Origin of the sequence: Microbispora siamensis, assembly GCF_016863095.1 — a bacterium.
Classification (GTDB): Bacteria; Actinomycetota; Actinomycetes; order Streptosporangiales; family Streptosporangiaceae; genus Microbispora; species Microbispora siamensis.
Genome location: NZ_BOOF01000024.1, coordinates 115,344 through 173,014, shown reverse-complemented (window position 1 = coordinate 173,014; position 57,671 = coordinate 115,344). Strand labels below are relative to the sequence as shown.

The following is a 57,671-nucleotide window of genomic DNA, read 5'->3' as shown; positions in this document are numbered from 1 at the left end:
CTCCTTGAACTGCAGCAGCCTGCCGCCCTGCATGTAGTACGCCTGCAGGGAGCCGGCCAGCACGTTCGGGTCGTACCGCGCGTAGTCGGCGGGCCGGAAGCGCATCCCGGACTCGCCGTTCACGCGGATCTCGACGGTCCGGCCGGTGACCAGTTCGCCGAGCGTCCACACAAGCTGAGCCTTCAGCGCGTCGAGGCGGTCGGTGGGCACCGACTCCAGCTCCGAGGAGAAGTCGAGCACGACCGTGTCGCCCTCGACGGTGATCCGGTTGAGCCGGGTGCCCGGCGGGAACGCGCTGCTCACCGCGTTCCTGATGGACGAGGTCGGCCCGGCGAGCAGGCGGCGGACCAGAGTCTCGGGCACGCCCCTGCTGGGTTCGATCGGCACCCACACCCGGTCGGCCACGAGGCCGATCTCCCGGGTGGCGGGCGGGTAGTAGAGGTCCACCTTCCGGTACGCACGCCACAGGTCGTCGTACGACAGCAGGCGGGCGTCGGGCGGCACGTCGATCCGCCACTCGCCGTTCTGCTTGACCAGCGTGAACGGCTCGACGAGGTTGCCGGCGGCCGGGGTGGACCTGCCCTCCGCGTCGATCGTGGCGACCGCCGTGCCCTTCAGCGTCACCGTCGTCCGCGTGGCCTCCTGGAGGTTCTGCGCGCGGTCCGACTCGATCTTGCCCTCGTAGATGCGGGTCTGCCGCCACGGGTTCCAGTGCTTGGCCGCGCCCGGGGTGAGGTACTCCCTGGCGATGGTGAGCTCGGAGTCGTCGAAGGCCGCCATGGCGGCCTGGAAGCCCTTGACGATGTCCTCGGGCGGGGCGCCCTTCTTGGGCGGGGTCGCGATGAGCCGCACGTACGGCTGGCTGAGCGTGTCCTTGCCGTGGTCCTCCTGGGCGGCCCGGGGGCTGCCGCTCGTGGGCACGGTGGCGCACCCGGCCCCGCCGGAGACCAGGACGAGCGCCGCGCCCGCGGCGGCGGTGAGACGGCGGGCGCCGAGCCGCTCACTCCGCATCGAAGGCCCCCGCATCCACGTTCTCCCGCGCCCTCGGCGCCGTCTCCGCCGGCGCCGGGGTCAGGACCGGTGTCGTATGGCCGCGCCACGTGCGCCGCATCTCGACCTCCGGCGGCACGAGCGGCAGCGGCGATCCGCGCAGCGGGGCCCCCGCCACGCGCGGCAGCGACAGGCGGAACTGGCTGCCCTCCCCCGGCGCGCCCCACGCCTGGAGCCAGCCGCCGTGCAGCATGGCGTCCTCCCGCGAGATCGCCAGGCCGAGCCCCGTGCCGCCGATGGTCCGGGCACGCGAGGGGTCGGCCCGCCAGAAGCGGTCGAACACCATCGTCTCCTCGCCCGGCTTGAGGCCGACCCCGTGGTCGCGTACGGCCACGGCCACCGCGTCGCGGTCGGCGCCGAGCGTGACGACGATGTCCTTGCCCTCGCCGTGCTCGATGGCGTTGAAGAGCAGGTTGCGCAGGATGCGCTCGACCCTGCGGCTGTCCACCTCGGCCATGCAGGGCTCGTTGGGCAGGCGCAGCTCGAACCGGGTGGCCTGCCGCTCGGCGAGCGTCTCGGAGTCGCCCACCGCGCGCAGGACCACGTCGCGCATGTCGACGGGCTCCAGGTCGAGGGTGGCCGCCCCCGCGTCGTAGCGGCTGATCTCCAGCAGGTCGGCGAGCATCGACTCGAAGCGTTCGAGCTGGTTCTGCATGAGCTCGGCGGCCCGCGCGGAGGCGGGGTCGAAGTCCTCGCGGCCCTCGTACAGCAGGTCGGCGGCCATGCGGACGGTCGTCAGCGGTGTGCGCAGCTCGTGGGAGACGTCGGAGACGAACTGCCGCTGCACCTGGGAGAGCTCCTCCAGCTGGTGGATCTTCACGGCGAGGTTGGACGCCATCTCGTTGAACGACGTCGCCAGCCGGGCGAGGTCGTCCTCACCGCGCACCTTGAGCCGCTCCTCCAGCCGGCCGGCGGCGAGCCGTTCCGCCGCCTGGCGCGCGAGCCGTACGGGGGTGACCACCTGCCGGGTGACCAGCGAGGCGACGCCGGCCAGCAGCAGCACGAGCGCGGCTCCCGCGCCGAAGACCATCTGCTGGACCGTGAGCAGCGTCTTCTCCTCGTCGCCGAGCGGGAAGACGTGGTAGATCTCGTAGGTTCCGTTCACCCGGCCGCCGACGACCCAGGCGCTCTCGGGCTGCTTCGCGCCGATGTACCGGATCTTCACGGTCTGGACCCAGAGCGACTGCTCCTCGCTGCTCTGGACCTTCGCACGCAGCAGGGCCGGGATGCTCGTCCAGTCGACCTGACCGGACGCCCGGCCCTCGCCGACCGAGCCCTCGTTGAAGATGACGACGTCGTAGCGGCCGCCGGAGCGGTCGGTCAGCGCCTTGGCGGCCGCGTCGACGGGGTTCACCGTCTGCCCCTGGGCGGTGCCGTCCTGCGAGATGTCGGTCGAGTCCGCGGGCTGCGTGAGGTAGCCGCTCGCGGTCGCGATGTTCGCCCGCGACTCCTCGACCGCGGACACCTCGGTGCTGGTCAGCACCGAGGCGACGATCGACTGCATCAGGAAGACGCCGAGGACGACCACGACGGCCATCGACAGCACCAGGGTGCTGGTGACGACGCGAAGCTGGAGCGAGCGCCGCCAGGCGTGCCGCAGCCGGCCCGCGAGGCGGCGCGCGCGCCTGCGGACCCCGCGGGCGATCTGGCCCGGGGTCCGGCGACGGCGTTTCCTCGCGGAGACCGGCATGACGGTGACGTGCGGCTTACGCCGGGCCGGCCTTGTAGCCCACACCCCGGACCGTGACGACGATCTCCGGGTGCTCGGGGTCCTTCTCGATCTTCGCGCGCAGACGCTGGACGTGCACGTTCACCAGACGGGTGTCGGCGGCGTGCCGGTAGCCCCAGACCTGTTCGAGCAGCACCTCGCGGGTGAAGACCTGGCGGGGCTTGCGGGCCAGCGCGACCAGCAGGTCGAACTCCAGCGGCGTGAGGTTGATGGTCTCCTCGCCGCGCTTGACCGAGTGGCCGGCCACGTCGATGGTGATGTCGCCGATCTGCAGGATCTCCGGCGTGGGCTCGTCGGTGCGGCGCAGTCGGGCGCGCACGCGGGCGACGAGCTCCTTGGGCTTGAACGGCTTGACGATGTAGTCGTCCGCGCCGGACTCCAGGCCGAGCACCACGTCGATGGTGTCGCTCTTGGCCGTGAGCATCACGATCGGGACCCCGGACTCGGCGCGGATGCGGCGGCAGACGTCGATGCCGTCGGCACCGGGGAGCATCAGGTCGAGCAGGACGAGGTCCGGCCGGGTGTCCCTGAAGGCGTCGAGCGCCTTGTCGCCATCGGACACGAACGACGGCTCAAAGCCCTCCCCGCGCAAGACGATGCCGAGCATCTCGGCGAGAGCGGCGTCGTCGTCGACGACCAGCACGCGTCCTTTCATGGCCCCTCATTCGTACGCGTATGGGAGATTTGGGCGTTTGTCACAGTTTCCCCCGCAGGCTACCGTGGCCACCGCTTTGGTGTTACACGACCACGACAGAGGTTGGAGTTTAGGCGCAGCAGACGAAGCGCGCGATTATCTGACCAGATGCGGTCACACCGGCGGGAATCCCGTGGTGCGGTCACGTTCCAAGTGTGCGCCCACACCCCCGTTTCGGCCATCCCCCAACAGCCCTCCCGTACGGCCGCGCGGCACGCGCGTACATCATGCCAGGATTGGGACATGACAGACGGCCCCGGCTCCACCCCCGACATGCCCTCCGGCTGGGCGGCCGAGCAACCTCCCCCGTACGGCGGGGCCGCCGGGGCGGCCGGGCCCTCCTGGGCCTCTCCCGGCGCCGGCGCGCCGCAGGGCGCGAACCCGTCCGCTTCGTACCCGTCCACCCCACCCCCGTCCACTCCGTACGCGCCCTACGCGGGCGGGCAGTACGGGTACCGGGCGCCGGACGCGCCCCGGCCGGGCATCATCCCGCTGCGCCCGTTGACGCTCGGCGACATCCTCGACGGCACGATCAAGCTGATCCGGTCGAACCCCAAGGCCACGCTCGGCCTGTCGGCGATCGTGGCGGCGGTGACCGGAATCCCGGCCGCGATCGGGCAGGCCATCTCGTTCGGCTCGGTCGGCGACCTCATGGCCGACCCGTACGCCACCGACGTGGTGAACGGGCCGCTCGCCGGAGTGGCCGCGCAGTACATCGGCGCGATCATCAGCTACATCATGACGTTCGTCGGCACCACGATCCTCACGGGCGTCCTCACCCGGGTGCTGGGCCGCGCGGTGTTCGGCGGGCGCATCACGGTGGGCGAGGCGTGGCGGCTGGCGCGGTCGCGGGTGCCCGCGCTCTTCGGGCTGGTGCTGCTGCAGGCGCTCATTCTCCTGCTGCCGCTGCTGGCGCTCGTCGCGGTGCTCGTGAGCCTCGCGGCGGCCAACGCGTTCGACGGCACGGGGAACGCCGGCGCGGGGGTCGCGGTCCTCGTCGTCCTGCTGTTCTTCGTGGCCTACGTCCCTTATCTGCTGTTCTTCTACACGCGTCTGTCGCTGTCGGCTCCCACCATCGTGCTGGAGGGCCGCGGGGTCACCGACGCCATGAGCCGGTCGTGGCGGCTGGTGAAGGGCGACAGCTGGCGGGTGCTCGGCATCCTGCTGCTCACCGCCATTCTCGCGGCCATCATCAGCAGCGTGCTCGCGATCCCGTTCACGTTCGGCGGCTCGCTCATCGGGATGCTGAGCGGCGGCACCGCCGGCGGCACCGCGATCGCGGCGCTCCTCCTGGCGGTCGGCCAGGTCATCGCCTCCATGATCACCTACCCCTTCCAGGCGGGCGTGGCCGGGCTGCTGTACGCCGACAGGCGGATGCGGGCCGAGGCGTTCGACCTCGTGCTCCAGACGGCGGCGGCGCAGAACCAGTCGCAGGGCTGGGTCCACGCCGGGGTCGACGACCTGTGGCACCCGAGCTACGCCGCCGGGATGGGGCCGGGCTCCGGGCCGTACCACGGGGCTCCGCCGTACGGACCGTACGGGCCGTACGGGCCGCAGGCGTGACGACCGTGCGGGCGGCGGCGCTGCTCGCCTCGCCGATCGACGTCGGCCGCGACCAGGCCGCGCGGGAGGCCGCGCACGAGCTGTCCGGGGCGGGCTACCAGCACGAGGCGCTGGTCGACCGGCTGCAGCGGGAGATCTCCCAGTTCCTCGGCGATTTGATGAGCGGCGGCGGGACGGGCGGGGGCGGCGTGATGTCGCTCGTCGTGATCGCCGTCGTCCTCGCCGTCCTGGCCGTGCTGCTCCTGTGGGCCCTGCGCCGTTTCTCCGGCGGCCGGCGTACGGCGAGCGGCGCCGTTTTCGGGCAGCGTGAGCGGACGGCCGCCGAACATCGCGCCGAGGCCGAACGCCTGGCGGCCGAGGGCGGCTGGGCCGGGGCCATCCAGGAGCGGCTGCGCGCGATCGCCCGCGAACTGGAGGAACGCGCGATCGTCAGCCCGATGCCGGGCCGTACCGCCGTGGAACTGGCCGAGGTCGCCGGGCAGGCGCTGCCGCCCCACGCGGCGGACCTGCGCGCGGCGGCACGCCTGTTCGACGACGTGACCTACGGCGGGGCGGGCGGCACCCGGGAGGGCTACCTGACGCTCACCGCCCTGGACGAGCGCCTGCGGTCGGCCCGCGCGGGCGTGGCCGCATGACCGCCGCGACCGCCCCGGCGAAAGCCCGCAGCCGAGGACGGCAGACGGCCTGGGCCGCGTTGCTGGTGGTGCTCGTGCTGGTCACGGCGGTGCTGCCCCTGCTGCTGACGGGAGGCCGGTCCGGCGGCCGCAGCCTCGATCCCGACGACACCTCGCTGAACGGCAGCGCCGCACTCGCCCGGCTGCTGGAGGCGCACGGGGTGGAGGTGACCCGCGTGGAGACCCCCGGCGCGGCGGTGGCCGCCGCCGGGCCGCACACCCTGCTGCTGGTCACCGAGGCGAGCTTCCTGGACCGCGCCGCCGCCGGTCGCGTCTCCGCGGCTTTCGGCGACCGGCTCATCGTGGGCTCCGTGCCGTACCTCGACGTGCTCGCCCCCGGCGTACGCAGGCAGGGCCCTGTGCGCGCCCGGTCGCGGGCCCCGGAGTGCACGTTGCGGGAGGCGGTGCGGGCGGGCGACGCCTACACCGGCGGCATGGCCTTCACCGGGCCGCAGGGGGCCACGGGCTGCTATCCGGCCGGCGACGGGCACGCCCTGGTCCGCTACACCGCGGACGGGCACACCGTGACCGTGCTGGGCGACGCGTCGTTCATGACCAACCTGCGCCTCGCGGAGGACGGCAACGCGGCGCTCGCGCTGAACCTGGCCGGGGCGCGGCAGAAACTCGTCTGGCTCGCCGAGCCCGACGACCCGGCCGAGGCGGGCGGTCCCCGCGACCCCGGCGACCCCGACGACCCCGGCGAGGGGACGGACGGGCAGGCCCGCTCGCTCGGCGACCTCATCCCCCGCGGCGTGAAGTGGGCGGTCCTCCAGCTCGCCGTCGCGGTGGCCCTGGCCGCCCTGTGGCGAGGGCGCAGGCTCGGGCCCGTCGTGGCCGAGCGCCTGCCCGTGGTCGTGCGGGCCGCGGAGACCGTGGAGGGGCGCGGACGCCTGTACCGGTCCCGCCGGGCCAGGGACCGGGCCGCCCTCGCGTTACGGGCCGCCGCGGCCGACCGGCTCGCTCCCCGCCTCGGGCTGCCCCGCACCGCGACCGCGGAGGAGGTCGCCGTCGCCGCGGCCGCGCGCACCGGCCGCGACCCTGAGCCGGTGCTGACGCTGCTGTGCGGCCCGCCGCCCGGTGACGACACCGCGCTGGTGACCCTCGCCGCCCACCTGGACACACTCGAAAGGCAGGTACGAGATTCGTGACCACACCTGAATCGGACGCGGACGCCGCCCGCGAGGCGCTCGCGGCGCTGCGGGCGGAGGTGGCCAAGGCGGTCGTGGGCCAGGACCCGGTCGTCACCGGCCTGGTCATCGCGCTGCTCTGCCGGGGTCACGTGCTGCTCGAGGGCGTGCCCGGCGTGGCCAAGACCCTGCTCGTACGCACGCTGTCGGCCACGCTCGCGCTGGACTTCAAGCGGGTGCAGTTCACCCCCGACCTGATGCCGGGCGACGTCACCGGGTCGCTGGTCTACGACGCCAGGACGGCGGAGTTCGAGTTCCGCGAGGGGCCGGTCTTCACCAACCTGCTGCTCGCCGACGAGATCAACCGCACGCCGCCGAAGACGCAGGCCGCCCTGCTGGAGGCGATGGAGGAACGGCAGGTCAGCGTCGAGGGCGCGGCCCGCGCGCTGCCGGACCCCTTCATCGTCGTGGCGACGCAGAACCCCGTCGAGTACGAGGGCACCTACCAGCTCCCCGAGGCGCAGCTCGACCGCTTCCTGCTCAAGCTGACCGTGCCGCTGCCGCCGCGCGAGCAGGAGATCGCCGTCCTCGAACGGCACGCGCTCGGCTTCGACCCGCGCGACCTGACGGAGATCAAGTCCGTGGCGTCCGCGGCCGACCTCGCGGCGGGGCGCCGGGCGGTCGCGCAGGTCCACGCGGGCGCCGAGGTGCTCGGCTACATCGTGGACGTCGCACGGGCCACCCGGCAGTCGCCCTCGCTCCAGCTCGGCGTCTCGCCCCGCGGGGCCACCGCGCTGCTGGCCGCGGCGCGGGCGTGGGCGTGGCTGTCGGGACGGTCGTACGTGACGCCGGACGACGTGAAGGCCCTGGCGCGGCCCGCCCTGCGCCACCGGATTGGGCTGCGCCCGGAGGCCGAACTGGAGGGCGCCACCCCGGACGGCATCCTGGAGGGGATCCTGGCCGCCGTCCCCGTTCCCCGGTGAGGGCCGCGTGGCGCTGACCGGACGCGCGGGACTGCTCGCCGCCCTCGCCGCGATCGTCGTGCTCCTCGCCCCCGAGCCCGGCCTGGTCGTGCTGGCCGCCGCGCTCGTGCTCACCGTGCTCGTGGCGGCCGACCTGCTGCTCGCGGGCGCCGTGCGCGGGCTGCGGTTCCAGCGCGACGGCGAACGGCGGGTGCGGCTCGGGCAGTCGGCGGCGATCGGCCTCGTGGTGGACAACCCGGGCCCGCGGCGGGTCCGGGGCGTGCTGCGCGACGCCTGGCAGCCCTCGGCCGGGGCCGCCGTGCGCCGGGTGACGCTCGACGTGCCGGCCCGCCAGCGGCGGCGCCTGGTCACGACGCTGACGCCCACCCGCAGGGGCGACCGGGAGGCCGTCGCCGTGACGGTCCGCTCGGTCGGGCCGCTGGGCCTGGCGGCGCGGCAGCGGACGTTCCACGTGCCGTGGACCGTCCGGGTGCTGCCGCCGTTCCTCAGCCGCAGGCACCTGCCGGCGCGGCTGGCCCGGCTGCGCGAGCTCGACGGACGGCACCCCGCGCTGGTGCGCGGCCAGGGCACCGAGTTCGACTCGCTGCGCGAGTACGTGGTGGGCGACGACGTCCGCTCGATCGACTGGCGGGCGAGCGCCCGGCGCAGCGACGTCGTCGTGCGCACCTGGCGGCCCGAGCGTGACCGCCGCGTGCTCATCGTGCTCGACACGGGCCGCACCTCGGCGGGGCGGGTCGGCGTGGCGCCCGTCGGCGGTGACCGGCTCTCCGGCTGGCCGCGTCTGGACTGGTCGATGGACGCCGCGCTGCTGCTGGCCGCGCTCGCCGCGCGGGCCGGCGACCGCGTGGACTTCCTCGCCTACGACCGGGCCGTACGGGCCCAGGTGTCCGGCGCGTCGCGCACGGAACTGCTGTCGTCGCTGGTGGACGCGATGGCGCCGATCGAGGCGGAGCTGGTCGAGGCCGACGCCGCCGGGATGGTCGCGGCCGTGCTGTCCAGGGCCAGGCGGCGCTGCCTGGTCGTGCTGCTGACCGACCTGAACGCCACGGCCATGGAAGAGGGCCTGCTGCCCGTGCTGCCCGGCCTGTCGTCCCGGCACATGGTCCTGGTGGCCTCGGTCGCCGATCCGCGGGTGGCCGGCATGGCGGCCGGGCGCGGCACCGCCGAGGCCGTCTACGACGCCGCGGCGGCCGAGCGACTGCGCGGCGAGCGGCGCGAGATCACCGCGGTGCTGCGCCGCCACGGCGTGGAGGTCGTGGACGCCCTGCCCGAGGACGTCGCCCCGGCGCTCGCCGACGCGTACCTCGCTCTGAAGGCCGCCGGTCGGCTCTGAGTCTTACGCGGTGGTGTCAGGAGGTCGGGGCGAGGTCGGGGGCGTGCTCGATGTCCCCCGTCTCGTTCGCGCGTTCCGCCCGGCGGCCGAAGACGATCACGTACGCGAGGAAGAGCGCCTCCGCGAGGGCTCCGATCGAGATGCGCGCCCAGGTCGGCAGGCCCGACGGGGTGACCCCCGCCTCGATGAGCCCGGAGACGAGCAGCACCACGACCAGGCCGAGCGCGACGCTCATCACGGCCCTGCCCTGCTCGGCCAGCGCCTCCGCGCGCCGCCTCGGGCCGGGGTCGACGACGGTCCAGCCGAGGCGCATCCCGGCGCCCGCCGCCAGGAAGACCGCGGTCAGCTCCAGCATGCCGTGCGGCAGGATCAGGCCCCAGAACACGTCCGCCTTGCCGTGCGCGTGCATGAGACCACCGATCAGGCCGACGTTCAGCGCGTTCTGCAGCAGGATGTACGGGATGAACACGCCGAGCAGGATCCCCCAGACGACCACCTGCATGGCCAGCCAGGCGTTGTTCAGCCACACGTGCCCGGCGAACGACGCGGCCGGGTTCTCCGAGTAGTAGTCGGCGAAGTCGTGCTCGACGAGTTGCCTGATCTCCTCGGGCGTGCCGACCATGGCCTGCACGCCCGGGTCGCGCGCCACCCACACGCCCACGACGTACGCGACCGCGAGTGAGGCCACCGTGGCGCCGATCCACCATCGGCGCGCCCGGTAGGCCACCACGGGGAACGACACCGTGAAGAACCGGACGACCTCTCGCCAGGCCGGGCTGTGGGCGCCGGTGACGGCCGCGCGGGCCCTGGCCACCAGCGACGACAGGCGTCCGATGAGAAGGGCGTCGGACGACCCCGACCGCACGATGGACAGGTGGGTCGCCGCCCGCTGGTAGAGCTCGACCAGTTCGTCGACCTCCGCGCCGCGCAGCCTGCGCTGCCGCCGTACGAGATCGTCCAACCGGTCCCAGGACGGCTTGCTCGCGGCGACGAACGCATCGATGTCCACGGATCGGACCCTATCGGCGGTACGCAGTAGGGTGCGCAGTGTGTCCGAAGTCGTGACCGGCGAGGCGGTCGTCGTAGAGGTTCGCGTCGCCCAGCTCCCCAGCCGCGCCCTGGCCTTCCTCATCGACTGGGCCGTCCAGTGGGCCGTCATCATCCTGGCCGTCGTGCTGGTCGCGCAGGCGTCCCTGGTGACCGACGAGTCGCTGGCCACCGGGCTGCTCATCCTGTTCGTCGTGCTGGTCACGGTGGGCTACCCGGTCGCGTTCGAGACGCTCACCAGGGGCCGCTCGCTGGGCAAGCTCGCCCTCGGCCTGCGCGTGGTGAGCGACGACGGCGGGCCGGAGCGCTTCCGGCAGGCGCTGTTCCGCGGGCTCGCCGGGTTCCTGGAGTTCTGGACGTTCGTCGGCGCCCCCGCGCTCATCACGTCGCTCCTCAACCAGCGCGGCAAGCGCCTGGGGGACGTGTTCGCCGGCACGACCGTCATCGGGGAGCGTACGCCGCACCAGGCCCCGCCGCCGGAGATGCCTCCGCCGCTCGCGTCGTGGGCCGCGACGCTGGAGCTGTCCGGCCTGTCGGACGACCTGGCCAACACCGCCCGGCAGTACCTGTCCCGGTGGCACCAGCTCAGCCCGCGGATGCGCGAGGAGATGGGGCTGCGCGTGGCCGGGCAGATCAGCGCGCAGGTGGCGCCGCCGCCCCCGCCCGGCGTTCCGCCGTACGCCTATCTGGCCGCCGTGCTGGCCGAACGCAGGCGCCGTGAGGAGATGCGGCTCGCCCGGGCCCGTTCCACGCCTCCGCCGTACGGCCCACAGGGGTACGGCGCGCAGGGGCACCGGGTGCCGGCGCCTCCCCCGCCGCCACCGCCGCAGCCGAGGGAGGCGGGACCGCCGCACGGAGAGGCTCCGAGGACATCGGGAGGATTTGTTCCTCCCGTTTAGGTGTAGATCCCGATTTGCGGGGCACCTGTGGTCATTGCAGGTCATGGGGCATACCTGCAGTGGGGTTGAGGCGGGCATCGCCGGTGCGTTGAGGGAGAGGCCGCACCGGAGATGCCCGCCTCCTTGTCCGTGTGGCTAGTGCCTGCCGTGCTCGCGGTACGAGCCCTGGCTCTGCACGTTGAGGATGTCCATCTTCACGCTCTTGGCCTGGTTCGTACGCGGGTCGTTGATCCTCAGGATGTCGAGTCCCAAGTTGAAGTCGCTGCCGTAGATGTAGCCGTTGTAGTAGTACGCCGACCAGAAGCCGCCGCTCAGCGGCTGCGACCACGGGCCGCGCTCGAAGTAGCCGATCTCCTGCGGGTGGGCCGAGTCGGTGAAGTCCCAGATCGAGACGCCGCCCTGGTACCACGCCTGCACCATGATGTCGCGGCCCTTGACCGGGATCAGCGAGCCGTTGTGCGCGACGCAGTTCTCGGTGTCCGCCTGATAGCGGCCGATCTTGAAGTAGCTCCTGAAGGTGAGCTTGTTGCCGGGGGCGATGTCGTAGATGGCGTCGGCGCCGCGGTTCGGGCCGATCGCCTCGTTGCAGGTGGCCCGGGAGCCGCCGCCGAGCTCGTCGGTGAAGACCACCTTGGTGCCGTCGTTGTTGAACGTCGCGGAATGCCAGAAGGCGAAGTTCTCGTCGTCGCGGACGACGTCGAGAACCTTCGGGTGCTCGGGGTCACGGATGTCCATCAGGATGCCGTCGCCCATGCAGGCGCCCGCCGCCAGGCCCTTCTCGGGGTAGGCGGTGATGTCGTGGCAGCCCTCCGTCGCCGACGTGCGGTACGGGTACTGCTTGTCCGGCTCGCCGGGGTTGCCGCCGTCCGGGAACAGCACCGGCGTCGCGATGACGGACGCGGCGGTGGGGTTCTTGAGCGGCACCTTGACGATCGAGATCAGGTCGTGCGGCGGCTGGCAGTCGGGGAAGGTCGCCAGCGGTGCGTAGGAGGAGACGTAGACGTAGACGTTCTCACCGGTCTTGTCCGGCACGAGCGTGTGGGTGTGGGAACCGCAGTTCGTCTCCACCGACTTGATGTACTTCGGGTTCGACTTGTCGCTGACGTCGAAGATGCGAAGGCCCTCCCACGACTCCTTTTCGGATGCCGGCTGAGCCGTGCTGGAGCACGAGTCGTTGTTGCGGGAGGAGTCGACGGAGCCGATCAGCAGGTCGCCGTACACGGACATGTCCATCTGGGAGCCGGGGCAGACCACCGAGCTCACCACTGCTGGCTGCTTCGGGTTCCTGATGTCGAAGATCGTGAACCCGCCGTAGTTGCCGACGTAGGCATAGTCGCCCTGGAAGGCGATGTCGGTGTTGATTGTGCCGGCCAGGGCGGCCGGGGTCGGCACGTTCGCGACGTGCGTGACGTTCGCGCTCATCGCGATCTCGTCCGGGGCCAGCACGTCGGCGGCCTGCGCGGGGCCCGCGGACAGGGCCAGGACGACCGCCGCTCCTGCCACGGCCAGCGCACGACCGCTGCGGCGTAAGGTGAACAACTCGCTGTCCTCCTCATATAAAGGGGAGATAAATGCTCAGATCGTCACCTTTGACATTGATGTTCCGCCAGGTGTCAATCTGTCAAGAAAACTGGCACATGTCGCCCTTTGACCTTCCATCCCTGCCGGGTTAGCGTCGTGATCTCCATACGCTCCGTGACAGGGAGGCAGGGTGCGGGTCGCCCAGGGAAACAGGGTGCGGGTGGCACTCGTCCTCATGACCGGTGCCGGGTTGTTCCTGACCGCCTGCTCGCAGGACGTACGCGAAAGCGCTGCCGTCTCGACCGCCCCCGTGATCGCACCAGGCAGGCCCGGCGAGGAGGCCAGGACCCTGAGCCCGGCCGAGGCCGCCACCGCGGTCCCCTCCCCCTCCGTGAACGCGGCCGACGTGCGGTACGTCCAAGACATGATCGTCCACCATCGGCAGGCACTGGACATGACGGCCCTGGTGCCCGCACGTGCCTCCTCTCCGAAGCTCAAGGCGCTCGCGGACCGCATCCACGACGTGCAGGAGCCGGAGATCCGGGCCATGACGACCTGGCTGGACCAGGAACGCCTCCCCCGGCCCGACCATCACGCGAGCCACGAGGGCATGCCGGGCATGGCCACGACGGAGCAGATGGAGGCGCTCAGGGCGGCGTCCGGCACCGAGTTCGACGGCCTCTTCCTCCAACTTATGATCACGCACCACGAAGGCGCGATCACGATGGCCACCACGGTGCTCACCGAGGGCTCGCACCTCACCGTCGAGCAGTGGGCCACGGACGTGATCGCCGAGCAGACCGCCGAGATCCGCCGGATGCGCGAGATGCAGGGGACCTGACGCCTTCTCCGTGCCGCGGGGGACGATCGACGGTCCGCTGAAGGATTAGGACCCGAGGCGCCAGGAGTGGAGGTACTCCTCCTGCACGTCGGTGAGCGCGTCGATCGAGATCCCTGCGGCGGCGAGCTTCAGGCGGGCCACCTCGGCGTCGATGTCGGCCGGGACGTCGTACACGCCGGGTTCCAGCCGGGCCGACTCCCGGACCAGCCACGCGACGGCGAGCGCCTGGGCGGAGAACGACATGTCCATCACCGCGGCCGGGTGGCCCTCGGCGGCGGTCAGGTTCACCAGGCGCCCCTCGGCGAGCAGCAGCAACCTGCGGCCGTCCTCCAGGACGTACTCGTCGGTGTTGGGCCGGATCCCGAAGCGCACCTCGCGCGCCATCTCCTCCAGGGCCCGTACGTCGATCTCGACGTCGAAGTGGCCCGCGTTCGCGAGGATCGCGCCGTCCTTCATGACGGCCAGGTGCTCGGCGCGGATGACGTCACGGTTGCCGGTGACGGTCACGAACACGTCGCCGGTCTCGGCGGCCAGGCTCATCGGCCGTACGTCGTAGCCCTGCAGGGCGGCGTCGAGGGCCTTGACCGGGTCGATCTCGGTGACGATGACCCGCGCGCCGAGGCCCTTGGCCCGCTCCGCGACGCCCCGCCCGCAGAAGCCGAAGCCCGCGACGACCACGGTGCGGCCCGCCAGCAGGACGTTGGTGGCCCGCATGATGCCGTCGAGCGTCGACTGGCCGGTGCCGTAACGGTTGTCGAACATCCGCTTGGTCCGGGTGTCGTTCACCGCGACCATCGGGAAGCGCAGCGCGTTCTCGGAGGCCATCTGGCGCAGCCGGATGATCCCGGTCGTGGTCTCCTCACAGCCGCCGATCACGCCGTCGAGGAGTTCGACCCGCTCGATGTGCAGGGTGTTGACGAGGTCGCATCCGTCGTCGAGCACGACGTTCGGCGCGATGTCGAGCGCCTGGTGGATGTGCCGGTAGTAGGTCGCCTTGTCCACCCCGGCGCGGGCGTGCACGGCGATGCCGTACGTTCTCAGCGCCTCAGCGACGTCGTCCTGCGTGGACAGGGGGTTGGACGCGGCCAGGGCGATCTGGGCGCCGCCCTCCCGCAGCGCCCCGAGGAGCACCGCCGTCTCGGCGGTCACGTGCATGCAGGCGGCGATGCGCAGGCCGTCGAGCGGCCGGTCGGCGCCGAACCCGGCGCCGATCGCCTGGAGGACCGGCATCGACCGGGCCGCCCACTCGATGCGCCGCTCCCCGGCCTCCGCGATGTCCGGCTGAATCACGCCGTCTGCCTCCTGACGAGGGGCGCGGGCAGGGCCCGCGCCCCCGTCGTGTGAGTCGCCCTCAGTAGCGGTAGTGGTCCGGCTTGTACGGGCCCTCGACGTCGACGCCGATGTACTCCGCCTGCTTCTTGCTGAGCTTGGTCAGCTTCACGCCGAGCGCGTCGAGGTGGAGGCGGGCGACCTTCTCGTCGAGGTGCTTGGGCAGCACGTACACGCCGACCGGGTAGTCGTCGGTCTTCGTGAACAGCTCGATCTGCGCGATGACCTGGTTGGTGAACGAGTTCGACATGACGAACGACGGGTGGCCGGTGGCGCAGCCGAGGTTCATCAGGCGGCCCTCGGCGAGCACGATGATCGAGTGCCCGTCGGGGAACACCCACTCGTCGACCTGCGGCTTGATGTTGACCTTCTTGATACCCGGAATGCGGGCCAGGCCGGCCATGTCGATCTCGTTATCGAAGTGGCCGATGTTGGACACGATCGCCTGGTGCTTCATCTGCGCCATGTGCTCGGCGCTGATGATGCCGTAGTTGCCGGTGCAGGTGACGAAGATGTCCGCGATGCCGACGACCTCCTCCAGGGTGGTGACCTGGAAGCCGTCCATGGCGGCCTGGAGCGCGCAGATCGGGTCGATCTCGGTGACGATGACCCGGGCGCCCTGGCCGCGCAGCGCGTCGGCGCAGCCCTTGCCCACGTCGCCGTAGCCGCAGACCACGGCGACCTTGCCGCCGATCAGCACGTCGGTGGCGCGGTTGAGGCCGTCGATCACGGAGTGGCGGCAGCCGTACTTGTTGTCGAACTTCGACTTGGTCACCGAGTCGTTGACGTTGATCGCCGGGAACAGGAGCGTGCCGGACTTGTGCATCTCGTAGAGGCGGTGCACGCCGGTCGTGGTCTCCTCGGTGACACCCTTGATGCCCTCGGCCACGCGGGTCCACCACTTGTCCTCGGAGACCGTACGGCGGAGCGTGTCGAGGATGACCGCCCACTCCTCGGGGTCGTCCTCACCGGCGACCGGCACGGCGCCGGCCTTCTCGAACTCCACACCCTTGTGCACGAGCAGCGTGGCGTCGCCACCGTCGTCAAGGATCATGTTGGGGCCGGAACCGTCGGGCCAGCGGAGGGCCTGCTCGGTGCACCACCAGTACTCCTCGAGCGTCTCGCCCTTCCAGGCGAAGACCGGGACACCGGAGGGGTTGTCCACCGTGCCGTCCGGGCCGACGACGACCGCGGCGGCGGCGTGGTCCTGGGTGGAGAAGATGTTGCAGCTCACCCAGCGGACGTCGGCGCCGAGCGCGACCAGCGTCTCGATCAGCACGGCGGTCTGGATCGTCATGTGCAGCGAGCCCATGATCTTCGCGCCGCGCAGCGGCTGGGCCGCGGCGTACTCCTTGCGGGTCGCCATGAGGCCCGGCATCTCGTGCTCCGCGAGGCGGATCTCTTTGCGGCCGAATTCCGCAAGCGAAAGGTCGGCGACCTTGAAGTCCATGAGTGTCTCCTCCGTTGTCCGTCGGTGCGAGTTTAGGCGTCGCGGACGCACGAACGCATACGGAGGCGTGCGAACCTGACACAAGAATGTGAGATTCCCTCGCCGACGGGTGCCGGAGGGTCGCTGGACTGTCTAGCGTGGACCCCAGGAACGGGGACCGGAGGCACGATGCGCATCACCGAGGCGGCCAGGCGGCTCGGCATGTCCCCCCGGATGTTGCGCTACCGGGAGGCGCTCGGCCTGCTGCCGCCCGTACGGGACAAGGGCGCCCATCGGCGCTTCGGGCCCGACGAGCTGGAGGCGGTGCGCCAGGCGATGGAGCTGGAGCGGCGGTTCGACGTCTCCCCGGCCGAGCTGGCCTTCGCGCTGCGCGCGCTGTCCGAGCCCGCGGTGGCCCAGGCCGTACGCGACCTCGGCGTGCGCATCGGGCGTATCCAGGCGCCGCGCCGGGCGCTGGACTTCGAGAAGGAGAAGGCCCTGCGGCTGCTACGGCACCGGTGAGTCGGGCGCTCGAACGTCAGGCGCCGACCACGAGGTGGAGGTCGTCCGCGCGCAGGGAGTCGGCCGTGACGTACGGCTGCTCGCTGACGATGTCGGTCATCGTCAGCGGGACGTTCAGGGACGGCACCAGTTTGAGTGCCCTGACCAGGAGGTTCGGGTGATCCGCCGTGAACTCCTGGGGCACGCCGAGGAGCTTGGCGGTCATCTTCGTCGTGCAGATCACCACGTTGCCCTCGAAGGTGAACGCGCTGCCGGTCAGCGTCGTCGAGCCCATCGTCTGCTGGGGCCGCTCCAGCACGGCCTTGTCCATGGTGAAGCGGAGCATCTTGACCGTGCCGGTCGCAGTGGGCATCTTGACCACGCCGGTGAACTTCATCCCGGTCATGGTCAGCGAGGGCGCGCGGACGGCGGCCGTCTCGGTCGCGACCGTCACCGCTCCCGGTGCGCCGCCGCCGGGCGTGGAAGAGCCCTCCGGCCCGTCCTCGCCGTTCTGCCCGGGCGACAGTGAGGGGCTCTTCCTGCCGGTGAGCGACCCCACGGCGTCCTGCAGATCCGAGGGCAGTGCCGAAGGGACCGCGCTGGGCAGGACGCCGCCGAGGACGTCGGACAGGCCGCTGGGAACGGCGCTCGGGACGACGCCGGGCAGGAGGGAGCCGCCCTGTCCGCCAGGTGCGGGGTCCTCCCGGGCCATGCCCGTCCCGGCCGCCAGGATGACGGGCAGCACGGCGATGGCCAGCGCCTTGGCCGCGGGGCCCGGACCGGTGTCCCCGCGCCCGCCGCCGTCCGGCCGTACGCCTCCGTCGTCGCGGCCCTCACCAGAGCCCTCACCGGAGCCGTCGGGACCGTCATCGGGGCCGTCGCCGGGGTCTTCGGAGGCGGGATCGGCTTCGCGGCGGACGCGGGCGACCAGGACGCGCGGGGCCTCGTCCGCGGGTTCTGCGGGCCGCTGCGGCCGGGTGGCCTCCAGGCGCTCGTCGCCGCTGACCACCCGGCGCTCGGTGAAGGTGATTCCCCCTTCCGACAGCACGGGCGGCGCGGCGGGCTCGATCGGCGCCCCGCCGGCCTCGGTGGTCTCCGCGGGCGCCCAGGCGACCGCGAGCGCGCCTCCGACCAGGCCGAGCAGCATGCCGATCAGGAAGCCGCCGAGGTTGGCGTAGACGAACGACGCGATCGAGACCAGTACGGCGACCACACCGAGGAAGGCCCGCTGGCCGGGCTGGAGCCAGATCATCAGGCCCAGGATGATCAGCACCAGCGCGACCAGGTAGGTGGCGCCGACCGTGCCCGACTGGATGACGAGCGGCAGGGCCTGCGTCGCGAACGGGATGCTCAGCAGTTCGAGACCGGCCGCGAGCACGAGCAGGCCGCCCCAGAACGGCCGCGACCGCCGCCATTTCACCGGCCGCTCCATCAGAAGCACTCGTGCTCGCCCGGCTCCACGGCCAGCTTCAGCCCCGGCAGCTTGAACGTGGCCGCGTTGACCGCCCAGGAGACCTGCCGGAAGTCCTTGATGGTGATCCCGCTCGCCTGCTGGCCGAACATGCCCGCCGCGCCCTGGCCGTCCGGCAACTGGTCGAGGGCGCTGGCGTCGCGGCCCGCCTCCAGCTTCGTGAAGACCGCGTTGCCCTCGATCTGGGTGGCGTCCACGATCATGTTCTCGGCGGTCACCGGGTCCTTGCCGGTGCCGGCGGTGATCCGGATGGTCACGGCGCCGACGGGCGACTTCACCAGCACCGTCTGGCACATGTTGGTCAGGGTGGCCTTCCGGATGCCGGAGACGGCGACCGGGATCTTCTGGCCCTTCTTGTTCTCGACCGTGCTGCCGTACTGCACGAAGCCCTGGCCCTGCAGCGTGTCGGCGGAGACCTTGAACGTGTCACCCGAGACCACGAACGACGCGCCGATCGCTCCCTCGGCGGTCGCGCCGACCAGCACGGAGGCGACCGCGAGCGCGGGCACGAAGACGAGGGCGAATCGTTTCCACCGCACGCGTCCCTGAATCATGAGTCACCTCCGGGGTAACCAGCCGTAATGTAAGGGTAAAGTTACCGACCGGTACCGCCGGGGCTGAAGTGACTGTGCATCACATTTCAATTACGGTGCGCAGTGAAAAACGGCTGCCCGTAACGAGGGTTATGCGCCGGTACGCTGCCCCGAGGCGGCATCCGCCCGGTAGAGGTCCGGCTCCAGGTAGATGACCCGAGCCATCGGAACCGCCTCGCGGATGCGCCGTTCGGCCTCGTCGATGCCTCGCGCCACCTCACCTGCGGTGTCGTCGTGCTCCACCGCGATCTTGGCGGCGACCAGCAGTTCCTCCGGGCCGAGGTGCAGGGTGCGCAGGTGGATGACCCGGCTGACCTCGGGCGCGGACTCCAGGGCGGCGCAGATCTTGTCCTCGACCTCGGGCGTCGCGCTCTCGCCGATCAGCAGCGACTTGGTCTCCGCGGCCAGGATGACCGCGATCACCGCGAGCAGCAGGCCGATGGCGAGGCTGCCCACGCCGTCCCACGCGCCGTTGCCGGTGACCGCGGCCATCGTCACGCCGAACAACGCGAAGACCAGGCCGATCAGCGCGCCGAAGTCCTCCAGCAGCACGACCGGAAGCTCAGGGGCCTTCGCCCGGCGGATGAACGCCACCCAGGAGTGCTCGCCCTTGAGCGCGCTCGACTCCTTGATGGCCGTACGGAACGAGAGGCCCTCGGCGACGATCGCGAAGACCAGCACCGCGAAGGCCCAGACCGGCGACTCCACGGGCTGCGGGTCGGCGATCTTGTGCCAGCCCTCGTACAGGGAGAACAGGGCGCCGATCGTGAACAGCACGACGGCGACGACGAACGCGTAGAAGTAGCGCTCCCGGCCGTAGCCGAAGGGGTGCTTGCGGGTCCTCCCCTTGGCGGCGCGCTTGCCGCCGAGCATCAGCAGCGCCTGGTTGCCGGAGTCGGCCACGGAGTGGACCGACTCGGCGAGCATCGACGACGACCCCGTGAACAGGAACGCCACGAACTTCGCCACGGCGATCGCCAGATTGGCGCCGAGCGCCGCGAGGATCGCCTTGGTACCGCCACCCGCACTCACGATGAACTCCTCAATTCGATCGGCCGAGGCGATCCTATTGGGAAATCCCTATTGGGAAATCCTGGCCTGGAGCTCCGTCGCCGCCGCGGCGGACGCCGGATCCATCCCGTACCCGAGAGCGAGGTAGACACTCGCGTAGTCGCACAGGCCGACCAGGGCGGCGAACCGGTCCAGCGGGTGCACGCCCTCGGCCAGGATCTCGGACACCGGAACCCCCCGGTCCTCGGCCAGCCGTACGGCGGCCGTGCGGGACCTGGTCACCTGCGGGTGCTCCTCCACGTCGCGCAGCAGCAGCAGGCGCAGGCGCGCGCCCTCCCCCGGCTCGTCGGCGAACGGGTCGGCGAAGATGTCCCGCCCGGCGAGGGGGCCGTCGAACGTCACGATCTGGTTGTGGGCGGCCTCGGGCAGCTCCCCCCAGACCGCCGGGTAGCCCGCGTCCTCGCTCAGCCGGCCGGCCAGGCGGTGGGCCGCCACCGCGGCGAGCGGCGAGGTGCCCCAGATGACCGGAAGCGTCCCGGCCAGTTCCATCGCCAGCGTCTTGCCGGGGTTGATGAACGACTCGCTCGACGGGCGGCACCGATGGGCCAGGTCCTCCAGCCGCTTGGCCACCGACTCGAACTCGCTCTCTCCGGCCGAGACCAGCCCGAGCGCGGCCGCCGCCAGGATCGGCGGCACCATGAGCGACCACAGCGTGGCCCTCGGCTGCCCGGCCACCCCGGTCGCCCCGCCCACCGGCACGTACGGCCCGCCCGCCCGCTCGACCAGGGCCGACAGCGGCGTGTCGGGCGTGCCCACGCCGACGAGCGCGCACCCGCGCCGTACGGCCTCGGCGGTCACGGCGACGGTCTCCTCGGTCCTGCCGGAGCGGGAGACCGCGATGACGAGATCGGCGGCGCCGACCCAGCCGGGCAGCCGGTGGCCGCGCACCGTCACCACCGGGACCGGGGCGCCGTAGCGGCACAGCGCCTCGAGCACGTCGCCCACGAGAGCGGAGGCGCCCATGCCCGCCACGACGATCGCGCGGGGGCGGCCGTCCCGGCCGACCCGCGCCACGCCGTTCTCCACCGCCGACCGGTACGCCGCCCGCACCTGGGCGGCCGACGACGCGACGGAGCGGAGCATGCCGGAGGGGTCGCCCTCCACCAGGTATGCCTGGTCGTCGAGCCGGTCGGGCTCGAACCGGGCCCCTCCGGCACCGCTCATGCCTTGCGGGCCTCGTCGACGAGGAGGACCGGGATGTCGTCACGCACCGGATAGACCAGCCCGCACGACTCCGAGGTGCAGGCCAGCTCGTCCGCGTCCGGCACGGCGCGGAGCGGGGACTTGCACGCCGGGCAGGCGAGGATCTCCAGCAGCCAGTCGTCGATCTTCAACTCGTCAGCTCCTTACCACGGCGAGCACTTCGTCGCGGACCGCGGCGACCTTCTCCTCGTCGCCGGCCTCCGCGTTGAGCCGGAGCAGCGGCTCGGTGTTGGACGGACGCAGGTTGAACCACCAGTCCGGACCGCTGACGGTGAGTCCGTCCAGCTCGTCGAAGGTAACACCCTCCCGGCCCGCGAAGGTCTCGCGTACCCGGGCCAGGGCGCCGGCCTGGTCCTCGACCCTGCTGTTGATCTCCCCGGACGCGGCGTAGCGCGAGTACTGGGCCAGCACCTCCGACAGCGGCCGGTCCTGCTCGCCCAGCGCGGCGAGCACGTGCAGTGCGGCCAGCATGCCCGAGTCGGCGAACCAGAAGTCGCGGAAGTAGTAGTGGGCCGAGTGCTCGCCGCCGAAGACGGCGCCGGTGCGGGCCATCTCCGCCTTGATGAACGAGTGGCCGACCCGGGTGCGAACGGGCTTGCCGCCGTGCTCGCCGACGATCTCCGGCACGCCCTTGGAGGTGATCAGATTGTGGATGATCGTGGCGCCGGGGTTCTTGGCCAGCTCCCGCACCGCGACCAGCGCCGTGATCGTGGACGGCGAGACCGACTCGCCCCGCTCGTCGATGACCCAGCACCGGTCGGCGTCGCCGTCGAAGGCGATGCCGATGTCCGCCCCCTGCGAGACGACCGCCTTCTGCAGGTCGCGCAGGTTCTCCGGCTCGATCGGGTTGGCCTCGTGGTTGGGGAAGCTGCCGTCGAGCTCGAAGTAGAGCGGGGTCAGCTCGATCGGCAGGCCCTTGAAGACCTCCGGGACCGTGTAGCCGCCCATGCCGTTTCCGGCGTCCACGACCACCTTCAGCGGCCGGATGCCCGACAGGTCGACCAGCGTCTTGAGGTGGGCGGCGTAGCCTTCCAGCAGGTTCCGCTCGGTCACCGTGCCCTTGCCGGGGTCGCCGCCCAATCCCGCGTCGAGCAGTTCGGCCGCGCGGTCGCGGATCTGCAACAGGCCGGTGTCGGTGCCCACCGGCACGGCCCCCGCCCGGCACATCTTCATGCCGTTGTACTTGGCCGGGTTGTGGCTCGCGGTGAACATGACGCCCGGCAGGTCGAGGCTGCCGCTGGCGTAGTAGAGCATGTCGGTCGAGCCGAGCCCGGCGTTGATCACGTCGGCGCCCCGGGAGGTGGCCCCGCGCGCGAACGCCGCGGCCAGCGGGCCGGACGAGGTGCGCATGTCGTGCGCCATCACCACCGAGGACGCGCCGGTCAACTCGACGAAGGCCGCCCCGACGGCCTGTGCGATCTCCTCGTCGAGTTCGTCCGGCACCACGCCGCGCACGTCGTACGCCTTGAAGATCCTGCTGAGGTCGGCCACTGCACGCCCCTAAAAGTCGTTAAGTCTTCGCACCTGAGCCTATAGCGCCTGATTGCCCACACAATGAGCCCTCCAACGCGCCGCGTGCGGTCTCATCGCGGGGTGTCATGGCGGGGTGTCATCGCTCCCTGTTGGGCTGGGCGGACTTGAGCACCCGCAGATGACCTCGGCGGCCCACCTCGACCGCCTGGCCGACGGGTTCGCCGGCGGCGGGAGCGGGGCGCGCGGCCTCGCGGACCGCGTTCGCCAGGGCCTCCAGGTCGTCCCCGCTCGGGGCGACGGACTCGGACGGGAGTCGCACGACCTCCCATCCCCTGGGCGCGGTGAGCCGTTCCGCGTGCTCCGCGCACAGGTCGTAACAGTGTGGCTCGACGTACGTCGCCAGGGGGCCGAGTACGGCGGTCGAGTCGGCGTAGACATACGTGAGTGTGAAGACGGCAGGCTGCCTGCAGGCGGTACGGGAACAGCTGCGGACGGGGCTCACGGAGGGACCGTATCCGGTCCGCGTTCACATTGCCACCACCCCGCCGCTCTTATTGAACGTGTCGCCACAATTCAGCGATCTCTGAAGTCGACATGACGTTGATGGGCAAAGCGGACACGACCCGCCGGACCCACCGCACCGGCGGGACGGGCTTTAAGCTGACTGCGTGAGCGATCGGAGCGGTGACAGGCCGGATCGAGGGCGGCGGGTGCGCCGGCGTGACCGGCACGGCCGCGGCATGCGCGGCCCCCTCGCGCCCTCGCACGTGCCCATCGCCAAGTCCCGCGGCGAGCGGTTCGACGACCTGGTGCTCGACGCGGTCGACCGGCTCAAGCCGCGGTGGGGCACCCAGCTCGCGTCGGTCGAGTTCGCGGTCGAGGAGGTGCCGCCGGCCGCGGAGCTGGTGGACGGGCCCGCCCGGCTGTCCTCGGACCCGATCCCGCTGGGACGGGCGGAGTCGGCCTCGGGGGACGAGCCTGCCTCCGTCGTGCTCTACCGCCGCCCGCTGGAGGCCCGCGCCCGCGACCGCGACCAGCTCGGCACGCTGGTCCTGGACGTGGTCGTCGAGCAGGTGGCCAGCCTGCTCGGCCTCACGCCGGAGACGATCGACCCCGGCTACGACGACCGGCACTGACGACCGGCTCCTACGACCGGCACTGGGGCCCTACGGCAGCACGGCGCCCGGCGAGTCGACGGTCGGGGGCACCAGCGCCCAGGTCCTGGCCATGGCCAGCGGCTGCGCGGTCACCAGCTGGCCGTCCTTGGCCGTCTCGTCGAGAGCGCGCCCGCCGTACACGGGCCCCGAGCCCGGCATCGGCCGTACGACCACGCTGAAGCCGCCCTTGCTTCCCTTCGGCGGCGCGAGCCTGAGCTCCTTGGTGCGGCCGGCGGGCAGCTTCACCTCGACCGGGGCCGGCGCCGCACCCTTCGAGGGCACCAGCCTGACCTCCACGGTGGCCGCGGCGAAGGGCGCCGACAGCACCAGCCAGGAGGTCTGCTTGCCTTCCGCCCGGCCGTCCGCGACGACGCTGCCGAGGTCGACGGAGGCGGCGCCGGCCGTGAAGGCGACGTCCTGCCTGGTCCCCGTTCCGGTGATCTTCAGGCCCGCCACGATCGGGACGTCGGACTCCAGCACCAGCGCGGCCGGCTGCCCGCCGATCCCGGTGGACAGGTCGAGCGAGGCCGCCGATCCGGCCGGCACCTCGATCGTCTCCTTGTTCTTCAGCGCGTAGGAGCCGTCCTCCAGCGCGGCCCTGATTCGCACGACCGTGTCCCGGTCCCCCGGCGTGGCGACGTACAGCTCCCGCTGCCCGGCGGTGCCGGGGATGCCGGGGACGACGACCCGGGTGGCGGGGGCGGTGGCGACGGGCAGCCAGTCGACGCCCCTGCCCTCGCCCAGCACGGCCTTCACCGCGGCGGCGACCCGGCCGCTGCGGGTGCTCACCTGGAGGGCCATGATCAGCGGGGAGGGCGCGAGGTCGCGCAGCCTGATCACGCGGTGCTGGCCGGGCTTGACGACGACGCCGTTGCCGCGCTCGCTCAGCACGGGGCCTTCCCCCGAATAGACCATGAACGAGACGTTGGCCGGGGCCGAGTCGGGGTTGGCGAGGTAGAGCGTCATCTCCGCCGCGGCGGGCCCGGGCCCGACGAACCAGCTCTCGGCGCCCGGCTCGACGCAGCGCACCCCGGCGAGCCCCCGCTGGGCGCCCGACGTCTCCCTGGCGGTCTGGGCGCTCTCCAGCCCGGCGGCCATAGAACCGGTGGCGTCGACCACAAGAGGGCCGCCCCCGGGGGCGATCTCGCGCTGCCACAGCAGGCCCGGCCGGTCGATCACGTCGGCCTTGCCGCCGCTCTTCTCCTCCGGAGCCTTGATCGCCGACAGGGTGGCGCTCCCCTGCCCCCGGTTCTGCTGCTGATCGGCGGGAGTGACCACGCTCACCCGGCTGCCGGACGGCGCGGGGCACACGGCGGTCACCGACTCCACCGGCGCCTTTACGGCCTGCGGGCGCACCTGCGCGGCCGGCGCGGGCCGGCTGACGAAGGCCACGCCGTACAACGCGCCCAGCGCGACCAGCACCAGGGCGAGCAGGCCGAAGCGGTTCTCGATCAGTCTCCTCACGCGGGCACCCGATCTTCCTTTGCTCGGCGGCGGCCCCGCGGCCCCTCCTCGGCGGGCGCGTCGGCGTAGTCGCCCTCCGGCTCCTTCGTACGGGCCCCGGGTGAGGCCAGGATCAGCACGAGCACGAGCAGCGCGCCCTGGGCCCACAGCCAGCCCCGATGCAGCGCGCCCGCGGTCGCCGGGCGCGGGGGCACCGTCACCTGGCCGGCCACGCGCCACAGCCCGCCCGTCTCCGAGAGGCTCACCCTGACCAGGGCGGGCTGCGAGTCGAGCGCCCGTTGCAGGGCGGGGTCGACCCGGCCCGGCACCGTCACGAAGCGGACCCCGGACGACGCGAGCGTCTGGACGTACGTGCTGCCCCGGCCCGAGGCGAGCCCGGCGACCGCGGTCGTGAACCGGTCGGTCGCCTCCCGGGGCGATTCGAGGTCGGACTCGCCGATCAGCGGGCCCCGGCCGCGCATCAGCGTGTAGCCCACCACGCCGTCCCTGGGACGCAGCAGGAGCGTGCCCTCGCCGGGCTCCGACTGGAGTTCGGCGAGCACCGGCACCGGGTCGCTCAGGTCGCCGCGCAGCGGGTCGTCCGCGCCTCTGGCCACCCACAGCGCGGCGGCGGCGAGCGGGGTCGCGAAGGCGACCACGACGATCAGCATCGCGCCCAGGCGGCGCAGCCCGCCCGCGGCGCGGAACTCCGCGATCCGGTGCGCCTGGTGTCCCGCGGCCACCAGCAGGCCCGTCGCGGCGAACGCCAGCGGCACCCCCGGCCACGCCGCGTCGTTGATCCGGCTGACCACGATCGCCACCAGCAGCCCGAAGAGCATGACGCCCCAGCCGATGGCGACGATCATCTGGTGACGCCGCAGCAGCAACGCGGCCAGCGCGACCGCGATCAGGCCCGCCGTCGCCCATACGGGCGGCACCCCCGGCCCGCCGGGACTCAGCATGAGCAGGGATTCGGCGCCGAGGCGGGGGGCGGTGAGGCGCCCGTCATGGAGGCCGGACTCGAGCAGGATGCGGCCCGGCTCTCTGACGATCTGGACCAGCCACGGGAACAGCAGGACGACCGGGGTGCCGAGGCCGATCACGAGCGACCGCCTGACGCCCCTGCGGATGCCGCCGAACGACACCGCGGCGAGCCCGCCGAGGATCGCCACCAGCACGTACACGAGGGGGACGAAGGCCGTGCCCACGGTCAGGAGCAGGCCGAAGCCCCAGGCAGCCCTCCGCGACCCGGCGATCACCCGTGTGGCGAGCGCCGCGTAGACGGGCAGCAGCACGATCACGATCGCGGTGCCGAGCCGCCCGCCCGCCACCGCGCCCGTCGCGACCGGCAGCAGGGCGTAGGTGGCGGCCAGCCAGACCCGCGCGGGCGTGTACGAGATCATCCGCTTGGTCGCCGCGTACGCCGAGATCCCGGCCAGCGGCACACAGCCGAGCAGCACCACGGCCACGGCCAGCCATGTCTTGCCCAGCGCGACCGCCGACAGCCCGGCCAGCACGGCGACGTACGGCGGGGCCCAGGTCTGCGAGCCGAGCCCGGCGGCGTGGTGGTCCTCGATGTAGAGCCGCCACAGGTCGGACGCGCCCCCGGTGACCGGCACCAGAGCGCCACCGCCCAGATGCCCGTCGGAGGACAGCAGCCCCGGCAGCAGCGTCCTTTCGGCCGCCAACGTGAGCACCACAAGGATCAGGCAGAGCACCACGCCGGGGCTGCTGAAGACGCGCTGGACGCCGCCCGCGTCGGTCAGCAGTTCGTCGCCGTCGTCCTCTTGGGCGCGGTCCGCGGCCGCGTGGTGGCGGCCCGCCGAGTCCACCGGACCGGCTCCGGCGAGGAAGCCCTGCACCATGTCGGTCAGCCGCCGCAGCGCGGCGCCTGGCGGGGTGAGCTTGCGCCGGATCGCGGGCCAGCCCTGCTTCCTGCCGTTCTTCCTGGCCTTGCGGGCCCGCCGCAGGCGCAGGGGGTGGCCGATGACCGAGCCGAGCGCGGCCAGTTCGTCGAGGGCGTTGGCCGGCTGCTTGGCCAGCAGGAACAGCAGGGCCCGCAGCATGGACGCGAGGACGTTGCGCAGCACCGATCGCACGAGCGCGCCGAACGGCAGGTTCGCCATCAGGACGAACAGGCCGTTGCGCCGGTCGAGCCTGCGCGGATGCTCCTCGCTGGTGGCGATCCTGCGGCGCCGTCGCGCCGACGCCTCGGCGTGCCAGGCCACCGCGTCGCTCACGTTCAGCACGCGATGTCCGGCCGTACGGGCCCGCCAGCACAGGTCGAGGTCGTCGCGGAACAGCGGCAGCGCGGTGTCGAGGCCGGACAGTTCGTCCCAGACGTCCCTGCGGATGAGCATGCCGGCCGTGGACACCGACAGGACGTCGGCGATCCCGTCGTGCTGGCCTTGGTCGTACTCCCTCGGCTCCAGGCCGGTGTCGCGCCGTCCCGACCTGCTGACGGTCACGCCCATCTCCAGCAGCACCCGCCGGTCGAGCCAGTCGCGCAGCTTCGGACCGAGGATGGCGGCCTTGGGGTCCTGCTCGGCGGCCCACAGCAGGGCCTGCAGCGCCTGCGTGTCGGGCGCGCAGTCGTCGTGGAGCAGCCAGACCCATTCCTGGCCGGGCGCGGGCGGCAGCCGCCGCAGCACCTCGTGGACGGCCTCGCCGAATCCGGTGGACCGGGGCAGGGTCAGCACGTTGCCCGAGCCGAAGGCCTCGGTCAGCAGCTTCGCGCTGCCGTCACGGCTGCCGTTGTCGACGCCGACGACACGGTCGAGAGGCCGGGTCTGGCGCAGCACCGCCGCCAGCGTCTCCTTGAGCCAGCGGGCGCCGTCGTGGGCGACGACGATCGCGGTCACCGAGTGCACGTCGAGTCCTAGGGGGGTCGTACGGCTGAGCGCCGACCACGATACGGCAACCCGGACTCACCCGATCACATCCAGGCGAAACAGGATGTCAGCAGCAACCCAGACATGAGTGCGGGGCCGCGCGGCGAGCGCACGGCCCCGTCGACGTCGTCCTCAGGGACACGACCCGGACCTAGACGGCCTGGCGCTTGATCTTGCGCCTTTCCCGCTCGGACAGGCCGCCCCAGATGCCGAAACGCTCATCATGCTGAAGCGCGTATTCAAGGCACTCCGCGCGTACCTCACACGAACGGCACACCTTCTTGGCTTCCCTGGTGGAACCGCCCTTTTCAGGAAAGAACGCTTCGGGGTCGGTTTGCGCACACAAAGCGCGCTCCTGCCACCCAAGATCTTCACCATCGAGCGCCTGTGCCATGACCAGATCGGTCATTGCACACCTCCCTGTCGCTCGCCCGCCCACATGGAGCCCCCCATAAAAACGCCTGCCCTATACCCACCCTTGGGAAGGCGTAACAACATGTCTGTAATTACACGCGCGTGGCGCGTGTGGCGTCAAGCGGCATAACGATACCCGGGGAAAGACCTGCTCGCCCCGGTTCGTACGCCCCGATCTACGGTCCTATCAGCGTTCGGAACCATACCAAGGGAGGTCGGGGTCGGTTCTGCGGCCTGCCTGATCAGGGGCGGAACCTTCCTCATACTTTGCCTGCGACCGGTCCGGGGTGTAGATGGCCGTCGGGTCGAGCGGCTCCTCCCTGCGCAGCGGGTCGCTGAGCGGGTCTCCGTGGTAGGCGGAGGGGTCGAAGCGGACCGTCTGGTCGGCGGGGCCGGGCGCCGGGGGCTGGAACGGCGCGGGCTCGGACTGGGGGTGGCCGAGCGGGTTGTCGTAGTACTCCGGCATGTCCTGCGGGCCGGTGGGGTGGTCCGGCAGGGCGCCCTTCTGGTAGCTCTGCGCCTGCTGGTAGGCCTGCGCGAGCTGCTGCTCCCTCGGGTCGGCCGGGCCCTCGTACGCGGGGGGAGCGTCGAAGGCCGGGCCACCGGCGGCGTGGTCGGCCGCCTGGCGGGCGAACGCCTGGCCGGAGTAGCCGGAGAACGGCGACCCCTGGCCGTACGCCTGTTCCTGCTCGTACGGCCTGGCCTCGGGGGCGGGGCTCGGGCTGTAAGAGGAGGGCTGGCCGTAACCGCCGGGGGCGTTGTCGGGCGCGGCGGGGGGAGCGCTCGGGAACTGCCCGTAGCCACCGGAGTCCGTCTGCTGGCCCGCGTAGCCGTACTGGTCGAACACCGGGCCCTGCGGCGGCGGGGAGTAGTCGGGCCGCTGGGGGGCCGGCGCCTCGGGCTGCGCGCCGTACCCGCCGTAGTCGGGGTAGTGCGCGCCGGTCTGGACGTCCTGCAGCGACGGCCGGGGCTGCTGCTGCGCCTGTCCGTGGCCGGGGCCCTGAGCGGGAGCCGAGGCGGGAGCCGGGGTGCCGGGCTGCCCGAACGGCGGGGGCTGCGGGGCGGTCGGGGCGGGGTTGTAGGAGGGCTGCGGCTCGTATTCCTGGCCGTAGACGTCCTGGGGCCGCTCCTGGCCGAAGGCCCCCTGGCCCCGCTCCTGGCCGTACTGGTCCTGCGCGTACTGGTCCTGGCCGTACTGGTCCTGCGCGTACTGCTGGTGCTCGGCGTACCGGTGCTCGGCGGGCGGCAGCTGGGGGTGGGCCGGCGCCGGCGCGCTCTGTCCGTACGCGGGCCCCTGCGGCTGGCCCTGCGGCTGGCTGTGGGGCTGACCCTGGGGCTGGCCCTGGTGGGGGGCGTCGTACTGGCCGGGGTGCGGGACGTTCTGCGGCGGGTTCTGCGGGCCGTTGTGCCGGCCCTGGTGGGGGGCGTCGTACTGACCGCCGGGGGCGGCGGCGTGCGGAGCGCCCTGGGGCACGTTCTGCGGGACGTTCTGCGGGTCGCCCGGGGTGGGGTGGCCGAACTGCTGCTGACCGGGCACAGGACCGGGGTTGGCGTGGGGGTTGTGGGCCGGCGCGCCCGCAGCCGCCGCGCCCGGAACCTCGCCGTACCCCTGCGGCCCCTGAGGACCTTGAGGGGCCTGGGGGCCTTGCGGGCCCTGCGGCAGCGCCGGAGCGTACGGCTGGGGCGGGTAGGCGTCCTCGCGCCTGCCGAAGTAGTCGGCCGCCGGTTCCCTGGCGGGCTGGAGCGCCGATGCCGTGCTCAGCGCGAACAGCGCGCCGAAGACGGCGAGGACGATCATCGGCAGGCCGGTGATCAGGTGTTCGAACCGGTCGCGGAACGTGGCCAGGTCGCCCACGAGCACGCCCAGCACAGCGATCACGCCGAAGACCATGCCGAGACCGAGCGACCCGGCCGCGCCGAGCGCCACGAGGCGGGCCCTGGGGGTGGGCGCGCCGGCCTTGGCGACGAGCAGCACGGCGCCGGCCGCGAGCGCGGTCGAGACCGGGGACACGAGGGAGTACAGGCTCGCCGCCGCGCGGATGCCGAACGTGCTGCTCAGCGAGGAGCCGATCAGCATGCGCGCGATGCTGACGAGGACGGTGGTGATCACCACCGCGAGCATCGTCCACGCGGCCGGCTCACGGAGCCGGCCGGTATCGACCTTGAGCACGACTACCCCCATCGGTCCAAACGGCACTCGGGGAAGTTTTGCACATGACTGACTTAAGCGTCGTCAGACCCAAGAACCTCACAAGCCGAACACACCCTACATATGGCTGTTCATCCCGGTTCCCGGGGTGGGTGTCGGCGATCCCGCGGGCGGCCGATGGAAGACTGGCGGCATGCGCATCGTGTCCCTCGCCGGAGGAATCGGCGGCGCCCGGTTCCTCCGAGGTCTCAAGGCGGCGGCCCCCGATTCCGAGATCACCGTGATCGGCAACACCGGCGACGACATCACCCTTTTCGGCCTGCGCGTGTGCCCTGACCTCGACACGGTCATGTACACGCTCGGCGGCGGCATCAACGAGGAACAAGGCTGGGGACGGGCCGATGAAACGTTCACGGTCAAGGAGGAGCTCGCCGCGTACGGCATGGAGCCCCAGTGGTTCGGCCTCGGCGATCGCGACTTCGCCACCCACATCATCCGCACCCAGATGCTGGCGGCCGGTTATCCGCTCTCGCAGGTGACCGAGGCCCTGTGCGACCGGTGGCGGCCCGGGGTGCGGCTGCTGCCGATGTCGGACGACCGCACCGAGACCCACGTGGTCGTCTCCGACGAGACCGGCAGGAGGGCCATCCACTTCCAGGAGTGGTGGGTGCGGCTGCGCGCCTCCGTGCCGGCCGAGCAGATCGTGCTCGTCGGCGCGGACGAGGCCCGTCCCGCGCCCGGCGTGCTCGACGCCATCGCGGCGGCGGACGTCGTCATCCTCCCGCCGTCGAACCCGGTCGTCAGCATCGGCACGATCCTCCAGATCCCGGGCATCCGGGCGGCCCTGGAGGACAAGACGGTCGTCGGCGTCTCCCCGATCATCGGCGGCGCGCCGGTGCGCGGCATGGCCGACGCCTGCCTGACGGCGATCGGCGTGGAGACGAGCGCCCAGGCGGTCCTGGAGCTGTACGGCTCCGCGCTGCTCGACGGCTGGCTCGTCGCCGAGGAGGACAAGGGCGTGGCGCTCGACGGCGTGGTGGTGGAGGCCCGCCCGCTCCTGATGAGCGACCCCGAGGCCACGCGGGACATCGCCGCCGCGGCCCTCGCACTGGCCCGATCCCTCAGGTCCTGAACCCATGCCGGAACAGATGTCAGAGGAGCACATGCCCCAGATCAGTGTCAGCGGCGTGCCCGGCCTGCCCGAGGTGCGGCCCGGCGACGACATCGCCCTGCTCGTGGCGCAGGCCGCGCCCGGCCTCCGGGACGGCGACATCCTGGTCGTGACCTCGAAGATCGTGAGCAAGGCCGAGGGCCGCATCCGCCAGGACGGCAGCCGTACGGCCGCGATCGAGGAGGAGACCGAGCGCGTGGTCGCGCGGCGCGGGGACACGATCATCGCGCAGACGCGGCACGGCTTCGTGATGGCCGCGGCCGGCGTCGACGCCTCCAACACCTCCCCCGGCACCGTGCTGCTGCTGCCCGAGGACCCGGACGCCTCGGCGGGCCGGATCCGCCGGGGGCTGCGCGAGCGGCTCGGCGTGCGGGTCGGGGTGATCGTGTCCGACACCTTCGGCCGGCCCTGGCGGCACGGCCTGACCGACGTCGCCATCGGCGCGGCCGGCGTGCGGCCGCTCGAGGACCTGCGCGGCGGCACCGACGGCTACGGCAACCCGCTCAACGCCACCGTCACGGCGCTGGTCGACGAGATCGCGGCGGCGGGCGACCTGGCGAAGGGCAAGCTGTCCGGCGTTCCGGTGGCCGTCGTCCGCGGGCTGGGCGACCTGGTGACCGACGAGGACGGCCCGGGCGGGCGGGTCCTCGTCCGCCCCGCCGACGAGGACATGTTCCGGTACGGCTCGGCCGACGTCGTCTTCGCCCGCCGCACGATCCGCGAGTTCTCCGCCGCCGAGGTCGATCCCGCGACCGTACGGCGGGCCGTGGCCGCCGCCGTCGCCGCGCCCGCCCCGCACCACACCACGCCGTGGCGGTTCGTGCTGCTGGAGACCCCGGGGGCGCGTGCGGAACTGCTCGACGCGATGCGGGACGCCTGGATCGAGGACCTGCGTTCCGACGGCTTCTCCGAGGAGTCGATCGCCCGGCGGATCCGGCGCGGCGACGTGCTGCGGAACGCGCCCTACCTGGCGGTGCCGTGCCTGGTGATGGACGGCTCGCACACCTACAGGGACGAGCGCAGGAACGCCGCCGAGCGGGAGATGTTCGTGGTGGCCACCGGCGCCGGCGTGCAGAACTTCCTGGTCCAGCTCGCCGTGCAGGGGCTGGGCTCGGCGTGGGTGTCGTCCACGATGTTCTGCCGCGACGTGGTCCGCAAGGTGCTCGACCTGCCGCAGAACTGGGACCCCATGGGCGCGGTGGCCATCGGCCATCCCGCCGCGCCACCGAAGGACCGGCCGCCGCGCGACCCGGCGGACTTCTACGTCACGAGGTGACCGTCACTTCTGGGTGCACGTCACTTCTGGGAGCACGTGGGGTGGCACAGCCGCCGGGCCAGCGCCGACAGGAACACGTCGATGATCTGGCCCGGCTCCTGCGCCACGTAGAGCTGCCCGTTGGTGGCCGAGACGATCTCGTCGAGTGCCGGCCGGTCGGCGGCCTTGCCGAACGCGACGATGATGATCTGCACCGGCCTGTCCGGGTCCCACTCCTTGCGCAGCCGGTCGACGAGCTCGCGCCGCGACACGCCCTTCCCGTCGTCCACACCCGCCGTCAGCACCAGCAGGGCGTTGCTCATCAGCGGGTCGTAGCCCTTCGACACCGACCGGAAGCCCGCGTCGATCGCGTCGTACAGCGAGCCGCTCCGGTCGCCGAACGCCTTGATGCCGTCGGCCACCCGGAACAGGGCGGTCTTCCGGATCTCCTCCTGACCGTCGTCGGGCTTGGTGATCGGGCCGAGGCCGATCAGCTCGCGGTGGTCCGCGCCGCCCTTCAGGTCGCGGGCGAACTCCCACAGGCCCATGTGGGTCTCGTTCGGGAACAGCTGCAGGCCGAGCTTGGCCGCCTCGACCGCGACGTCCAGCCGGGTCTTCCCGCCCGTTTTGATCGGCTCCGCGTTCTCCTTCGACACGTCGGCCAGCACCAGGATCCGGCTCGGCGGGGCCAGCCTGCTCCACGCCTCCAGCGCCTCGTCGATCACCTCGGCCGTGATCGACGGCCGCGGGCGGGGCAGCTCGGTCGAGATGCCCGCACCGCTGTCGAACGGCGGCTGCCCGTCGGCGCCGCGGAACCCCGCCTTCCGTACGGCCTCCTGCGTGGCCGCCGACCGCAGCCACGCCGCGAACAGCCGCGAGGCCGCCGCCCGGTCGGGGTCCGCGGCCGTCACGACGTACGGGTAGTCGAGGTTGATCGTGCCCTCCTTGGGCTGGAGGGCGACCACGGGCTCGGCGCCGCTCGCGCGGTTGTGCGCCCACACCGACTGCTCCGGGACGATCACCACGGGACGTGACCAGAAGCCGGGGGCGTCCACCGCGCCGAGCATGCTGCGATAGTCGGGGGCCGACCCCGCCTGCGCCATGCGCACGAACGCCGTGAGGTCGCGGTCGGCCTTCTCGCCCGTGCCGACGATGTCGCGGGCCGCCGCGACGGTCGCGATCCCCGCTCCTGACACCGACGGGTCGGGGATGCGCACGATGTCGGGTTCGTGCTCGGTGGGCTGGAGGCGTCCCCGCACCGTGGCGGGGAAGACCATGTCCCAGCTCATGGCCGTCCCCCCGGCGGCGAACCGCTCGGCGAGCGAGCGCCGGGTGGCGAAGACCAGCGGGGAGGTCGCGACGACGGTCTCGTCGGCGGCGATGTCCTGCCCGCCCTGCTTGCGGGCGAGTCGCACCCACACGGAGGAGTCGGCGATCCAGCCGTCCGGGCGGTCGGGCAGGACGCCGGCCCGGTCGCCGATCAGCGTGCGGAGCACCGGCGCCGGAGGCTGCTCGGCCACCTGGACCTGGACGCACCGCCCCTCCACGCCCGCGCCCGAGGCGTTGAACCGCCCGGCCGCGTCCATCACGGGCGGCGCGACGTCCACGGCCGCCGCGACGCTCACGAGGATCGGATCCCGGGCGGAACACGTTCCCGTCGAGCGCGTGAGGAAGAGGACGGCCCCCGCCGCGACGATCGCCGCGGCCGTCAGGACCGCGACCACGCCCTTCCACCTGGCCTGCCTGCGGCGCCGCTCGACGGTGAAGGCGGCGCGGTGACGACCGGACGGCACGGTGCGGGTCCTTCCCAGTTCTCATGACCGGTGCAGCGGCATTGTGATTTTGCCCACCCACCCCGCATGCGGCGCAAGAGCGAAATAGAACTTGTTATATACAGCGCGTCCAATTACTCCTGACGAGCGATGGGCGAGACCGTGAGCAGCGGCCTGCGGACCGACTGGCACACCCCGTCGCTGCGCCGGGCCGCCTCGGCCCGCTCCTCGCTCGGCCGGCCGTACGACGTGGTGCGCTGGCGCAGCGGGCGGCCGGTCGGCGCGACCATGGCCGCGATCTCGCTGATCGTCTTGTAGGAGCCGTTCTCCGAGCCGGCCATCCGGCTGATCGTCTCCTCCATGAGCGTGCCGCCGAGGTCGTTCACGCCTCCGGCGAGCACGTCCCGGCACAGGTCGTCGCGCAGCTTCACCCAGGAGCACTGGATGTTGCGGATCGCGCCGTGCAGCATGATCCGCGCCAGCGCGTGGACGGCCCGGTTCTCCCGTACGGTCGGCCCCGGCCGGGCGATCCCCGCCAGGTAGATCGGGGCGCTGTGGTGCACGAACGGCAGCAGCACGAACTCGCTGAACCCGCCGGTCTCCTCCTGGATCGACCGGATCAGCCGGATGTGACGCACCCAGTGCTCGTGGGTGTCCACGTGGCCGTACATCATGGTCGAGGTCGTCGGGATGCCGACCCGGTGGGCGGTGGTGATCACCTCGATCCACTCCCGGGCGGGCAGCTTGCCCTTGGTCAGCACCCACCGCACGTCGTCGTCGAGGATCTCGGCCGCCGTGCCGGGCAGCGAGTCGACCCCCGCCTCCCGCGCCGCCTGCAGCCACTCCTCGACCGACAGGTTCGTACGGCTCGCGCCGTTGACGACCTCCATCGGTGAGAACGCGTGAACGTGGATCTCGGGGCAGCGTTCCTTCACGGCCCGGGCGATGTCGAAGTAGGCCGTGCCGGGCAGGTCGGGGTGGATGCCGCCCTGCATGCACACCTCGGTCGCCCCGGCCTCCCACGCCTCCTGCGCCCGGTCGGCCACCTCGCTCAGCGAGAGGGTGTAGGCGTCGGCGTCGGTGCGCCGCTGGGCGAACGCGCAGAAGCGGCAGCCGGTGTAGCAGACGTTGGTGAAGTTGATGTTCCGGTTGACGACGTAGGTGACGTCGTCGCCGACCGCCTCGCGGCGCAGCCCGTCGGCGATCCGGCACAGTTCGTCCAGGCCCGCGTCGTCGGCGCCCGCCCCCGACTGGTCCCCGGCGAGGTCGAGCAGCGTCAGCGCCTGCTCGTCGGTCAGCCGCGCCGGGTCCGCCTCGGCCTGCCGCAGCGCCTCCCGCACGTCCGCCCTGACGGCGTGGCTCCGGGCGCCCGGCAGGCGTTCGCGCAGGGCGTCCCAGTCGCCGTACACGCTGTCGAAGTCGGCGCGGCGGTCGCCCGTGCGGCCCTCGGCGTCGACGGCGGTGTGCAGGTCGGCCCGTCCGCCGGTGACGAGCCCGCCGAGCCCGCCGTCGGGCTCCTGCCAGGGACGCCCCTGAAGCACGGCGTCCTCCCGCGCGAGCCCGGTGGCGGGGTCGGCCAGCGCCGCGACGTGCTCGGTGAGCCGGGGATCGAGCCACGGCTCCCCCGCGAGCACATACTCGGGATAGATCGTGAGGCGCTCGCGCAGCGTGAACCCGGCGGCGGAGGTGCGCGCCGCCAGGTCGTCGATCTGCGGCCACGGGCGCTCGGGGTTGACGTGGTCGGGCGTGAGCGGGGAGACCCCGCCCCAGTCGTCGATGCCCGCCCGCAGCATCAGCGCGTACTCCTGGCCGATGAGGTTGGGCGGCGCCTGCACGCGGACCTTCGGGCCGAGCACCAGCCGCGTCACCGCGATCGTCGCGGCCAGTTCGTGCAGGTCGGCGTCAGGCATGCCGCGCATCGCCGTATCGGGCTTGGCGCGGAAGTTCTGGACGATGACCTCCTGGATGCCGCCGTACTCCCTGGCCACCCGACGGATCGCGAAGATCGACTCGGCCCGCTCCTCGATCGTCTCGCCGATGCCGATCAGCAGGCCCGTCGTGAACGGCACGCTGGAGCGGCCGGCGTCCTCCAGCACACGCAGCCGTACGTCCGGGTCCTTGTCGGGAGAGCCGTAGTGGGCCGCGCCCTTCTCGGTGAACAGCCGCCGTGAGGTGGTCTCCAGCATCATGCCCATCGAGGGCGCGACCGGCTTGAGCCGCTGCAGGTCCTTCCAGGTCAGCACGCCGGGGTTGAGGTGGGGCAGCAACCCGGTCTCCTCCAGCACCCGGATGGCCATCGCCCGGACATACGACAGCGTGTCGTCGTACCCGTGGGCGTCGAGCCACTCGCGCGCCTGGTGCCACCGGTCCTCCGGCCGGTCGCCGAGCGTGAACAGCGCCTCCTTGCAGCCCATCGCCGCGCCCTGGCGGGCGATCTCCAGCACCTCGTCGGGGGACAGGAAGGCGCTCGGCAGCTTGTGCGGGGCGGTGGCGAATGTGCAGTAGCCGCACCGGTCCCGGCACAGCCGGGTCAGCGGGATGAACACCTTGCGGCTGTAGGTGATGACGCCGGGCCGTCCGGCGGCCTCCAGTCCCGCGTCCCTGACCCGTGAGGCGTGCGCGAGCAGGGCGTCCAGGTCGTCGCCGCGGGCGCGCAGCAGGATCGCCGCCTCGGCGAGATCGAGGGTCTTGCCGTCCCTGGCCCGCGCGAGTGCCCGGCGGGTGCCGCTGTCGGAGCTGACGTTCGGGGATCGCTTCGCCGTCATACGCCGCACCCTATGAGGCGTGGGTCCGTCCGGCGCACTCAGCCCCCGGCCGCACGTACGGGAGAAGTCATGGTGTACGCCCTCCGGGGAGTTTGCGGCCGGAGGGTATGAGCTTCGGAGCGGAATCGACGAACGGGTGGGTAATTGATGGCCGTTATGGGGGTGGATGGCGCGTTTTGTCTAGCCTCGGGGGTCCGGTCGCTGGCCGTCGCGACGCTCGTCATCGGGTTGTCGGCACTGCTCGCGGGTGAGGCGTTCGCGGCGCCGTACGCCGGGCACGGCGGCGGATCGGGCAAGGGACACGCCAAGCAGGTCACGGACGGCCGCAACACGGCCAACGCGCCCACGATCGCCAGCGCCCCCCGGCAGGTGTCCACGGGCAGGCGCAACGTGAACGCCCCCGCCGGCAACAACGGCGTCGCGGTCACCGGCCTCCAGCAGGAGACGAGCGTCAGCGTCTTCACCAACACCCTCAGCGGCAGGTGCCACGCGGGGGTCGAGCACTGCGGGATCAACCAGGACCTGAAGACGCGCGAGGCCGGTGGGGCTCGGCACACCGGGCGCGGTCAGAAGGCCCGGTAGTCGCGCGGGGCCATGCGCGGGCCGCGTGCCGGCGGCCTGACGCCGCTGAGCTCGATCAGCCTGACCACACGGTGGCGGTGCCCCCGGAACGGCTCGAGCAGGTCGAGCATGCCGTCGTCGTCGGTCTTCCGCCCGGTCAGCGCGTAGCCGACGATTCCCGGCAGGTGGAAGTCGCCCACGCTCGGGGCGTCCGGGTCGCCGTGGGCCCGCTGGCGCACCTCGGCGGAGGTCCACACGCCGATCCCCGGCAGCGCCCGCAGCAGGCGGTCCGCCTCCGCCGACGCCTCCGTGGTGCGCTCCAGCTTCTCGGCGTGCCGGGCCGCGTTGACGATCGTCCTGGCCCGTACGGCCTCCGCTCCGGCCCGGTGCCAGTCCCACGACGGGATCGCCCGCCACACCTCGGGCGGCGGGATCACGTACATGCCCTCGGGGGCCGGGCCGGGGGCCGGCTCGCCGTACCGGCGCATCAGGAACCGCCAGGCCCGCCACGCCTCCCTGCCGACCACCTTCTGCTCCAGCACGGCGGGCGCGAGCGCCTCGAAGACCCGCAGGGAACGCCCGATCCGCAGCCCGGCGGCACGGTCGGCCAGGCCCGCGACGAACGCGGCGGCGCGGGCCTGCCGGATATCGCCCGAGCGGGTGAGCCGCGCGAGCATCGCGGCGAAGCCGGCCACGTCGTCGTCGGCGCCCAGCAGAGAGGGAAGCGTCTCCAGCAGCCACTCCGCCCCCGGCCCCCACGCCTGCCCGAGGACCTCGCCGTGGCTCGCCGTCACGCGCAGGGTGCCGGACCCCTCGGGAGTGCGCGAGGTGCGCCAGATCGCCCCGTCCGGAGTACGCCGCCAGGCCGGGTCGCCTCCCCCGCGCCGGTGCGGCGACAGCGTCAGCGCGACGTCGAACGGCGCGGACGGCCGCCAGCGCCGCTCGCTTCGCCGCCCGGTGGAAGCCGTACGGATCATTTCAGACGTCGCTGGAGAAGCGGACCGCGCACTCGGGCAGATTTACCCCCGGCCAGACGCGCATACCGGAGGTCAGCTCGTTGCCGGGGCCGATGAGCGCGCCGTCGCCGACCACGACCTCACGCAGCACGGCGCCGGAGGCGACGCGGGCGCCGATGCCGACGACCGAGTCCACGACGGTCGCGCCGGACGCCACGTGGCAGCCCTCGGACAGCACGCTGCCGCGTACGTTCGCGCCTGCCTCGACCGTGGCCCGGGCGCCGACGACCGTGCCACCGGTGACCTTGGCCTCGGGCGACACGACGGCCCCGTGCAGGAGGAGGCTCTCGCCCACCGGTCCCGGCAGCGCGGGCGAGTCAAGCTTGCCCAGCACCAGGTCGGCCGAGCCCTGCACGAACGCCGCCGGGGTGCCCACGTCCAGCCAGTACGACGTGTCGGCGTAGCCGAGCACCAGTTCACCGGCCGCGATCAGCCCGGGGAAGGTCTCCCGCTCCACCGACACCACCTGGCCCTCGGGGATCGTGTCGATGACCGAGCGCTGGAACACGTAGCAGCCGGCGTTGATCCGGTTCGTCACGGGATTGGGCGTCTTCTCCAGGAAGGCGCTGACCCGGCCGTCGTCGTCGGTCGGCACGCAGCCGAACCTCGACGGGTCGTCCACCTCCGTGAGATGGAGGGTCACCGCAGCCCCCCGTGAAACGTGCAGGTCCACCTGCGCCGCGATGTCGTGGCCCGAGAGGATGTCGCCGTTAAGCACGAGCACCGGCGCCTCGGGCGGGCAGGTCAGCGCCCGCGCCGCGTTGCGGATCGCGCCGCCGGTGCCGAGCGGCGTGTCCTCGGTCATGTAGACGATCTCCAGCCCGAAGCCCGACCCGTCGCCGAACGCCTCGCCGAACATCGAGGCCCGGTAGGACGTCGCGAAGACCACCCGGCGCACCCCGTACGCCCGTGCCTTGGCCAGTTGGTGCGCGAGGAAGGGCACCCCCGCCGTCGGAAGCAGCGGCTTGGGCGTGCTGAGCGTCAGCGGTCGCAGACGCGTGCCCTGGCCGCCCACGAGAAGGATCGCCTCAAGACCGTCCGGCGACCGCACAGAACTCTCCCTCACAGCCGCGAGGGTAGCCTAGCCGGGCCCTCCGCATGGCTCGCCGTCGCCGACCGTTGTGCGGACGTTTCAAGACAGGCGCGGAATCTCCGTTCAGGGACCCGGAACCGGGCGATGCGCGGGGCTGAATTCACCTCAACATGAGCAATGAAAACGGACACCCGAATCGGCACAGGATTGCCCGCCTCCTCCGCCGGTTGCACGGCGGCCGAACCTACAACCAAGGTCGGCAGCTACGACGACGCCAACCGCGCCCGCCTCCACCACTGTGAAAGGTGCGAAGAGGGGCGCCACCCGGCTGCGCGCCGGCGGTTGCGCCGTCCTGCGGCGGCACCAGGCGGCGTCGCAGCGCGGTATCACGAACTGGAGAAATAGCCCAATTTACGACGGTTTCCCATCGCGCGGTGCGTTGATCGTTTAGATTGGGGGGTCGCGCGTCAGACAGCGTCCCGTGGTGTCGGTTAGGAGGATTTGATGAATGAGGAGCCTTCGAGGGATCAGATATCGGCGCGTATCAACACCTCCGTTCCGCATTCGGCCCGCGTTTGGGACTACTGGCTGGGCGGCAAGGACAACTTCGCCCCCGACCGCGCGGTGGGGAACGAGATCGTGAAGGTCATGCCGGACCTACCGGTCAACGCGCGGGCCGAACGGGAGTTCATCGGCCGCGTCGTGCGCCATCTGGCCGGCGAGGCCGGGATCGACCAGTTCCTGGACGTGGGCACCGGCATCCCTACGGCCGACAACACCCACGAGGTGGCGCAGCGCGTCAACCCCAGGGCGCGCATCGTCTATGTGGACAACGATCCCATCGTGCTGGTTCACGCTCACGCGCTGCTGCGCAGCACGCCCGAGGGAGCCACCGATTACCTCGACGCCGACCTGCGCGAACCCGCGCCCATCCTGCGGCAGGCCGCGCGGACGCTGGATTTCTCTCGCCCGATCGCGTTGATGCTCATGGGCGTGCTGGAGTTCGTGCCCGACACCGATCAGGCGCACAGGGCGGTGAGCACGCTGCTGGGGGCGCTGCCCCCGGGCAGCTACCTGGCGATCGCGCACAGCGTTCGCAGCCCCTCGATGGACGAGGCCGCCGCCAAATGGAACGCCAGCAACGCCAGCCCCCTCACTCTGCGCACGCCGAAGGAACTGGAGGAGTTCTTCGACGGGCTGGAGTTTCTGCCGCCGGGGTTGGTGTCATTGCCGAAGTGGCGGCCCGAAGCCGCCACGAGCTTCCGTGACCGCGAGGTGTACCAGTACGGCGGCGTGGGCCGCAAACCGTAGGCCGCCCGCGAGGCACACCACCGGCAGGCACCCCAGTTGGGGGAGGTGGCACCCGACATCGACGCGGTGCGCCGGCGACTCGGCCTGTGCCGTTCGCCTCTTCAGCCTTCGGCGGCCCGTTGGTAGGCGACGAGGTGGGCCTCGGCGGAGTGCCGCCAGGTGAACTCGCGTGATCGGGTGACCCCCGCCTCCGCCAGCGACTCGCGCCGTTCCGGCGACTCCAGCAGGGCACGCAGCGCCCGCGCGATGCTGTCGGCGTCGGGCTCGGTGTAGGCCACGGCGTCGCCGCCCACCTCGGGCAGCGAGGCACGGTGGGTGGTCAGCACGGGCGCACCGCAGGCCATCGCCTCCAGCACCGGCAGCCCGAACCCCTCGCATCGCGACGGGGAGGCGACCACGAGCGCCCCTCCGAGGAAGCCCGGCAGGTCGGCGAAGGGCAGGAAGCCGGGACGCACGACCTTCACCCGGGGCGGCAGCGCGGCGACGGCGGCGTCGACCTCCTCGTCCCAGGCCGGGCCGCCCGCCAGCACCAGCGCGGGCGGCGAGGACAGGTGGGCGACCGCCCGGCCGAACCCCGTCACCAGGTTCGGCACGTTCTTGCGCGGCTCAAGCGCGCCCAGATAGGCGACGTACGGCCGTCCGTGCAGGCCGATGCGCCCGGCCACCCGGCGCACGTCCTCGGGCGCCGGCGGGTGGAACAACGTGGGGTCCACTCCGTGATAGGCCACGTCGATCCGGGTGGGGTCGGCGTCCAGCACCCGGACCAGCTCGTCCATGGTGGCCTTCGAGGGCACGATCACCCGGTTGGCGTGGCGTACGGCGGTGCGGGTGGCCGACCGGAAGAACGAGGCCCTGGCGGGATCGTGCTGGTCGGGGTCGGTGAACGAGGTGACGTCGTGGACGGTGGCCACCGTGGGCAGGCCCGAGCCCAGCGGGATCGAGTAGTAGGGGGCGTGGATCACCTGGGCGCCGGCGTGCCGGGCCAGGACCGGCAGCCCGGTCTGCTCCCAGGCCAGCCGCTTGTTCCGGTTGGTTATCGCGGGCGGTCCGGAGAGGATCCGCGCCGAGGGGGCCAGGGCGGCGTACCGCTCGGCGTCCGCACGCTGGCAGACCACCGCGATGTCCGCGCCCGCCTCGTGCAGGGCCGCGACCAGTCCATCGACATACCTGATCAGGGCGCCGCGATCGGCGGGGACCGCGGCGGCGTCGACGAGCACCCGGGGTGTCAAGTGAATCGCTCCCCTCACTGGGCCCGCACCGGCCGGGAGGATCACTCCCCGCCCAGGGCGGTCCCGCTGGTTCCGGCGGTGTTCCGGCAGGGGCCAGGGGCCCCGCGCCACGAACTGACGCCTTCCCCCGCATCCCTCCCTGTCACTCTATTTCCGGCGTCCCCCGAAACGTGAGTGATATCACATGAGGATCATCTTTCGGGGTGGACGACCCGCGCCGATTCCACTGATTCAGGCGCGGGCTACGGGTTCCTCCCGCGTACGGACCGCGCGCCGGGAGGCCAGACCAGCGACGCCGGCGCACACCAGGTCGCCGACGGACACGATGAGCCGGGAGCACAGCGCGGCGGCGATGGCGGCGGGCCGGTCGAGCACAGGGGCGAGCGCGGCCACCATCGCGACCTCCCGCACCCCGGCGCCTGCCGGGGCGATCACGAACACGAACCCCAGGCACCAGGCGAGCGCGAAGGCGCCGAAGCTCAGGATCACGGCCGAGGGCCCGCCCGCCCCCAGGCCGTGCACGATCAGCGCCAGGTGCACGCCGTACGCCGCCCAGCCCGCCAGGGCCCACCCGCACGCGACGAGCACGCCGCGCCGGGTGAGCGGCCGTTCGAGCGGCGGGCGGCGCAGTGTGCGCAGCCCGAACGCGATGACGCCGTTGACCACCTTCGGATGCAGGGCGGCGGCGACCACGGGCACGAGCAGCAGCAGCCAGGCGTATCTCACGACCGACTGCCCGGCGAGCACCGGCAGCGTGACGACGGCCACCAGCAGGCCGGTGCCGAGGTAGATCGGGTAGGTCAGGAAGAAGGCGGCCGCGCTGCGCGGCCGGGGGATGCCGTGGTCGCGGCCCATCTCCATCTGCGCGAGCATCGGCCACACCGACCCGGGGATGTACTTGCCGAGCTGGCCCACAAAGAAGATCTTGGACGCGTCGGTGAACGCCAGCGGGGAACCCAGGTCGGTCAGCAGCGCCCGCCACATGAGCATCCCCGACAGCAGCGCGCCGAGCACCGCCACCAGCGAGCCGGCGAGCTCCGCCCACGACAGCCGGGCGAATCCGTCAGCCACGGCGGTCCACTGGCTCGCCACCGCCCAGACGCCGAACCCTAGCGCCACGAGCAGGAACAGCGCGCGTACGGCCTTGCGGCGGTTCATCGGGACGTGCGGACCGGCTCGGGGGCCTGCGGGAGCGGCGCACCGAGGGGGCGGCGAGGTGTCTTGGTCGCGACCCACAGGTAGGTGGGGACGACCGGCAGCAGCGCCCGCAGGGCCGGGCGCGGGGTCCGCTCCAGCGTGGCCTTGGCGGCGCGGCCGACCGCGCCGGGGAACAGCTCGCCCCCGGCGAACCGCTCGGGCGCGGCCAGCACCGGGAACGTGTAGTCCCACACGTGGAAGTCCGCCAGCATCCGCCGCAGCCCGGGCCGGGTGCGGAAGCGCTCGTAGTAGTGATCGGCCCGGCCGAACGCCCGCACGTACCGGTCGGCCGCGGCGGGCGGCAGGTAGGACAGGAAGGGCAGCTTGTAGTGCGGCTCCATGACCCCGAGCCGGTTGCCCAGGCCCAGGTAGAGCACGCCGTCGTCGGACAGCACCCGGTGCATGTCGGCGATCACGGCGTCGGGGTCCACCACGTGCTCGTAGATGTGGTTGAAGACCAGCACGTCGATCGAGCCGTCCGGGAACGGCAGGCGGGAACCGTCTGCGCAGACGAATCCGACCCGCTCGCCGAACCGGTCGGACGCCTTGCGCAGGCCCGGGACGTCGATGTCGAGCCCGAGCGTGCGGCGCGCGCCCGCGGCGGCGAGCTCGTCGGCGATGAACCCGGCCGAGCACCCGACGTCGCCGACCGTCAGTCCCGACAGCGCCTCGCCGGGCTTGGCCGCGTCCCTGCCCAGGAAGTGCGCGAGCACGGCGATGATCTTCGCGGCCTTGCGCCGGCGCTTGTCCTCGTCGAGCATCGCGGCCTGGAACTCGGAGTATTCGAGCTGGGCCGCGCGTTCCGCGCTCACCCTCGTCCTCCGCTCACCCTCGTCTTCACGCTGCCCAACAGTACCCGTGCCCGTGCCGCCCCCGTCTCCCGATCAGCCGACCCTGTGGATAACCCGCGCGGCGAACCTACCGATCAGTAGCTTCAGGCTTTACTCTGGGGCGCGTGCCGCGCCTGCTGAACCGCCTGCGCTCCAGCCCGCTGCTCCGGGTGCTGCTGGCCCTGGTCGCGCTCGCCTTCCTGGCGTACGGCCTGGCCCGGAACTGGACGGAGACCTCAGCCGCACTGTCGCGGCTGTCGTGGTGGTCGCTCGGAGTCTCGTTCCTGGCCGTGCTCGCCGGGCTCTGGTTCATGCTGGCCGCCTGGCGCGACATCCTCGCCGGGCTCGGCTCGCCCCTGCCGCTGCGCGTGGCGGCACGGGTGCTGTTCGTCGGCCAGCTCGGCAAGTACATCCCCGGCTCGGTCTGGGCGTTCGCCGCGATGATCGAGCTGGCCCGCGACCACGGCGCGCCACCACGACGGACGTTCAGCGCCACCGCCCTCGGCCTGGTGACCTCCCTCGGCTGCGCGCTCGCCCTCGCCGCGGCCACGCTGTCGCAGCAGATCGCCAGGCAGGCGTGGTGGCTGCTCGCGCTGGTCCCGCTCATCCTCGTCGGCCTCCACCCGCGGGTGATGACCTGGGGGCTCAACCTCGCCCTGCGCGTCGCCCGCAGGGAGCCGCTCGACCGGGTCCTCAGCGGCACGGAGATGGCCAAGGCCGTCGCCTGGACGATGGCCGGCTGGCTCGTGTACGGCGTGCACCTGTGGGTGCTCATCGGCGGCATGCGGCCCGCGGGCCCGTCCCTGTACGCCGTCGCTGCCGGAGCGTACGCGCTGGCCTGGGCCACGGGCATCCTCACGGTCGTGGTCCCCGCCGGGATCGGCGTGCGGGAGGGTGCCATGGTCGTGGCGCTGGCGCCGGTGCTCGACACGCCGCGGGCGCTGGCGATCGCCGTGGTGTCCCGCGTGATGTTCACCGTCGCCGACGCGGCCTGGGCCGGGCTCGGCTTCCTGCTCGCCCGCGGCCACACCGCCCCGGCCGCTCAGCTCTCCGACGCGGCCAGCAACGTGTCGAGGTAGACGGCCCAGTGCGGCTCGGGATCGACGGGCGCGACGCCCGCCCGCAGTCGCTCGGGCGTCCCCGGCTCGTAGAACCGCTTGATCGCCTCCGCCAGCGCGCCGGCCGAGCCCGGCTCGACCAGGAGGCCGTCCACGTCGTCGCGTACGTTGTCGGGCAGCGCCCCGACCCGGGTGGCGATCACCGGAACGCCGTGCTCGTGACCGAGCCACACGTTCTGGCTGGCGGTCGCCGACCGGTAGGGCAGCACCAGCGCGTCGGCCTCGGCGAACAACCCCGGCACGTCCTCGGCCGCCACGTATCCCGGCCTGATCTCGACCCTGCCGGCCAGGCCGAGCCGGGCGATCAGCGCGCGGGTCTCCTCCAGGCCGCCCCAGAACTCGCCGGCCACCGTGAGCCGTACGTCGGGCACCTGCGCGAGCGCCTCGAGCAGCAGGTCGAGCCCCTTGTAGGGCCGGACGATGCCGAAGAACAGCAGGCTGCCCCTGGAGCCCCGGCCCGCCGTCTCTCCGGCGCCGCGCGCGGGCAGGTGCGGCGCGAGGGCGGCCACCCGCACCGGCGCGCCGGTGAGCGCGCGGGCGAGGTCCGCCTGCTGCTCCGAGTGGGCGAGCACGCCGTCCACCCGGCGCAGCAGCGCCTTCATCAGCGGCCTGTCGTACGGCTTGGTCTCGTGCGGCAGCACGTTGTGACACAGCGCCACGACCCGGGCCCGGCGGCGCAGGCCGTACAGGATGCCCAGGTACGCGGGCACCTGCACCGGGCTGAGCACGGCGAGCACGACGAGGTCGGCCCCGCGCAGCCGCCGCCCGCAGGCCACCCAGCCGTCCGGCCGCCGCCAGTCGAGGTCGCGGCGGGTGTCCGGGTACGGCTCGCCCTCGGGGCTGTCGATCGTCTGCTGCCCGGGATACAGGAACGAGGGGTACTGCGCCCGCCACGACTCGATGACCACGTCGTGGCCCCGCGCCCGCAGCCGGTGGGCCAGCTCGGTCGTATGCTGCGCCCCGCCGCCCTTGTACGGATACGTCGGGCCGACGATCGCGATCCTCACACATCACCCCGAGATCGCACGATCAGGTCGGCCAGCAGGGCCACCGCCCCGATCAGCATGCCGGACAGGAAGGTCACGACGGTGTTGCTGGTGAGATAGAAGCCGAGGTGGCTGATCATGTCGTACACGCCCTTGACCAGGCCGATGCCGACCAACCAGAGCGCGGGCGGCATGAGCACCTTGAGCGGGTTGAAGTACATGACCATCCGCAGCACCTGCAGGATGTAGCGGTAGGCGTCGGAGACGAAGTTGAACTTCGACTTCCCGGCCCGCTTCGAATACTCGATCGGCAGGTAGTAGACGTCGTGCTGGTTCGACATGAACGCCAGCGTGATCGTCGTGACGCAGGAGAAGCCGGGGGGCAGCAGCCGCAGGTACGGCTTGGCCACCGACTTGCGGAAGGCCCGCAGGCCCGAGTTGAGGTCGGGGATCTTCTGCCCGGCCAGCCGCTCGGCCACCTTGCGGATGAACCACTTCGCCGGCACCCGCAGGAACTTGTGCGAGCCCTCCTCGGTGGTGCGCGCGCCCACGACCTGGTCGATCGTCGAGTCCTTCTCCAGGATCTGGACCAGCTCGGGGATGCGCTCGTTCGGGTAGCTCATGTCGGCGTCGGTCCACACGACGATCTCGCCGCGGGCCTCCTGGCTGCCGATCCTGCGTACGGTGCCCGAGCCGCCGTTGCGGTGGAACGCCCTGATCCGCATGTTCGGGAAGCGCGGCGCGGCCTCCTGGAGACGCGCGAGCGTCTCGTCGGTGGAGCAGTCGTCCACGGCCAGCAGCTCGTAGGTGTACCCGCTGGCGTCCATGGCCGCGCAGATGCGCTCGACCTCGTCGATGACGTGGTCCTGCTCGTTGTAACAGGGCAGGACTATCGTGACGTACGGGGTTTCTGCGGGAGTCACGGCGCTTCCAGAGGTCTCGGGCGTGGTCACGTCGGGTTAGGGTACTCTGCCCGACCAAATCGCGGTCTCACTTCGAGGACGCCGTCGTCACAGCCGCCTGTCCTTCGTGGTCGCGTCGACCGGGCCCACCAGCAACACCCCGGCCGCTCCGCGCAGCGCCCGCCGGACCTCGGACAGCACCGGCGGGGTCGTGAACTTCACGTAGAAGACCTCGGGAAGGTAGGCGGCGAAATCTTCCTCCGGCACTATCCGGCGACGCCACATCGGGGCCTGGTGGGAGCGGGCCTGGAAATAGACCTTCTCCGGCCCGGGGAGATCGCCGATGCGGTCCAGGATGGCGTTCTTCTCGGCGAGAGTGGCCAACCCTCGCCCCTCGCAGGGCCCTCCCTGCCCTTCGCTGAGGTCGGCCCGGGGGCACAGCTGGACCATGACGTCAGCCTTGCCCGGCCAGTAGTCGTCGCGGATCACGAAGGCGTTGGACACCCCCGCCGCCTTCGAGAGGCGGCGGACCAGCGCGCGCCAGTCCCCCGGACCCACCCGCGCGATGTAGGACGCGGACTCGTCCGCGGGGTCCGCGCCTTCCAGCAGCTCGGGTCTGTCCCGCAGTGCCTCTCGCGTTCGCCTGAACTCCTCCGCCTGCGACACGAAGCGGACCTTCTCGACCTCCGGCGCGCCCCCGAGCAGCGCCCGCACCTTCCGTATCTCTCCCGGCGTGGCGGCTCCCCGGTCGTCACAGGCGTCGAACACGGTGGAGCGCGCGCAGAAGTACACGGCCAGTTGCCCCGTCTCCGGCCACGGGCCGTCCGGCGGCGGCAAGGGCGTGAGCGCGCTCGTGCGCGGCCACGGATCGTCCGGCGGGGGCCCCTCCATGGCGGATGCGAACGGGGACGGCGACGAGACGGACCGAGGCGGTGCGGCCGGCCCGGCGGTCCCGCAGGACGCCACCAGAAGCACCGCCGTCACGACCGCGAGAGCTCTCACCTGGAGGCTCGGTGAGCCCTCACGGGTGACCATGCCGGACCACCTTCACGACGCCCGGCATCCCGGCGAAGGCCCGCTGCACCTCGGCGAAGTCCCAGTGGCCGGCGAATTTCACGTGGAAGGCCTCCGGCATCAGGTCCGGCTGGAAGATCTCGGGCCGTTCCCACCACTGCGCCTGACGCAGGACCTCGGTCGCGTGTTCGGCGTTCTCGAAGTAGATCTCGTCAACGCCGGGCAGGGCGCGGATGCGGTCGAGCACGGTCTGCCGGTCCGCCGGGCCGCCTTCGCAGTCCTTCCAGCACAGCCGGACCGCCACGTCGGCCTTGTCCCACCAGAAGTCGTCCCGGTAGGACTCGACGTAGAAGACCCCCGGAAGCCGCTGCACCTCACCGAGGACCCGCCGCCATTCCCCCGGCGCCAGGACACCGCCGTACACCGCGCGCTGCAGCAGATGCTCGTCGAGCACGTCACCGATACGCCGGTCCTGACGAGCGATGGCGAGGGCCTGCGCCGGCGTGAGTCGCCGGTATCCGCTGGTCTCCGCGTGACTCGCGAGCACGCGCTCGACCTCGCGCCGCTGGGTCGCCGTCGCCGCGCCCGACGGGCAGTACTCGTCCAAGGACTGCGATTCATCGGGTAACTGCGCGTCATAAGGGGACGGAGGCCCGCACAGGTGGACCAGGAACGTGCCGGCCCGGGGCCACGGCCCGTCCGGCGGGGGCGACGGCTCCCGGGAGGCCCGGTAGGCGAACACCCCTCCGGCCCCCAGCGCCGCGACGAGCACGACCGCCGCGAGGACGAGCGGCCCTCTCCGCCGACCACCGCTCTCAACGATCGTCAGTTCCTCGATTTGACACTCCTCGGGAAGGGTCATGACACCGACACCACGGCGGCGACGCCGGGCACCCGGACGAAGATTCTCTCCATCTCGGCCTTCGTCGGTGGACGGTCGAACGCGACATAGAACGCCTCGGGCAGAGTGCGCGGGTCGAGGTCCTTCGCGTCCGCCTCCCAGTAGATCCGCCGCCTGTTGACGAGCGCATAGGCGACGTCCTCGAAGTAGACGGCCTTGACCCCGTCGAGATCCCTGATGCGGTCGAGCACGGCCGCCTTTTCCTCTTCCGAGATCCTCCCTTCGCGTCCATGACACGGCGGATAGTCGCTGCCGATTTCCGGGCAGAGCGCGATTCCGACGTCGGCGACTCCTCTCCAGAGGCTGTCGCCGTAGATCTCTGCGGCAAGGACGCCATGCAAGTCCTCAATGCGAAGCCGGAGCACCTCCCAGTCCCCGGGACCGAGGGTGGCTTGGTAGGACTCGGGCATCTCGTCGACTCTCGTTTTCCGCACGAACTCCAGACCCGCCGGGTCATCACCGGCGCTCCTCCGGAATCTCTCGTACGCCTGCTCCTTCGTCTCGAAGGAGAAACCACGGATCGGCGGGAGCGACCTGAGCGCGGCCTCGATCGCCCGCTTGTCATCGGCGGTCGCGGCACCGTACAGACACTCCGGTGCGTACTCGTCCGAATCGTCCGCGCACAGGAAGACCGACAACCTCCCGGTGAGGGGGACGGGGGTCTCGGGCGGGGGCAGCGGCCAGCGGGAGTTCTGGTAGATCCGCCATCCGGCGAGCCCGAGTCCGGCGAGGAACACGACCACCAGTCCGGCGACGACCAGCGGCTTCCGGAAAAGGTCTGTCCTCGCTTTCGGATCACGACGATCGTCGCCGAAGGACAATTCCTCCATCGCAGGGGAATTCACACGCCGAACCCTAGATCTATTGGGTGGGAACGGTCATCCAGACGTCGATGTTGAGCGACCAGGTGCCGTTGGGCGGGTCCACCAGCGAGCGTTCGTCCTGCCGGGTGTGCAGGCTCATCACCCGGGTCGCCGGGCCGTACGCCATGAGCTGCTCGGGCTCGGCGGCGAGCAGCACGGGCACGCGGCCGGTGCGCCGGACGGCCTCCACCAGGCGCAGCACGTCGGGCGGGCGCGGGACGTCGGGGCCCCGGACATAGACCACCCGGGCCGTCGGCAGCCCGCACTGCCCGCGTACGACCTGCGTCAGCCGGTCGCCCGTGACCCGCTCGGCGATGAGCACGGAGGCGTTCGCCGGGATCGCGCGGCACAGGCCCGCCACCGCGGCGGCCTCCCCTCGGTTGACCGGCGTGAAGGCGGTGCCGATCGAGGTGATCGCGGGCGGGACCGCCAGCAGCAGCGCCCCCGCCGCGACGGCGGCCCGCGAGCGTCCCGGACGGGCGGCGAACCAGCGCGTACGCGCGAGCCGCCGGGAGAGCCATCGCAGGCCCCAGACGGCGAGCAGCACCAGGCCGGGGATGACGATCGGCACCAGCCTGCGGGAGGCGAAGGGGTGGTCGGGGGTGATCGCGGGGCGCCAGAGCGTCGTCACGGTCGTCCACCCGATCACGGCCAGCGGCAGCAGCCAGCCGAACTCCTCTCCCTCCATCAGGTCGCCCCTGGTCAGGCGGCGCGCGAGCACGGCCGCCGCCACGGTCGCCAGCACGACGGCCGGAATCCCGATGTACCAGAAGACCCAGTCGAGGGAGTGCTCGTAGTACAGCCGGGACATGTCCTTCCCCAGGCCGTTGGCGACCTGCGTCTTCTCGATGAAGTCGGCCGTGAGCCTGTCCTCGGGCGTGACCGCGTCGCGACGCACGGTCTGCACCCAGGGCCGTACGGCGAAGCCCGCCATGACCAGCACGACCAGCGCCGCGGCGGCGTTCGGCAGCCACGCGGCTCCCGTGCGGAGCCGGCGCGCGCGGGCGGCGATCCAGGGCGCGAGAGCCGTGCCGGCGACCGTGAGCGCCACGACGACGGCGCAGATCGCGAGCAGGGGGATGAGCGAGCCCGACAGATACTCCAGGTAGGGCCGGGCGAGGACGTAGCCGCCGGTGAATCCCCACAGACCGCCCACGACCAGGCCGATCAGCAGGGGCAGGCCCAGCCGTCCCTCCGGGAAGGGCCTCGCGCGAGGTATCCGCCGGAGCGCGATGAGCACCCCGGCGAAGGCGAGCACGGGCAGCACGTCGCGCAGGCCGTCGATGCGCACCAGCAGCGCCAGCCCGAACGACAGCCCCGCGAGCGCGGCGGACGAGAAGCCCGCGCCAGGCAGTGCCGCTCTGAGCCGGGCCCGCGCGTCGAGCAGCAGGTTCATCGCGCCGAACAACAGGATCAGCGAGGGGATCTCGCTGAACGTCGTCCGCGACGTGTAGAGGATCGGCAGGCTGACCGCGAACACGAGGGCGGCAAGGGGGGCCCAGCGCGTGCCCGCGAGCCGCGCGGCGGTCCCGGCGACGGTGAGCACCGCGAGCGCGCCCAGCACGGGCGGCACGAGCAGCAGGCCCGGGACGCCGCCCAGCCAGTGGCCGATCGCGTAGGTCATCGGCGGCCCGGCCATGAACTGCGGGACGATCCCGCCGCCGGTCACGTAGACGCCCATGCTGTCGAAGCGGAGCGCGGGATCGGGACCGCCGAAGTCCCCCAGCGGGATCGGGAGCGACCCGTGCCGGGCGAGCCAGATGGCGTACTGCGCGTAGGTCGACGGGTCACGCCGGATGATCAGCTGCTCGCTGTGCAGGAGCCCGTTGAACACTCCCGACCCGAGTGCCACGGCGAGTGTGGCCGCCGTCGCCCACCGGTGCGGCGCGGCGGTCCGAGGCAGGCGGCGCAGGCCGTACGCGCACAGCAGGAGGGCGGCGGCGCCGCCGAGCAGCGCCATGGGCAGCGGCCGGAACCATCCGAGCAGCAACAGCGGCAGCCCGGCGAGCAGCCACCCGCTCAGCGCGAGTGCGGGCACGACGGAGACGGCCACGAGCATCCTGCCCGCCGCCTCCTGCTCCGATGGCAGCCGTGTGCGACCACGAGAATGGCCGGATCTGTGCACTGGAATGCACCCGAGACTAGCGGCCCACCCCGGCGCCCCGCCTTCACCAGGCGGCCCGCCCGCTCCGCGCGTCGCGGTTTTCCACAGGCGCATCCGGCCCCCGCACGGGGGTCGGACGGACCCGGTAGCGTACGCCGGGAGGCAGGCAGGGGGGCGCATGAGGGTGTCGGACAGCCGGGGCTCGGCGCCCTGGCCGGAGCGGGGCGAGCACCCGCACGAGTGCCCCGAGCCCGCCCGGCCCGGCGAGCGGCCGTCTTCCGGGCCGCGCACGCCGCCCGCGGAGGAACGGCTCGCGGAGGGAGCGCTCGCGGAGGGACGGCTCGCGCGCCTGCGAATCGTGGGCGAAGGACTGGCGGGCGGGCGGCTCGGGAACTGGATGCGTAGGCGTCTCGCGCCTCGCGATCCGCTGCACCCGGTGGCCTGGGCGCGTACGGATCTCCGGGGTTGGGCGCGCCGGCATCGATGGTTCCTCGTGGTCTTCGGGGTGGGGGCGCTCCTGCGGCTGGTGGCCGCGCTCGGCTACCGGCCCGCGCTGTGGTTCCCCGACTCCTATACGTACGTCGTGACGGCCATGCGGCCGAGGCCGGACCTCGTCCGCCCGGCGGGCTATTCGATGTTCCTGAGGCTCCTGGAGGCGTTCCACAGCTTCGCCCTGGTCGTGACCGTGCAGCACGTGCTGGGGCTGCTCGTCGGCGTGATGCTCTACGTGACCGTCCTGCGGCGCGGCGGTCCTTCGTGGGCGGCCGTCCTGGCCTGCGTCCCGGTGCTGCTCGACGCGTACCAGATCGAGCTGGAGCACCTGCTCGTCTCCGATTCTCTGTTCACGTTCCTGGTCGTGGGGGCGGTGTGCCTGGCGATGCGCCGCCCGCTGACGCCGCGCTCGGCCGCCGCGCTCGGCCTCGTACTCGCCGCAGCCACGCTCACCAGGACCGTCGGGCTGCCCCTGATCGCCGTCTTCGCGCTCCTCCTGCTCGCGTACGGCGTGCGCCGTGCGAACGGGACGAGCGGGGCGAGCGGGGCGGCCCGCCCCGGCAGAGCGGCGGCCAGGCTGACCGTGCCCTTCCTGGTGGCCGCGCTCCTGCCGGTCGCGGGCTACGCGGGCTGGTTCTACACGACCTACCAGCGCGTCGGGCTGGTCGGCTCGAACGGCGTCTTCCTCTACGCCCGCACGATGGCGTTCGCCGACTGTTCGGTGATGAAGCCGCCGGCCGACCTCGCCGTGCTGTGCGACTCCCGGCCTCCCGCTTCCCGGCCGGCGTCCCAGGAGTACATCTGGAACGCCGAATCCCCACTTGTCCGGCTGCCCGGCATCACGTTCACCAGGGAAACCGACACCCTGGCCGGGAGGTTCGCCTCGCTCGCGATCCGCAGCCAGCCGCTCGACTACCTCGGCAGCACGCTGACCGAGCTCGGCAGGTCGTTCACGCTCGGGCGGCCCGTCTACCCCGACGCCGAGACGTACGGGTACTACGAGTTTCCGGACACCGTGCCACCGCCGCCCGGTCGGCACCCCGCCGTGAAGGGCAAGGAGTTCGCCCAACGGTACGAGCGCGGGTCCCTCGCACTGCGCATCTCCGAGCCGTTCGCGGGGCTGATGCGGGCCTACCAGGACGTCGCGCGGCTGCCGGGGACGGTGCTGCTGCTGATCCTCCTGGTGCCCCCGGCCGCCTGGGCCGTACGAGCCCGGGCGGCGCGGACGCGACGGCCGCCCGCGAACCGCACGCCATCGAACCGCACCCCTTCGAACCGTGCCTCCTCGAATTGGGGCATCGCCTGGGCGACGGCCTGGGCGCTGCTGCTCGTCCCGCCCGCCACGGCCCAGTTCGACTACCGCTACGTCCTGCCCGCGGTGCCGCTCGCCTGCCTGGCCGCCGCCCTGTCCGTCCGCGGAGTACGCGGACCCCGCCGACGGACATGACCCACGCGACCTGGCCAAACGGCGCTCAAAACATCAAATCCAGGTAAAGGCAAACTCAATCCCATACCCAAAATGTCGGTGTTTAGTATGCTCTGCCCCTGGATCAGGGGGACGTGGCACGGCGTGATCGCGGCCCGGATCCTCCCAATCGCGGCGCCCGCAGACGCTCCAGTGACCTACCCTCGGAGCGCGACGTGTGATCGCCAGGCAAGGAGGACAAGTGTGCGAGCGAACCAGTAATCTTTCCGGCCTCTCGCCCACTCGTCCGGTCGCCACACCGCGCCATCGGCCCGCCACACTGTGCCGTACGGCCGCCGCTCGCCGGGCAGGCGCGCGATGAGCGAGCGCAGGCGCGTCGGGGCGCGTTCCAGCCCTCCGCCGGCTCCGTCCGACCAGAGAGTCTGGGGTCCCTCCCAGGACGGCTCGTACGACGGCGCCTTCGAGCCTCCCCGGGGCCGCAGAGGGGCTCCCGCCCCCGCCGGGTACGCGGACATGCCGGTGGCCACCGCCCCCGCCGGCTACGCGGAGATGCCGGGGAGACGAGGCGGACAGCGACCACCCAGGGACGACTACCCGCCCGAGGCGTACGACGAGGGACGCCGCCGAGGCGGTCGGCGTGCCGAGCCGAGCGGTCCGCCCGAGCCCCCCTATGAGGAGGAGGAGCCGCCCCGGCGGCGCGGCCGCAGGCGCGGCGGCGACGAGGAGAGCGGCTACGGCCCGGCTCCCACGGCACCCACCGTCGCGAGCCGCGCGTCCGGGGGCGGCGGCGGCCTCCCTCCGGACGGCAAACCGCCCCGCCGGCGCGGCGGGGGCGGCGGCGGCCGGTCGGGCCTGGGGATCGGCGGCTGGATCAGCGTCGTGCTCACGTGCGTGCTGGTCATCGGCACGCTGACGGCCTACAAGGTCTATCGGAGCACGATCGGCCTGATCAACAGAGGCGCGTCCACCGACGACCTCGACAAGAACCGCCCCGTCAACGAGACCGGCGCGATCAACGTGCTGCTCGTGGGCTCCGACACCCGCGCGGGAGACAACAAGAAGTACGGCCAGCACCTGGTCAACGATGGTGAGCGCACCGACACGATCATGCTGCTGCACGTGTCGCCCAACCGCGACGGGGCGACACTGCTCAGCTTCCCCCGCGACTCCATGGTGATGATCCCCGCCTGTTACAACAGGAACAGGACGCTCATCCCGGCGCACCTCGGGATGATCAACTCCGCGTTCTCCGACGGCGGGATGATCTGCACGCGCCGGACCATCGAGAGCCTCACCGGGATCCGCGTCCACCACTACGTGAAGGTGGACTTCACCGGCTTCAAGAACATCGTGAACGCGCTCGGCGGCATCGAGATCTGCCTGCCGCAGGCCGTCAACGACAAGAAGGCGAAGCTCGTGCTGCCGGCCGGCAAGCAGATCGTGAAGGGCGAGGCGGCGCTCGGCTACGTGCGGCTGCGCTACGGCCTCGGCGACGGCAGCGACATCTCCCGCATCAAGCGCCAGCAGGTCTTCATCTCCCAGGTCGTCAAGAAGGCGACCAGCAGCGCCCTGCTCACGGACGTCGGCAAGCTGCAGAACTTCATCGCCGCCGCGGCGAAGTCCGTCACGATGGACGACGCGCTCAACACCGAGGAGCTCATCAAGATCGCGCAGAGCGCGCAGAAGCTCTCGGCGAAGGGCTTCAAGGCCACCACCGTGCCGTGGGAGCCGTACGTCGCCGACAAGAACCGCGTCCAGTGGAAGCAGCCGGCCGCGGGCAACCTCTTCAAGGCCATCGCGAACGACACCGAGGTGACCCCCACCGCCAGCGCGGCCCCGAGCGCGGCCGCTTCGCCGTCCGGGCCGGTGGTCACCAAGCCGCAGCAGGTCAAGGTGCAGGTGTTCAACGGCACCAACACGTCCGGGCGGGCCAAGGAGGTCGCCGAGGAGCTCGCCGCGCTCGGCTTCAACGTCGTCGGCGTCGGCGACGCGAGGAAGCCCGACGGCACCGACCAGCCCAAGACGACGGTCCGTTACACCGGACAGGGCTGGAACTACTCGAAGATCCTGGTCGGCAAGCTGGTCAACCCCGTCAGCCCGGAGACCGGCAAGGTGGCGGGCGGCCCGGCCACTCCGTTCACCCCGTCGTCGCCCCCGCCGGACGCGCCCAAGGGCAAGGTACGCGGGCCGATCATCCAGCTCGTCATCGGCGCCGACTGGCAGGGCGTCCGCTCCCCCATCAACCTGGGCGACAACGTCGTCACCTCCGACACCAACCCCTGCGCGAGCTGACCCGCGTCGCGCTCTGTCCACAATCCGGCCGGGGCTCCCCAACCGTCCACCAGGACAAAGGGCCCCGGCCCGTTCCGTTTCCGGCGGCCTGACAACAGAACCGACAGACTTCACAGGAGTTACGTTCGGCCTCAGAGGCGACATCGGTCTTCAAGAACGTTAGGGTGAACACCTGGCGAACGCGCCCTGTTCGCCCGTTCGGGCTGATGCGCCGGGGCGCCTTCGCTAGTGTCCGAAAGGACGCGGCGACGCTACGCCAGGCGTGGCCGTTCCCCCCGAGCCTCCAACAGATAGCTGAGCGTTTCTCCCGTGAGTGACACCCGCCATCAACCCTCGGTTCCCGGATCCCCGCAAGGCGCCGACCCCGATGCCGAAGAGGCTCCCACCGGAGTGATAGGCCGCATCACCGGAGACTGGCCCGCTCCGGGCGGCGGCCTGCCGCGGCGGGAGCCGAAGACCGCGGGCGGTCCGGAAGCGGAGCAGGGCGCGGGCCGACCCGGCTCCCAGGCACCCGAGCGGCACGAGCACGGACGTCACGAGGGCGGCTTCCCCGCGCCCGGTGACGAGAGCGCCGCCGCATCGGCACATGGGCGCCACGAGAGCGGCGAGAGGGCCCCGGGAAGCACGGCAGGCCCGGGTGGCGCGGCAGGCCCGGCCACCGAGGCGGGTAACGCCGAGGGCCCCGGCGCCGCACAGAACAGTGCCACGCAGAACAGCGCCGCGCCGACCGGTTCCACGCCCGCAGGCCCCCCGCCGTACGAGAAGCAGCCCCTGCCCGTGCGCAAGCCGCGGAGCGCCGAGGGCCCCGGCGCCGCACAGGCCGCACAGGCCGCACAGAGCAGCGCCGT

Annotated in this window: 48 protein-coding genes (2 of these 48 cut by a window edge); 17 read left to right on the top strand and 31 right to left on the bottom strand. The window is 72.2% G+C overall.

Annotated elements, in window-relative coordinates; all coding sequences use genetic code 11:
* The 3 genes in view from Msi02_RS20910 to mtrA are tightly spaced (at most 16 nt apart) and all read right to left on the bottom strand, a layout consistent with a single transcriptional unit that may run on beyond the window.
* Positions 1–1,026, bottom strand: partial view of an LpqB family beta-propeller domain-containing protein gene (locus Msi02_RS20910; protein ID WP_204049883.1) — the 5' portion only. Its footprint begins 756 nt before the window's first position; only the first 1,026 of its 1,782 coding nucleotides appear in the window; it begins with the start codon at positions 1,024–1,026; its stop codon lies off the left edge, out of view.
* Positions 1,001–2,740, bottom strand: coding sequence for an MtrAB system histidine kinase MtrB (gene mtrB / locus Msi02_RS20905; RefSeq protein WP_204049882.1), 1,740 nt, complete (start codon positions 2,738–2,740; stop codon positions 1,001–1,003). The genes Msi02_RS20910 and mtrB overlap by 26 nt, the downstream gene beginning before the upstream one ends.
* Positions 2,741–2,756: 16 nt before the next feature.
* Positions 2,757–3,434: an MtrAB system response regulator MtrA gene (gene mtrA / locus Msi02_RS20900; protein WP_030509347.1), complete on the bottom strand. Its 678-nt coding sequence runs from the start codon at positions 3,432–3,434 to the stop codon at positions 2,757–2,759.
* A gap of 282 nt (positions 3,435–3,716) precedes the next feature.
* Between mtrA and Msi02_RS20895 the strand changes: the two genes are divergently transcribed.
* The 5 genes from Msi02_RS20895 to Msi02_RS20875 are packed head-to-tail and all read left to right on the top strand — an operon-like array spanning position 3,717 to position 9,153.
* Complete coding sequence (locus Msi02_RS20895) at positions 3,717–5,036, top strand: glycerophosphoryl diester phosphodiesterase membrane domain-containing protein (protein ID WP_204049881.1); 1,320 nt, start codon at positions 3,717–3,719, stop codon at positions 5,034–5,036.
* Positions 5,033–5,671: a DUF4129 domain-containing protein gene (locus Msi02_RS20890; protein WP_239108574.1), complete on the top strand. Its 639-nt coding sequence runs from the start codon at positions 5,033–5,035 to the stop codon at positions 5,669–5,671. The genes Msi02_RS20895 and Msi02_RS20890 overlap by 4 nt, the downstream gene beginning before the upstream one ends.
* Positions 5,668–6,858 (top strand): DUF4350 domain-containing protein, encoded by a 1,191-nt coding sequence (locus tag Msi02_RS20885; protein ID WP_204049880.1) that lies wholly within the window; start codon positions 5,668–5,670, stop codon positions 6,856–6,858. The genes Msi02_RS20890 and Msi02_RS20885 overlap by 4 nt, the downstream gene beginning before the upstream one ends.
* Entirely contained in the window at positions 6,855–7,820 is a 966-nt protein-coding gene (locus Msi02_RS20880; protein ID WP_204049879.1) for an AAA family ATPase, read from the top strand. Before Msi02_RS20885 ends, Msi02_RS20880 begins: the two co-directional genes overlap by 4 nt.
* Positions 7,821–7,827: 7 nt before the next feature.
* Positions 7,828–9,153 carry a DUF58 domain-containing protein gene (locus Msi02_RS20875; protein WP_204049878.1) on the top strand — a complete coding sequence of 442 codons (1,326 nt, stop codon included), beginning with the start codon at positions 7,828–7,830 and terminating at the stop codon, positions 9,151–9,153.
* 16 nt (positions 9,154–9,169) lie between these two features.
* Here the strand turns inward: Msi02_RS20875 and Msi02_RS20870 are convergent, their stop codons facing one another.
* Positions 9,170–10,162 carry a stage II sporulation protein M gene (locus Msi02_RS20870; RefSeq protein ID WP_204049877.1) on the bottom strand — a complete coding sequence of 331 codons (993 nt, stop codon included), beginning with the start codon at positions 10,160–10,162 and terminating at the stop codon, positions 9,170–9,172.
* A gap of 40 nt (positions 10,163–10,202) precedes the next feature.
* Between Msi02_RS20870 and Msi02_RS20865 the strand changes: the two genes are divergently transcribed.
* Positions 10,203–11,099 carry an RDD family protein gene (locus tag Msi02_RS20865; RefSeq protein ID WP_239108573.1) on the top strand — a complete coding sequence of 299 codons (897 nt, stop codon included), beginning with the start codon at positions 10,203–10,205 and terminating at the stop codon, positions 11,097–11,099.
* A 135-nt stretch (positions 11,100–11,234) separates the two neighbouring features.
* Here Msi02_RS20865 and Msi02_RS20860 read toward each other — a convergent pair whose 3' ends face one another.
* The gene (locus tag Msi02_RS20860; RefSeq protein WP_239108572.1) at positions 11,235–12,638 is read right to left on the bottom strand and encodes an LVIVD repeat-containing protein; all 1,404 of its coding nucleotides are present in this window, start codon (positions 12,636–12,638) and stop codon (positions 11,235–11,237) included.
* Positions 12,639–12,810: 172 nt separating this feature from the next.
* On the opposite strand from Msi02_RS20860, the gene Msi02_RS20855 reads away from it, so the two are divergent.
* On the top strand, positions 12,811–13,461 hold the full coding sequence (locus Msi02_RS20855; protein ID WP_239108571.1) for a DUF305 domain-containing protein: 651 nt from the start codon (positions 12,811–12,813) through the stop codon (positions 13,459–13,461).
* A gap of 45 nt (positions 13,462–13,506) precedes the next feature.
* Here Msi02_RS20855 and Msi02_RS20850 read toward each other — a convergent pair whose 3' ends face one another.
* Both Msi02_RS20850 and ahcY read right to left on the bottom strand, forming a co-directional pair.
* The gene (locus Msi02_RS20850) at positions 13,507–14,751 is read right to left on the bottom strand and encodes an adenosylhomocysteinase (protein WP_275414158.1); all 1,245 of its coding nucleotides are present in this window, start codon (positions 14,749–14,751) and stop codon (positions 13,507–13,509) included.
* A 61-nt stretch (positions 14,752–14,812) separates the two neighbouring features.
* A complete protein-coding gene (gene ahcY / locus Msi02_RS20845) occupies positions 14,813–16,240 on the bottom strand; it encodes an adenosylhomocysteinase (RefSeq protein ID WP_079313288.1) in 1,428 nt (475 codons plus the stop codon).
* Between the two features lie 168 nt (positions 16,241–16,408).
* Between ahcY and Msi02_RS20840 the strand changes: the two genes are divergently transcribed.
* Entirely contained in the window at positions 16,409–16,741 is a 333-nt protein-coding gene (locus Msi02_RS20840) for a MerR family transcriptional regulator (RefSeq protein ID WP_079313289.1), read from the top strand.
* A gap of 16 nt (positions 16,742–16,757) precedes the next feature.
* Here the strand turns inward: Msi02_RS20840 and Msi02_RS20835 are convergent, their stop codons facing one another.
* From Msi02_RS20835 to Msi02_RS20805, 7 genes are all read right to left on the bottom strand, one after another.
* A complete protein-coding gene (locus Msi02_RS20835) occupies positions 16,758–18,140 on the bottom strand; it encodes a DUF6114 domain-containing protein (protein WP_204049875.1) in 1,383 nt (460 codons plus the stop codon).
* A gap of 11 nt (positions 18,141–18,151) precedes the next feature.
* Positions 18,152–18,745 carry a DUF6230 family protein gene (locus Msi02_RS20830; protein ID WP_079313291.1) on the bottom strand — a complete coding sequence of 198 codons (594 nt, stop codon included), beginning with the start codon at positions 18,743–18,745 and terminating at the stop codon, positions 18,152–18,154.
* 129 nt (positions 18,746–18,874) lie between these two features.
* Positions 18,875–19,816, bottom strand: a complete 942-nt coding sequence (locus Msi02_RS20825; RefSeq protein ID WP_204049874.1) for a cation diffusion facilitator family transporter — start codon at positions 19,814–19,816, stop codon at positions 18,875–18,877.
* A gap of 48 nt (positions 19,817–19,864) precedes the next feature.
* A complete protein-coding gene (locus Msi02_RS20820) occupies positions 19,865–21,019 on the bottom strand; it encodes an SIS domain-containing protein (RefSeq protein WP_204049873.1) in 1,155 nt (384 codons plus the stop codon).
* On the bottom strand, positions 21,016–21,189 hold the full coding sequence (locus Msi02_RS20815; protein WP_204049872.1) for a Trm112 family protein: 174 nt from the start codon (positions 21,187–21,189) through the stop codon (positions 21,016–21,018). The genes Msi02_RS20820 and Msi02_RS20815 overlap by 4 nt, the downstream gene beginning before the upstream one ends.
* A gap of 4 nt (positions 21,190–21,193) precedes the next feature.
* Entirely contained in the window at positions 21,194–22,549 is a 1,356-nt protein-coding gene (locus Msi02_RS20810) for a phosphomannomutase/phosphoglucomutase (RefSeq protein WP_204049871.1), read from the bottom strand.
* A 118-nt stretch (positions 22,550–22,667) separates the two neighbouring features.
* Positions 22,668–23,033: a DUF3499 domain-containing protein gene (locus Msi02_RS20805; RefSeq protein WP_030509365.1), complete on the bottom strand. Its 366-nt coding sequence runs from the start codon at positions 23,031–23,033 to the stop codon at positions 22,668–22,670.
* A gap of 166 nt (positions 23,034–23,199) precedes the next feature.
* On the opposite strand from Msi02_RS20805, the gene Msi02_RS20800 reads away from it, so the two are divergent.
* Positions 23,200–23,667 (top strand): metallopeptidase family protein, encoded by a 468-nt coding sequence (locus tag Msi02_RS20800; RefSeq protein WP_079313295.1) that lies wholly within the window; start codon positions 23,200–23,202, stop codon positions 23,665–23,667.
* Between the two features lie 30 nt (positions 23,668–23,697).
* Here Msi02_RS20800 and Msi02_RS20795 read toward each other — a convergent pair whose 3' ends face one another.
* The 4 genes from Msi02_RS20795 to Msi02_RS20780 all read right to left on the bottom strand — a co-directional run bounded on the left by Msi02_RS20795 (position 23,698) and on the right by Msi02_RS20780 (position 30,606).
* Positions 23,698–25,152 (bottom strand): DUF5719 family protein, encoded by a 1,455-nt coding sequence (locus Msi02_RS20795; RefSeq protein WP_204049870.1) that lies wholly within the window; start codon positions 25,150–25,152, stop codon positions 23,698–23,700.
* Positions 25,149–28,001, bottom strand: coding sequence for a glycosyltransferase family 2 protein (locus tag Msi02_RS20790; protein WP_204049869.1), 2,853 nt, complete (start codon positions 27,999–28,001; stop codon positions 25,149–25,151). Before Msi02_RS20790 ends, Msi02_RS20795 begins: the two co-directional genes overlap by 4 nt.
* A gap of 172 nt (positions 28,002–28,173) precedes the next feature.
* A complete protein-coding gene (locus Msi02_RS20785; protein WP_079313297.1) occupies positions 28,174–28,431 on the bottom strand; it encodes a WhiB family transcriptional regulator in 258 nt (85 codons plus the stop codon).
* A 192-nt stretch (positions 28,432–28,623) separates the two neighbouring features.
* Positions 28,624–30,606, bottom strand: a complete 1,983-nt coding sequence (locus Msi02_RS20780) for a hypothetical protein (protein WP_204049868.1) — start codon at positions 30,604–30,606, stop codon at positions 28,624–28,626.
* 172 nt (positions 30,607–30,778) lie between these two features.
* Here Msi02_RS20780 and cofD point away from each other — a divergent pair, with 172 nt between their 5' ends.
* Both cofD and Msi02_RS20770 read left to right on the top strand, forming a co-directional pair.
* On the top strand, positions 30,779–31,717 hold the full coding sequence (gene cofD, locus Msi02_RS20775; RefSeq protein WP_204049867.1) for a 2-phospho-L-lactate transferase: 939 nt from the start codon (positions 30,779–30,781) through the stop codon (positions 31,715–31,717).
* A gap of 31 nt (positions 31,718–31,748) precedes the next feature.
* A complete protein-coding gene (locus Msi02_RS20770) occupies positions 31,749–33,032 on the top strand; it encodes a coenzyme F420-0:L-glutamate ligase (protein ID WP_239108570.1) in 1,284 nt (427 codons plus the stop codon).
* Between the two features lie 20 nt (positions 33,033–33,052).
* Here Msi02_RS20770 and Msi02_RS20765 read toward each other — a convergent pair whose 3' ends face one another.
* Positions 33,053–34,804 (bottom strand): substrate-binding domain-containing protein, encoded by a 1,752-nt coding sequence (locus tag Msi02_RS20765; RefSeq protein ID WP_204049865.1) that lies wholly within the window; start codon positions 34,802–34,804, stop codon positions 33,053–33,055.
* 113 nt (positions 34,805–34,917) lie between these two features.
* On the bottom strand, positions 34,918–37,548 hold the full coding sequence (locus tag Msi02_RS20760) for a bifunctional FO biosynthesis protein CofGH (protein ID WP_204049864.1): 2,631 nt from the start codon (positions 37,546–37,548) through the stop codon (positions 34,918–34,920).
* A gap of 156 nt (positions 37,549–37,704) precedes the next feature.
* Between Msi02_RS20760 and Msi02_RS20755 the strand changes: the two genes are divergently transcribed.
* Positions 37,705–38,130 carry a hypothetical protein gene (locus Msi02_RS20755; RefSeq protein ID WP_204049863.1) on the top strand — a complete coding sequence of 142 codons (426 nt, stop codon included), beginning with the start codon at positions 37,705–37,707 and terminating at the stop codon, positions 38,128–38,130.
* On the opposite strand, the gene Msi02_RS20750 is transcribed toward Msi02_RS20755, so the two are convergent.
* The gene (locus Msi02_RS20750) at positions 38,115–39,086 is read right to left on the bottom strand and encodes a DNA-3-methyladenine glycosylase family protein (RefSeq protein WP_204049862.1); all 972 of its coding nucleotides are present in this window, start codon (positions 39,084–39,086) and stop codon (positions 38,115–38,117) included. The two genes, Msi02_RS20755 and Msi02_RS20750, sit on opposite strands and share 16 nt — an antisense overlap.
* 1 nt (position 39,087) lies before the next feature.
* Positions 39,088–40,191: a mannose-1-phosphate guanylyltransferase gene (gene manB / locus Msi02_RS20745; protein WP_239108569.1), complete on the bottom strand. Its 1,104-nt coding sequence runs from the start codon at positions 40,189–40,191 to the stop codon at positions 39,088–39,090.
* 471 nt (positions 40,192–40,662) lie between these two features.
* Here manB and Msi02_RS20740 point away from each other — a divergent pair, with 471 nt between their 5' ends.
* On the top strand, positions 40,663–41,469 hold the full coding sequence (locus Msi02_RS20740) for an SAM-dependent methyltransferase (RefSeq protein WP_204049861.1): 807 nt from the start codon (positions 40,663–40,665) through the stop codon (positions 41,467–41,469).
* A gap of 101 nt (positions 41,470–41,570) precedes the next feature.
* Here Msi02_RS20740 and Msi02_RS20735 read toward each other — a convergent pair whose 3' ends face one another.
* From Msi02_RS20735 to Msi02_RS20725, 3 genes are all read right to left on the bottom strand, one after another.
* Positions 41,571–42,698 (bottom strand): glycosyltransferase family 4 protein, encoded by a 1,128-nt coding sequence (locus Msi02_RS20735; RefSeq protein ID WP_239108568.1) that lies wholly within the window; start codon positions 42,696–42,698, stop codon positions 41,571–41,573.
* Between the two features lie 231 nt (positions 42,699–42,929).
* On the bottom strand, positions 42,930–43,856 hold the full coding sequence (locus Msi02_RS20730; protein WP_204049860.1) for a lysylphosphatidylglycerol synthase transmembrane domain-containing protein: 927 nt from the start codon (positions 43,854–43,856) through the stop codon (positions 42,930–42,932).
* Positions 43,853–44,707, bottom strand: a complete 855-nt coding sequence (locus Msi02_RS20725) for a class I SAM-dependent methyltransferase (RefSeq protein WP_204049859.1) — start codon at positions 44,705–44,707, stop codon at positions 43,853–43,855. The genes Msi02_RS20730 and Msi02_RS20725 overlap by 4 nt, the downstream gene beginning before the upstream one ends.
* Before the next feature lie 143 nt (positions 44,708–44,850).
* Between Msi02_RS20725 and Msi02_RS20720 the strand changes: the two genes are divergently transcribed.
* Positions 44,851–45,804, top strand: a complete 954-nt coding sequence (locus Msi02_RS20720; protein ID WP_308441819.1) for a lysylphosphatidylglycerol synthase transmembrane domain-containing protein — start codon at positions 44,851–44,853, stop codon at positions 45,802–45,804.
* Here Msi02_RS20720 and Msi02_RS20715 read toward each other — a convergent pair.
* The 6 genes from Msi02_RS20715 to Msi02_RS20690 are packed head-to-tail and all read right to left on the bottom strand — an operon-like array spanning position 45,768 to position 52,568.
* Positions 45,768–46,850: a glycosyltransferase family 4 protein gene (locus Msi02_RS20715; RefSeq protein WP_204049858.1), complete on the bottom strand. Its 1,083-nt coding sequence runs from the start codon at positions 46,848–46,850 to the stop codon at positions 45,768–45,770. The two genes, Msi02_RS20720 and Msi02_RS20715, sit on opposite strands and share 37 nt — an antisense overlap.
* Entirely contained in the window at positions 46,847–47,782 is a 936-nt protein-coding gene (locus Msi02_RS20710; RefSeq protein ID WP_079320787.1) for a glycosyltransferase family 2 protein, read from the bottom strand. The genes Msi02_RS20715 and Msi02_RS20710 overlap by 4 nt, the downstream gene beginning before the upstream one ends.
* A 57-nt stretch (positions 47,783–47,839) precedes the next feature.
* The gene (locus tag Msi02_RS20705; protein WP_204049857.1) at positions 47,840–48,766 is read right to left on the bottom strand and encodes a permease-like cell division protein FtsX; all 927 of its coding nucleotides are present in this window, start codon (positions 48,764–48,766) and stop codon (positions 47,840–47,842) included.
* The gene (locus Msi02_RS20700; protein WP_204049856.1) at positions 48,753–49,607 is read right to left on the bottom strand and encodes a permease-like cell division protein FtsX; all 855 of its coding nucleotides are present in this window, start codon (positions 49,605–49,607) and stop codon (positions 48,753–48,755) included. Before Msi02_RS20700 ends, Msi02_RS20705 begins: the two co-directional genes overlap by 14 nt.
* Positions 49,604–50,491, bottom strand: a complete 888-nt coding sequence (locus tag Msi02_RS20695; RefSeq protein WP_204049855.1) for a permease-like cell division protein FtsX — start codon at positions 50,489–50,491, stop codon at positions 49,604–49,606. The genes Msi02_RS20700 and Msi02_RS20695 overlap by 4 nt, the downstream gene beginning before the upstream one ends.
* Positions 50,492–50,507: 16 nt before the next feature.
* Positions 50,508–52,568, bottom strand: coding sequence for a hypothetical protein (locus Msi02_RS20690; RefSeq protein ID WP_204049854.1), 2,061 nt, complete (start codon positions 52,566–52,568; stop codon positions 50,508–50,510).
* A 223-nt stretch (positions 52,569–52,791) separates the two neighbouring features.
* Here Msi02_RS20690 and Msi02_RS20685 point away from each other — a divergent pair, with 223 nt between their 5' ends.
* The 3 genes from Msi02_RS20685 to Msi02_RS20675 all read left to right on the top strand — a co-directional run.
* Positions 52,792–54,552 (top strand): hypothetical protein, encoded by a 1,761-nt coding sequence (locus tag Msi02_RS20685; protein WP_239108567.1) that lies wholly within the window; start codon positions 52,792–52,794, stop codon positions 54,550–54,552.
* Positions 54,553–54,888: 336 nt separating this feature from the next.
* A complete protein-coding gene (locus Msi02_RS20680; RefSeq protein ID WP_239108566.1) occupies positions 54,889–56,823 on the top strand; it encodes an LCP family protein in 1,935 nt (644 codons plus the stop codon).
* Positions 56,824–57,132: 309 nt separating this feature from the next.
* Positions 57,133–57,671, top strand: partial view of an acyltransferase family protein gene (locus Msi02_RS20675; protein ID WP_204049853.1) — the start only. Its footprint extends 1,942 nt past the window's final position; 539 of the gene's 2,481 nt are visible here — the first part of the coding sequence; it begins with the start codon at positions 57,133–57,135; the stop codon falls past the right edge of the window.

Excerpts from the sequence above, each read along its gene's own strand:
- mtrB (WP_204049882.1), bottom strand. The coding sequence starts at position 2,740 with ATGCCGGTCTCCGCGAGGAAACGCCGTCGCCGGACCCCGGGCCAGATC.
- mtrA (WP_030509347.1), bottom strand. The coding sequence starts at position 3,434 with ATGAAAGGACGCGTGCTGGTCGTCGACGACGACGCCGCTCTCGCCGAG.
- Msi02_RS20895 (WP_204049881.1), top strand. The coding sequence starts at position 3,717 with ATGACAGACGGCCCCGGCTCCACCCCCGACATGCCCTCCGGCTGGGCG.
- Msi02_RS20885 (WP_204049880.1), top strand. The coding sequence starts at position 5,668 with ATGACCGCCGCGACCGCCCCGGCGAAAGCCCGCAGCCGAGGACGGCAG.
- ahcY (WP_079313288.1), bottom strand. The coding sequence starts at position 16,240 with ATGGACTTCAAGGTCGCCGACCTTTCGCTTGCGGAATTCGGCCGCAAA.
- Msi02_RS20840 (WP_079313289.1), top strand. The coding sequence starts at position 16,409 with ATGCGCATCACCGAGGCGGCCAGGCGGCTCGGCATGTCCCCCCGGATG.
- Msi02_RS20830 (WP_079313291.1), bottom strand. The coding sequence starts at position 18,745 with ATGATTCAGGGACGCGTGCGGTGGAAACGATTCGCCCTCGTCTTCGTG.
- Msi02_RS20820 (WP_204049873.1), bottom strand. The coding sequence starts at position 21,019 with ATGAGCGGTGCCGGAGGGGCCCGGTTCGAGCCCGACCGGCTCGACGAC.
- Msi02_RS20785 (WP_079313297.1), bottom strand. The coding sequence starts at position 28,431 with ATGACCGATCTGGTCATGGCACAGGCGCTCGATGGTGAAGATCTTGGG.
- cofD (WP_204049867.1), top strand. The coding sequence starts at position 30,779 with ATGCGCATCGTGTCCCTCGCCGGAGGAATCGGCGGCGCCCGGTTCCTC.
- Msi02_RS20770 (WP_239108570.1), top strand. The coding sequence starts at position 31,749 with ATGCCCCAGATCAGTGTCAGCGGCGTGCCCGGCCTGCCCGAGGTGCGG.
- Msi02_RS20760 (WP_204049864.1), bottom strand. The coding sequence starts at position 37,548 with ATGACGGCGAAGCGATCCCCGAACGTCAGCTCCGACAGCGGCACCCGC.
- Msi02_RS20755 (WP_204049863.1), top strand. The coding sequence starts at position 37,705 with ATGGGGGTGGATGGCGCGTTTTGTCTAGCCTCGGGGGTCCGGTCGCTG.
- Msi02_RS20750 (WP_204049862.1), bottom strand. The coding sequence starts at position 39,086 with ATGATCCGTACGGCTTCCACCGGGCGGCGAAGCGAGCGGCGCTGGCGG.
- Msi02_RS20740 (WP_204049861.1), top strand. The coding sequence starts at position 40,663 with ATGAATGAGGAGCCTTCGAGGGATCAGATATCGGCGCGTATCAACACC.
- Msi02_RS20730 (WP_204049860.1), bottom strand. The coding sequence starts at position 43,856 with ATGAACCGCCGCAAGGCCGTACGCGCGCTGTTCCTGCTCGTGGCGCTA.
- Msi02_RS20705 (WP_204049857.1), bottom strand. The coding sequence starts at position 48,766 with ATGGTCACCCGTGAGGGCTCACCGAGCCTCCAGGTGAGAGCTCTCGCG.
- Msi02_RS20700 (WP_204049856.1), bottom strand. The coding sequence starts at position 49,607 with ATGACCCTTCCCGAGGAGTGTCAAATCGAGGAACTGACGATCGTTGAG.
- Msi02_RS20690 (WP_204049854.1), bottom strand. The coding sequence starts at position 52,568 with ATGCTCGTGGCCGTCTCCGTCGTGCCCGCACTCGCGCTGAGCGGGTGG.
- Msi02_RS20685 (WP_239108567.1), top strand. The coding sequence starts at position 52,792 with ATGAGGGTGTCGGACAGCCGGGGCTCGGCGCCCTGGCCGGAGCGGGGC.
- Msi02_RS20680 (WP_239108566.1), top strand. The coding sequence starts at position 54,889 with ATGAGCGAGCGCAGGCGCGTCGGGGCGCGTTCCAGCCCTCCGCCGGCT.